Raw genomic sequence first — 56143 nt, 5'->3', positions numbered from 1 at the left:
GACGGCCCCGATCTCGGGCGACGACGTGCCGAGCGACTGCTCGACGACGGCCCGGACGCTGCCCACGACGTCCGACGGCTCCTTCGGCAGTTGCTCGTCGAGGTAGGCGAGCGCGAGGTGGCGCAGTTGTGAGTTGCTGCCGCCGAGCGACCGGTTGGCCAGGCTCACGGGGACGCGCAGCAGCGCCGCGGGGCGGTCGGCCTTGACGGGTACGCCGAAGAAGGCCTCGTACACGGACAGCGGGGCGAGCAGGGGGTGGGGGAGTTCCACGGAGCCCAGTCCGTACGGGCCGACCAGATATCCGATGGCGCGGTGTATGAAGCCGAGGGAGAGGTCGATGCCCTGCGGCGGTGCCACGACCCCCTCGCGCACGCCGTAGCGCAGCGCGGCCATTCCCGGAGTGCCGTACGGATCGGGTTCGAGGCTGAGATGCACCGAGCGGGCGTGGACGAAGAGGTAGCGGGTCGTGCATTCCAGGGCGTCGCCGAGGGTGTCGGAGTTCTGGATGGCGAGGGCCAGGGCGCCGAGCATGCCCAGGTCCTGCCGGGCGGCGATGCGCAGCCCGAGGTCGGCGCAGCCGAGGTCCGCGGCGGCGAGTTCGAGCACTGTCGCCATCGCCTCCTCCGGCACCAGGAGGTCGTCCACGTCGAGCGCGGCCGGTGGGCAACCGGCCTGCCGGGCGTACGAGTCGGCGTCACCGCCGAGCTCCGCCACCGTGGCGCGAAAGCCGCGCAGCCCCGCCGATCTGATCACGGACATGTCGTCCAGGGTCAAAGATCTGTCGTCCCAGGTCAATTCCTGAGGCGTGTGCTTCCCGACACTGGGAAACATGACGCACACCGCAGACTCCAGCACCGCCGGCTCCGGGGCCCCGGCCGAGCACATCGACGTGGTGATCGTGGGCGCCGGCCTGTCCGGTGTCGGCGCCGCGTACCGGCTCCAGACCGAGTGCCCGGAACGCTCGTACGCGATCGTCGAGGCGCGGCAGTCCATGGGCGGGACCTGGGACCTGTTCCGCTACCCGGGCGTGCGCTCGGACTCCGACATGTTCACGCTGGGCTACCCCTTCAAGCCCTGGCGCGACCGCAAGGTGCTCGCCGACGGCGGGTCGATCCTGAGCTACATCAAGGAGACGGCGGCCGAGTTCGGCATCGACCGCCGGATCCGCTACGGCACCAAGGTGCTCGCCGCCGACTGGTCCACGGAGGCGGCGCGCTGGACCGTGACGCTGGAGCGCACCGACAAGGACGGCCACCGCACGCAGTCCACCATCACCTGCGACTTCCTCTACTCCTGCGCGGGCTACTACGACTACGACAAGGGGCACACCCCCGAGTTCGAGGGCGCCGACTCCTTCTCCGGCACGGTCGTGCACCCGCAGTTCTGGCCCGAGGACCTGGACTACGTGGGCAAGCGCGTCGTCGTCATCGGCAGCGGCGCCACCGCCGTCACGCTGGTCCCCGCGATGGCGCGGAGCGCCGCCCACGTCACCATGCTCCAGCGCTCCCCGACCTGGATCAGCTCGCTGCCCTCGCGCGACAGACTCGCCGACGGCCTCCGCGCCGCCCTGCCCGCGGGAGCGGCCCACCGGGTGGTGCGCAGCAAGAACATCCTGTTCACCATCGGCGTCTACCAGTTCTGCCGGCGCAGCCCGAAGGTGGCACGGCGCGTGCTCACCGGGCTCAACAAGCGCATCCTCAAGGACGACCGGCTGGTCGACGAGCACCTCACACCGTCGTACGACCCGTGGGACCAGCGGCTGTGCGCGGTGCCCGACGCGGACCTGTTCAAGGTCCTCAGGTCGGGCGACGCGGACATCGTCACCGACCACATCGACCGCTTCGTCCCCGAAGGCATCCGGCTGAAGTCGGGGCGCGTCGTGCAGGCCGACATCATCGTGTCCGCGACCGGACTCAAGCTCCTCGCCTTCGGCGGCATCGCGCCACGTGTCGACGGTGAACCCGTCCCCCTGAACCGGCAGTTCGTGTGGCGCGGCGCGATGATGACCGGCGTCCCCAACTTCGCGGTGTGCATCGGTTACACCAACGCCTCCTGGACGCTGCGCGCCGACCTCACGTCCCGCCTGGTGTGCAAGGTGCTCAACCACATGCGCCGCCACGACTACGCGGCGGTGGAGCCGAGGCCGACGGGCGCCCTGAACGAGCGCCCGCTGCTCGACCTCGCCTCCGGATACGTGAAGCGCTCCATCGACGCGTTCCCCCGGCAGGGCGACCGCAGCCCGTGGAGGGTCCGGCAGAACTACGTGCTCGACGCAGCGTCGACCATGCGCACCAATCTGCACCGGACGCTGGCCCCCACTCCGGCGTCCACGGTCCGCGCGGCCCGCAGCCGCATCGGCAAGGAGCCGGTCGAGGCGGCGACGCCGGCGGGGTGACGCGTCGCTGTCCACGTGCCGACCCCTGTACGGCACGGTGACGCGCTCCGCCGCCGTGCGGCCTCGCGTTCGAACTACCCCTCGTCGACGAGCGAGTCGAGGATGGCGCGGACGGTCTCCTCGGTGATGTCGGGGTGGAGGAAGGCGAGGCGGGCGACCGTCTCGCCCTCCCAGACACTCGGGGTGACGAAGGCGGTACCCGAGGCGAGCAGCCTCCTGGACCAGGCGTAGTAGTCCTCCGGCTGCCAGCCAGTGCGGCGCACGAGGACCACCGTCAACTCGGGCTCCCGCAGCAGCTCCAGACCCTCGGTCCGCTCGACGAGGCGGGCGGTGCGGCGGGCGATGTCGGCGCCCCGGGCGACGGCGTCGCGGTAGGCGTCGGTGCCGTGCACGGCCAGCGAGAACCACAGCGGCAGACCGCGGGGGCGGCGCGTGAGGTGGTACGCGTAGTCGCTCGGGTTCCACTCGGTCTCGTCGTCGGCGCCGTCCGCCCCGTGGATGGCGTCGAGATACGAGGCGTCCTGGGTGTGGACCGCGCGGGCCAGCTTCGGGTCGCGGTAGAGCAGTGCGCCGCAGTCGAAGGGCGCGAACATCCACTTGTGCGGGTCGACGACGAGTGAGTCGGCGTGCTCGATGCCGCGCAGCCGCTCGCGCAGCTCCGGTACGAACAGTGCCGCGCCGCCGTACGCGGCGTCGATGTGCAGCCACAGGTCACGGGCGCGGGTCTGCTCGGCGACACCCTCGAGGTCGTCGATGATGCCGGCGTTGGTGGTGCCCGCGGTCGCCACGGCGGCGACGACGGGCGCGCCGCCGTCCCGCTCGGCGGCGTCCAGCGCGGCGCGCAGGGCTTCGCCCGTGAGGCGGTGGTCGGAGGTGGGTACGACGAGGGGCTCGACGCCGAGGATGCGCAGCGTGTTGCCGACCGAGGAGTGGACCTGGTCGCTGACCGCGATGCGGACCGGAGCGCGCTCGTCCAGGCCGCGGCGGTGGCGGCCGGTGTCCCGGGCGACGACGAGTGCGGAGAGGTTGCCGGCGGAGCCGCCGCTCACGAAGCAGCCGCCGGCGGCCGCGGGCAGCCCGGCCAGGTCGGCGAACAGCCGCAGCACCTGGTTCTCCGCCGCGACCGCGCCGGACGCCTCCAGCCAGGAGACGCCGTGCAGCGAGGACGCCGAGAGCACCATGTCGAAGAGCGCGGCGGCCTTCGTGGGAGCGCCGGGTATGAACGCGAGGAAGGCGGGGTGGTCGCACGAGACGACCGTGGGCTCAAGGGAATCGGTGTAGGTGCGCAGCACGTCGGCGGGGGGCTGCGGGGCGCGTCCGATCGCGTCCTTGAGCGCCAGGGTCAGTTCCTGGTGGTCGCCGAGGCGGCCGAGCGGCGGCGGGTCGAGCCGGAGTCGGTGCAGCAGGTGGTCCATGACCTGCTGAGTGAGGTCCTCGTCGTAAGAGTGCACGGGGCGTCTCTCCTGTCGCGCGCTGCGGAATAGCTTTTTGGGTCTCAGCTGGACCCATTTCGCAGAGTAGGCGTCGCCAGGGGCGCGCGTCAATCGACGGGCGCCCGGAGAACGGGTGCCGGGCCCGCCCGTGTGGGGCGCGGGAGCGCGCCGGGGTCAGTCCTGCCCGGCGAACTGGTCGAGCAGCGCCAGGAATTGGCGGTGCGAGTCGTGCAGGTGCTCCCGCATCCGCGCCTCGGCCGCGTCCCCGTCGCCGGACAGTACGGCGAGCGCGATGGCCTCGTGTTCCTCCCGGAACGCGGAGCCGAAGTCCCGCTCCGCCGGATACACACGGCTCCAGTCGGAGCCGAGCCACAGCGCGTTGCCGCCCACGAACATCTCGGCGCGGGCCCGCGTCACCGCCTCCGCGAGCACCTCGTTGCCGCCGGCGGTCGCGATGCCGAGGTGGAACGCGGTGTCGCAGCGGTGGTACTCGCCGAGGTCGGCGACGTCGGTGGCGAGCATCGCCACCAGTTCGCGGCGGGCCGCGCCCGCCCCGCGCTCGGCGGCGAGGCGCGCCGCGTAGGGCTCGATCGCGAGCCGGTACTCCATGTAGTCGCGCAGCGAGGCCCGGATCGTCGCGGTGATCGCGGCCCGTGAACCGTCCCTGCCGGGCCGGCTGGGCGCCACGCGGGTGCCGCCGTTGCGGCCCAATGTGGTCGTGACCAGGCCTTCGTCGGCCAGCTCGCGCACCGCCTGCCTGACGGTGTTGCGCCCCACCCCGAAGGCGGCGGACAGCTCCCGCTCGGTGGGCAGCCGGTCGCCGGGCCCGAAACCGCCGAGCGCGATGCGCTGCCGGAGCGCCTCGGCCACCACGGCGTGCGACGCCGCCTGGCGCGTTCCGGTCGTCCATTCGTCACGACTCTCGCTGTTGCTCACGGGCCCTCTCCCAGCTCGCGGGTCACGCGCGTCCCGTCATGCCCCGGATGGCCATGATATTGGACTTGGCGCGAACCCTATTGACAGCCCCTGATGAGCGCCTTAGCGTCGCCCCCACGTTTTTGGGTCCATTGCGAACCCAATCGTTGGTCGTGAAGGAGTACACACATGAGCACAGTCGCAGGTGGCGCTACGGACCCGGGAGCACGGCGCCGATCCGGGCCGTGGAAGGTCGCCGGGGCCTCGATGATCGGCACCAGCGTCGAGTGGTACGACTTCGGCATCTACGCCACCGCCGCCGCGCTCGTCTTCCCCGAGCTGTTCTTCCCCGAGATGAACCGGGCACTCGGCACGCTCATGTCGTTCGCGACGCTCTTCGTGGGATCCCTCGGACGCCCGCTCGGCGCGGTCGTGTTCGGGCACATCGGCGACCGCTACGGCCGTAAGCACGCCCTGATCTGGTCCATGACCCTCATGGGCGGCGCCACCTTCTGTATCGGCCTGCTCCCGGGCTACGCCTCCATCGGCGTCGCCGCGCCACTCCTGCTCGTCCTCATCCGCATGGTCCAGTCGCTCGCGGTCGGCGGCGAGTGGGGCGGCGCCGTACTGTTCGCCGTCGAGCACGCCCCGCCCCGGCGCCGGGCGTTCTTCGGCTCCTTCCCCCAAGTCGGCGACGGGGTCGGCTACTTCATGTCGACCGGCGTCTTCGCCCTGGCGGCACTGGCGGGCCACGACGCGCTCGTCGGCTGGGCCTGGCGCCTGCCGTTCCTGCTGTCCGCCGTCCTGGTGCTGGTCGGCCTCGTGATCCGCAGCTCCATGGAGGAGTCGCCCGAGTTCGAGGCGGCGCGCCGGGCCGAGGCCGCCGAGGAGAAGCAGGCCGCACCGTTCGTCGCCGTCGTCCGCGACGCATGGAAGACCTGGCTGCTCGCCTCCGGTGCCTTCCTCATCACCGTCGGCGGCTACTACGTGGTCGTCACCTTCATGTCGACCTATGCCGTCACCGAACTCGGCTTCACCGACTCGCAGGTGGCGGGTGCCGGCACGGCCGCCTCCGTCGTCGTCATCGTGTGCACCCCGCTGGCCGCGCTGGTCGCCGACCGCCTCGGGCTGCGCCGGGTGACGCTGACCGGCATCCTGCTGCACCTCGTCGTGGCCTTCCCGATGTTCTGGCTCGCCGACACCCGTTCCGTGCCCGGACTCTGGCTCGCGATGTGCCTGCCGATGCTCGCCAGCACCGTCGCGTACGCCTCGATCGGCACGCTCATATCCGGCTGGTTCCCTCCCCGGGTGCGCTACACGGGCCTCTCCATGAGCTTCCAGACGGCGGGGCTCATCGGCACGCTGGCCCCGGCGGCGGCCACCTGGCTGTTCAGCGCCGCCGGGAACTCATGGACCCCCGTCGCCAGTGCCTTCGCCGCGATGGCGCTGGTCAGCGCGGTCTGCCTCGCCGCGTTCCGGCAGACGCCGCTCACGGAGGCGGAGTCGGAGCGCGAGTCGGCGCCAGAGGCAGCGCACGAGCCGACGCCTGACTCCGGGGAGCGGCAAGCGGCAAAAAGTTAATTACAAGTAACCCCCTCCCACTCTGCCCGCTGCATGGATCCGTCCGTGCGGCGGGCATCGTATTGCCGCGCGATTCGTTGTGTCAGGTGAGCAAGAAGTCACTTTGAAGCGAGCGGTCGCGGCGTGATCTCATGCCTCACCTCCCTTGACAGCAGGCAAAACGAAGAGAGAAGTGAAGGAGCGCCAACCGAGCGCCATGCGGACAGAAGATCCGAATCGGGTGACCGCGCGCAGGCCTCCCGACCGCAAGGCCCGGATCCTCGCCGCCGCCGGTGAGCTCTTCTGTGAACGCGGCTACCACAACGTCTCCGTCGCCGAAGTCGCTGCCGCCGTCGAGATCGCCGCGCCCGCCCTCTACCGTCACTTCAGGGGGAAGCCGGATCTGCTGCTCCACGTCGTGACCGGCACCATCGAGAGGATCTCGGCCTCGGTGCAGGACGCGCCCGACGTGGAGGCCTATCTGCGTGACGCGGCCTCACACGGCTTGGAACGCCGGGGCGCCGCGACGCTCTGGCAGCGCGAGGCCCGGCACCTCCCCGAGGCGAACCACGAAGAGCTCCGCCGCTCCCTCAGTGAATCCGCCGACCGGCTCGGCGCCCTCATCAGGGGTGCGCGGCCCGAACTCCCCTAAGGGGACGAGGAGTTGCTCGCCTGGTCCGTGCTCTCCGTCCTCGGCAGCATCTCCGGCCACCGAGTCTCACTGCCACGGCGCCGCTTCGAGCAACTCCTCTACCGGCTGGCGCACATCGCCGCGTACCGGCAACTCGGCACGCCGGACGGCGAGGCGGCCGCGGCGGACCGGAGTGGCTCCGAGTCGCCGGGCTACGAGCAACTGGCCGTCTCCCGCCGCGAGGACATCCTCAACACGGCGATCCGCCTCTTCGACGAGCGCGGCTTCCAGTCCGTGAGCAGCGACGCCATCGGGCAGGCCGCGGGCGCCACCGGGCCCAGCATCTCCAAGCACTTCCCCGGCAAGACGGACCTCTTGGTCGCAGCGGTGACCCGAGGCGGCGAACAGCGGCGCGCGGGCACGGCCGCCGCCCTGGGCCGCGCCACGACCCCGGAAGAGAGCCTGACCGGGCTGCTGCGCTCGTACATCGAATTCGCCCTGCGCCACAGTCACTTGATCGGCCTGCTCATCGGCGAGCTCGACCAGCTACCCGACAAGGAGCGCAAGGCATCCCGGCAGGTCCAGCGCGACTAGCTCGCCCTGTGGGTGCGCATCCTCGACGACGTGGCACCCGGGCTCGACGCGGCCGAGGCCAAGATCACCGTGTGCGCGGTCCTCACCGTGATCGACAACGCTGTCAGAACACGAAGCCTCGGCGAACGCCCGGACCTGGCGGACCGCCTGACGGAACTGGGCACGGGGTTGCTTCTCGGGCGGGAGCAGCGGGAGCAGCGGGAGTAGCGGGAGTAGCGGACGGGAGCAGTGCGGGCAGCGGTAGCGGGTGAGCCGGGCGCGGGTGAGCCCGGGGCCGGGTGCCCCCGCGTCCTCCGTTGCTCAGCCCCTGTTGCTCAGCCCCCGTCGGAGTGCTGCGTCGCCGCGTCGGAGAAGTAGCGCAGCGCCGAGTCGCGGGTGCCCGCCACGTGGTGGCGGGCCAGCTCCTCCGCGCGGGCCGCGTCGCGGTCGCGGATCGCCTCGTACAGGCGCTCGTGCTCCCCGCACATGGGATCGCCGTCGTTGAGGTCGGAGGTCAGCCGGAAGAGCCGGCGCAGCCGCGCGTCGAGGGGTGCCATCAGTTCCTGAAGGAGCGGGTTGCCCGATGCCTCGACGATCTGCTGGTGGAAGTCCGCGTTGTGGGCCACGGCCTGGCGCAGCCGCCCCGCGTCGGAGGACTTGCGGCTGCGCGCCAACAGGCGTTCCATCGTGCGTAGTTGGGCGGTCGTGGCGTGGCGCGCGGCGAGTCCCGCCGCCAGGCCTTCGAGGTTCTCGCGGACGTCGAAGAGGTACGTCGCGTCCTGCGCGCCGAAGTCGGTGACCACGGAGCCGCGCCTGGCCTGCACGGTCAGGAACCCCTCCTGTTCGAGCCGCTGCATGGCTTCCCTCAAGGGGATGCGGGAGACACCCAGCTGGTCCGCCAGTTCGCGTTCCACCAGTCGCATGCCCGCCGGGAAGGTCCCCTCGATGATCCGCTCGCGGAGTTCCACGTAGACCCGTTCTCTCAGGGACTGGTGGGTCTCACCGATCGTGGGGCGGCGGTCAGCGCGGGTGGTCATCGAGTCCTCTCCAGTGGCGAGGGGGCGCGGCCGTGGCCGCTCCCGGGGGTGCTCCTGATCATCGCAGACCGCGGAAACAAGATCCCACAGACCATTGCCTGGTATTTGGTATACCAGTTAGCTTGTCGTTGCCCGCCGCTCACCAGCAGCGTTCCGCCGGATTCGCGACCGGCTGGTCAGTCGTGACGGGCACCGAACGAACAGTTGGAGGAAGTCGTGTCGCATCCCGCCGACACCCCGTCGATCCCGCTCGCCCCCGAGGTCCTCAGGAACGCCACGCTGCCCGACGGCCGACGTGCCGACATCCACCTCGCGGACGGCCGGGTCACGGCTTTGGTCGACCAGCCCGACAAGGCCGACCAGCCGGACCGGGCCGACACCGGCCGAGGGCCCGCAGCCGGTCCCGGCAGCATCGACCTGGGGGGCGCTCTCGTCCTGCCCGCGCTCGTCGACGGGCACGCTCACCTGGACAAGACACTGCTCGGCGCGCCCTGGCAGCCGCACCCCACCTCGGCCACGCTGCGCGAACACATCGCGAACGAACGGGCCCTGCGCGTCTCCACCGGCGTACCGGTGACCGACCGCGCCACGGCCCTGGCGCACCGCATGGTGTCCCTCGGTACCGGCCATGTGCGGTCGCACGTCGACATCGACCCGGACGTGCGCCTGGACGGCCTGCACGAGCTGGTCGAGGTGCGGGAGAAGTTCCGCGACCGGCTGGGGATCCAGATCGTCGCGTTCCCGCAGAGCGGCGTGGTCACCGCGCCCGGCGTCCCCGACCTCCTCGACGCGGCACTCTCGGAGGGCGCCGACCTGATCGGCGGCCTCGATCCGGCGGGCTTCGACGGAGACGTGGACGGCCAGCTCGACATCGTCTTCGGCCTGGCCGAGCGCCATGGCGCGGGCGTCGACATCCATCTGCACGACGGAGGCGTGACCGGCACCCGGCAGCTGCGGGACATCGCGGAGCGCACGGCGGCGCTCGGCCTCGACGGCACCGTCACCGTCAGCCACGCCTACGCCCTCGGGGAGGTCGACGCCACCGAACTCGACCGCACCGCCGCTGCCCTGGCCACGGCCGGGGTGGCGATCATGACGAACGGCCCCCGCCACTCCATGCCGCCCGTGCTGCGCCTGCGCGACCACGGCGTCCGCGTCTTCGCCGGCTCGGACAACATCCGTGACACCTGGTGGCCCTACGGCACCGCCGACATGCTCGAACGCGCCACCATCATCGGCCTCCAGGGTGACCTGATGAGCGACGGAGAACTGCGCCACGCGGCCTCGATGATCACCGACGAGGCTGCCGCGGCACTCGGCCTCACCGACTACGGCCTCGCCCCCGGCTGCCGCGCGGACCTCGTCGTGATCGCGGCGGGCGGCGTACCGGAAGCGGTCGCGGCCGACCCGCGACGCCTCCTGGTCCTGCACGGCGGACGGGTCGTGGGACCCGCACCCGAGACCGACTTCCCGGACTTCCCCGCTGTTTCCGTCACCGGCGGCGACGCCTTTGCCCCGCAGGGGGAGCGATGAGCATCCAGCAGTCCACGGCCGAAACCGCCGCCGGAGCCGCCGGCAGACCCGAACCCGGCGAGGCCGGGAAGGGCGCCGACGGAGGTCTCTCCTCCGGGCAGATCGGCACCTTCGACCTCGTCTTCTTCGTCGTGGCAGCCGCCGCGCCGCTCACCGTGCTCGCCGGGGTGGCGCCCATCGCCATCGCCATCGGCGGCCCCGGCGCCCCGCTGGGCTACCTGATCTCAGGAGCACTGCTCGTCCTCTTCGCCGCGGGCTTCACGGCCATGAGCCTGTACGTCCGCAACGCCGGCGCCTTCTACGCCTACGTGGCCCGCGGCCTCGGCCGCACCCTCGGAGTTGGCATCGCTTACGTCGCCGTCGTGTCGTACAACCTCATCACCCCCGGAGTCGCGGCGGCCTTCGGCTACTTCGCGGCCGGGTCGGTGCACGACGCGACCGGAGCCGACATCCCCTGGTGGGTGCTCTCCGGTATCTGCGTCCTCGCCGTCGGCGTGCTCGGCTGGCTCCGAGTGACCCTCAGCGCCAAGGTCCTCGGCGTCGCACTGATCCTCGAAGTGCTGACCCTGCTCATCATGGACGGCGGCATTCTCGGCCACCGGGGCGCGGCAGCCCTCGACGCGCACTCCTTCGACCCGAGCACGCTCGCCACCGGCGGGATCGCGGGCATGTTCGTCATCGTGATCGGCGCCTTCACGGGCTTCGAGGCCACCGCCATCTACGCGGAGGAGGCGCGCGAACCGAGCCGCACCGTCCCGCGTGCCACCTTCATCGCCATCGGGTTCCTCGCCCTGTTCTACTCCGTCGGCGCGTGGCTCATCATGGGCGCGTTCGGCACGGACAAGGCGGTGGCCATGGCCCGTGCCGCGGCCGGCCCCGAACTCACCTTCAAAGCAGGAGAGTTGTACGTGGGTGCCTGGCTGGCCGACACCATGCACGCCCTTGTCATCGTCAGCGCCTTCGCGGCCACCCTCGCCTTCCACAACGCTGCCGCGCGCTACCTCTACGCCCTCGGACGCGAAGGACTCCTGCCGCGGCGACTGGGCGTCGTCTCTGCCCGGCACGGCTCCCCGGGCATCGCGGTGAGCGCGCAGACCGTCTTCAACCTCCTGGTGATCGTCGTCGGCGCAGCGCTGGCCGCCGACCCGTTCTCCCAGGTCCTGATCTGGACCAACAGCATCGCCGTCCTCGGCATCATGGTCATGCAGGCCCTGGCGGCCCTCGCCGTGTGGGCCTTCTTCCGCCGGGACCGGCGGGGCATGTCGGCCGCCCGTGTGGTGTGGTCCCCGCTGATCGCGTTCGCCGGTCTCGCGCTCCTCACCGTCCTGGCGGTCCTCCACTTCGATCTACTGACGGGCGCCTCGGGGACGGTGAACGCCGTCCTCCTGGCACCCCTGCCCGTGGTCCTCGCTGCAGGCATCTACATCGCCCTGCGCATCCGGAGCCGGGACCCGCAGCGCTACGCCCGGCTGACCAACATCGACGTCGAAAGGGAGTGAGACCCGTGGCTCCCGGCGGTGAGGTACGCGGACGGTGCGGCCGCCCGCGTACCTCGTCCGTCGGGCGATGAGTCCCGGGGGCGTGCTCGGTCTATGTATGTACGAAGGCCAAGAGCCCTTGCGGCACATGTCGGAACACCTGGGAGTAGTGATGGGCGCCGTAGTGATGCACAACGTCGTTTCCGTGGACGGCTTCATCGCCGACTCGGAGGATCAGGTCGGCCCCCTTTTCGACTGGTACTCGAACGGTGACGCCGAGATCGGCGTGAACGACAAGGTGTCGGTGTCCGAGGTCTCGGCCGAGTACGTGCGGCCGATGTGGGCGGGCATCGGGGCGATGGTGATCGGGCGGCACCTGTTCGACATCACCGACGGCTGGGAGGGGTCGCCACCGGCGGGGGAGCACGTGGTCGTGGTGTCCCACCGGCCGAGGCCTGAGGGCTGGCACCCCGAGGCTTCGTACTACTTCGTGGACGACGTGGCGCGGGCGGTCGCCAAGGCCAGGGAACTCGCGGGGGACCGCACCGTCGCCGTGGCCGCCGGCGAGGTGGGCGGGCAGGCACTCGCCCTGGGTGCGGTGGACGAGGTGGCCATGGACGTGGTGCCCGTCGTCTTCGGCTCCGGCAAACGGTACTTCGGCCCCGTCGACTCCCAGCATCTCCTCGAGGACCCCCACGTGGTGATCCAAGGCGACCGCGTACTGCACCTCCGCTACAAGGTCCGCCGATAGTTCAAGAGGCGAGAACGGCGAGAACGGAAACGACGCGGTTGCCCACAGTTGCAGCACCACGGTCGCCACGAGATAAGGCCGAGCCCGACGGCGTATGCGCGGCAGCACGTCCCGTGCCGGGCGGCATCGCGCCCGCCGCCGCGCTGCCTGCCGGCAGGGAACGTCGTGAGTGGAATGTCATGACGTCGATCTTGCCGTCGGCGCCGAGCACTTCCATCAGGGAAGGCCCCCACGCTCACCCTGAGTGATCCCGGAGCCCTGGGCGGACGCCCGAGCGAGGAAGGGTTGCCGGTCGACGATCGCCCGGTCGATCTCGCCCGTCGCGACCAGCTCCCCCGTACTGTCCACGGCCCGTACGAGGAAGGTGAGCCGTCGGCCTGCCGCCTCAGCGGGCGGTTCCGCGAGGACGTCGACCCAGGCACCCACCCGTGTCGCACGAAGGTGCTTGATGCGCACACCGGTTCCGACCGTCGTCCGGCCCGGCGTCGTGAAGGCGGCGGCGGCCCGCACGGTGGCCGCCTCCATCCACGCGATCAGCCACGGGGTGGCGAGAACGGGCAGGTCACCGCTTCCCACCGCCATCGCGGTATGGGCGTCGGACACCTCATGGCGCATCACACCACGCTAGCCCGAGGCCGGAGCCCCGCGCGCGTCGGACGTCGGTCGTCAGCGCTGGTGGTGGAGCCGCTCCAGGAGTCGGTAGGCACGTTGCTCGGCGGCGGCGAGTTCGGCGGGATCGATCCCCGCCGGCCACAGTTCTCCCGCGGCGTCGTCGTCGGCAGCACGCAACTCGACCACTGCGAGCGCCAGTTGGACCTGGACCTCCGGGAGCTGGGGGCCCGATCCTTCGGTCAGCGACCGTTCCGCGTGATCGGATGTCTGCGTGCAGGCGGCCAGCGCGCGCTCGACGCGCAGCGCGGCATGGTCGTGGACGAGCATGAGCGCGCAGACGAGCCCGACGACGATGCCGAGCACGCTGCCCAGCACACGGTCGGCGATGAGTTCTCCGGCAGGGGCGGGCGCGGCCAGGTCGCTCATCAGGAGGGCCAGCGGGGTGAGGAAGACGACGCCGAGGCCGTAGTTGCGAGGGACGAAGTACTCGAGGAGGAATTCGAGGAGCACGATCAAGCAGGCCAGCGCCACCGGCTCCGGGTCTGTGGCCAGCACGCCCAGGGCGAGGAGCAGGCCGATGACCGTGCCGAGGGTGCGCTGGACGGCGCGCTGGGCCGTGGTGCGCAGGTTGACGGAGTGCAGCACGGCGGCGGCGGAGATCGACGCCCAGTAGCTGTGCTCGAGCCCCCCGGCCACGGCCAGCCCGCCCGCGACCCCGGTGCCCAGGACCATCCGCACCGCGGGAACGGCGAGGACGGCGCGGTGTTCGGGGCCGCCGGCGCGTCGCCCCATCAGGAGTTCGGTGGCGCGCCAGGCGACAGGTTGGCCGGGTCCGGTGGCGGGGGCCACGGGAGTCATGGGCGCGTCCTCGCTGTCCTGCGCCGACGGAGACGCGAGGGACAGCCCGGGCAGGAGTGCCGGCGGTCGGCGGCGCCGCTCGGTGAGGACACGAGCCTGGCGGAGCAGCTGCTCCGCCGTCGCGGCAGGGTCAGCCGGCGGCCGACGCGCCGAGTTGATCAGCAGCGACCAGGACAGGTCGGTGAGGCGTACGAAGATTCCGTCCCGGCCTGCCTGGTTCGCCTGCGTCGGAGGCGCGAGGCCGAGGGAGCGGTACGCCTGGAGCACCGCGACGGTCGTGCGGTGTCGCGCCTGTCGTACGTCTCCGCTCGGTCCTCCGGGCCCGGTCAGCAGGCCCGCGAGCTCACGCAGGGCCCTGGCGACGGCGAATCTCTGCGGCCGGTCCGGGTGCAGCAGCCAGCCGGACACCCCGAGTACCCAGGCGGCCGCGGCGCCGGCCGCGGCGAGCCCGGTCTGCGGGAGAACGTCGGCAGTGGTGGGCGAGCCGTTGGCCGCCACCGCGAAGGAGAACAACAACAACACCGCGCCGAGCCCGCTCAACCGGGTCGCGTCACACGCCAGCTTCGCCAGCCCGGCGACCACCGCCGTCGCCGTGACCACGACGGCGGCACCCCAGCCCCCGGCTCCCGGACGGGCCCAGGCGGCGAGAGCGGACCCGCAGCCCACGCACGCCGTCATGGCCACCGCCACCAGCGCGAGAACGCGAGCACGGCGCGGGTAGGGCAGGTTGCGCCCGAACGTTGTCGTGAAGGCGCCCAGCATGGCGTACACGGAGAGGTCGGGCCGACCCGCGATCGCCACCGGCAGTGCCACCAGCGCCATCGCCAAAGCGCCGCGCACGGCGAAGAGGAGTGCGCCGTCCGCCCGCTGGAGCGCGAGTGAGCCGCGCGGGGAAAGCAGGCGCACCGCGCTGACCACGGCAGGCCGCCAACCGTGCCTGGTCACGGCGGCGGGTGGGCGGCGGGAAGAAGACATGTCCGGTATATACCACCGGCTTCGAGCGGGGTTCCTGATCCGAACGCAGCCGAGTCGAGCCGAGTCGAGCTGATGCGAGCCGAGTCGGGCCAAATCGAGCTGAATCCAGTCTGTGTCCCCGCAGCGGGCTTCGCCAGGCTGGCCCGTGGCGGAAAGACTAGTGTGCTGATCCATGAGCACATGGCTGCCCTTGTCCGCGGTTCCCCGGCTCGGTGTCTCCGTGGTTGCCGGTGCGGTGGTCGGGGCGATCGTCGCGGTGACGAACAACACTGCGCTGGGTGTTCTCTCCGGAATTGCCGCGACCGAACTGGTCTTCGTGCTGGCGGGCTGGGCGGTGCTGTGGCCGATGGATGCGAGGGCCACCCGCGCCAATGTCCGACGGGAGGACTTCCAGCCCATCACCGACGAGCTCGTGATCGTCGGCGTCGCCCTGTGCGGCCTGGTCGCCACCGTGCTGCTGCTCCTGCTCGGCAAATCCGAGAGCGGCCACGCCGCGGCGGCCGTCGCGTTGGGCGGCGTGTTCATGGCCTGGGCGGCGCTCCATCTGATGTACGCCACGCGCTACGCGTACCTGTACTACACGGCCTCCGGCGGGATCGACTTCAACAACGACGACCCGCCCGCGTACCGCGACTTCCTCTACTTCAGCTACAACCTCGGCATGACCTACCAGGTGTCCGACACCAACGTCTCGTCCTCGACGATCCGTTCGGTGGTGCTGCGGCACTCACTGCTGTCCTACGTGTTCGGCACCAGCATCCTCGCCACGACCATCAACCTAGTCACAGGAATCGTCACGGGCTGACATGGGCCGTGGGGCATGACCGGGAACCGCTGGTGGCATGGACGGACAGAGTCAGCAGCCGGGCCTGGCGCCACGCGCATGCCGTGGAGGTCCCTGCCGACAGGACTTACCCGCCGACAGGACGTCCCGGCCGGGCAGGGGGACACTGAGAGGGGCAGGGCGCCGCTCAGCCCCTACTTGTCGCTGCCTTCGGCGCGGATTTCGATCGTTCGCCGCGTCACCGCCGCGGTCTTGGGCAGGCGCAGCGTCAGAACGCCGTCCGCCATATCCGCCTGGATGCGATCGATATCGACATCGCCGGGAACACGAACTCCATAGGAAAAGGTCCCTGACCGGCGACGCAGAGCAATTCCGTCCGCGGTTTCCTCGACGGAGCCGGAGATGTGCAGTTCCCTGCCGTCCACCTCTACGTTCACGCGCTCACGACGGACACCGGGCAGTTCCGCGCGCACCACGTACGCGACACCCGAGTCAGCTTCCTCCACCACGGGCATCCAGTGCTGCGAAGGGCCTGCCGGCTGTGAAGAGCGCTCCAGCAGACGGCTCACCTCGCCCCACAGGTGCTGGAGCTCCGATGCCGGATCCGCCCCGGCCCACCAGGCAGTTCGTGCCGGATGCGACCGCGTGACGTCTGCGCGTTCATCCATGATGTGCTCTCCGACTCCATCGACTCTCGCGGGGCTCACCCGCCGGATTCCCTGACGACAGCCTGCGTCCCGGGCCTCACGCCCGCAAATAGGCCCACGCCATCGGGTCACATTCCTGTACCGACTTGATTCCGGTGCTCAGGGGTGCCGATTTCGCTGCTGTTGCGGCCCAGCTGACATCGCGCTTGAGTTGAACCAATCTCTCTCGGCATCAGGAGCTGGCATGTCGATGTCCTTCGGGTCAGGGTTCGGCTCGTCCGACCCTTTCAGCGACTTGTTCAACCGATTCTTCGGAATGTCGCCGGCTTCTTCACCGCCAGCCGTCCAACGCGTGCCGATCGGACGGCTGTTGACGGATTCGTCGCAGGAACTCCTCAATCTCGCCGCTCGGAAAGCGATCGAGGACGGTACCTCCGATCTCGACACCGAGCACCTGCTCTGGGCGACCACGAAGATCGATCCGACACGGAAGCTGCTCTCCCAGATCGGAGTGGACCCCGACGCGCTGTCGAAGGAAGTCGCCGCGGTCCTGCCGCAGGAGTCCGGCCAGCCGTCGGCGGAGCCCGGACTCACCCCGGCGGCCAAGCGCACGCTCCAGGCCGCCTACTCGCACTCGCAGGTGGCCGGGGCCTCCTACATCGGCCCCGAGCACATCCTCGCGGCGCTCCTGAGCAACTCCGACAGTGGCGCCGCCCGACTGCTGCGCGCGCAGGGCTTCAGCCCGGACCGCCTGGAGAGCCTCGCGGACCAGACGTCGCGCTCGGAAGGGTCCACGGAGCCCAAGAAGCCGGCGACGACCCTCGACGAGTACGGCCGGGACCTGACGGAGGACGCGAAGGCCGGGCTGCTCGACCCGGTGGTGGGGCGGGCCGACGAGATCGAGGAGACCATCGAGATCCTCTCGCGGCGCTCCAAGAACAATCCCGTACTCATCGGCGAGCCCGGCGTCGGAAAGACCGCCATCGTGGAGGGTCTGGCCCAGCGCATCGTGGCGGGCGAAGTCCCGGAAACCCTCAAGGACAAGCGAGTTGTCTCACTCGACCTCTCCGGCATGGTGGCCGGCGCGCAGTACCGCGGCCAGTTCGAGGAGCGTCTGAAGAAGGTCATCGAGGACGTCCAGGACGCCGGCGGCGGCATCATCCTGTTCATCGACGAGCTGCACACCGTCGTGGGCGCGGGAGCGACCGGCGAGGGCGCCATGGACGCGGGCAACATGCTGAAGCCCGCCCTCGCGCGCGGTGAGCTGCAGCTCGTGGGCGCGACGACCATCGACGAGTACCGCAAGCACATCGAGAAGGACGCGGCGCTGGAGCGCCGCTTCCAGCCCGTACTGATTCCGGAGCCGACCGTCGAGCAGACCGTGCAGATCCTGGAGGGGCTGCGCGACGCGTACGAGGCCCATCACCAGGTCCGCTTCGCCGACGGCGCCCTGGCGGCGGCCGCCGAGCTCTCCGACCGCTACATCAGCGACCGGTTCCTGCCGGACAAGGCCATCGACCTGATGGACCAGGCAGGCGCGCGCGTGCGGCTGCGCAGCGCCGGGCGCTCCACCGAGGTCGTCAGCCGCGAGGACCGCATCGCCAAGCTGCGGCGTGAGCAGCAAGAGGCCGTGGCCGGTGAGGACTTCGAGAAGGCGTCGGAGTTCAAGCGGCAGATCGCCGAGCTGGAGGGCGAACTCGCGGGCATCGAGGAGCGGCGCGAGGGCGTCGTCTCGGTCACCGAGGCGGACATCGCCGACGTCGTCTCCCGCCGCACCGGCATCCCCGTCTCCCAGCTCACCGCGAGCGAGAAGGAGAAGCTCCTCAACCTCGAGGCGGAGATGCACTCGAGGATCGTGGGCCAGGACGAGGCGGTCACCGCGGTCTCCGAGGCCGTGCGGCGCAACCGTGCGGGCATGGGCGACCCCAACCGCCCCGTGGGCTCCTTCCTCTTCCTGGGCCCCACCGGCGTCGGCAAGACCGAACTGGCGAAGACCCTCGCCGACCTGCTGTTCGGCGACGAGGATCACATGATCCGCTTCGACATGAGCGAGTTCCAGGAGAAGCACACCGTCGCCCGCCTCGTCGGCGCCCCTCCCGGATACGTCGGTTACGAGGAGGCCGGCCAGCTCACCGAGAAGGTCCGCCGGCAGCCGTACAGCGTCGTGCTGTTCGACGAGGTGGAGAAGGCACACCCCGACGTCTTCAACACCCTGCTCCAGATCCTCGACGACGGACGTCTCACCGACGGCCAGGGCCGCACGGTCGACTTCCGCCACTGCGTCATCATCATGACGTCGAACATCGGCGCCCACCGGATCCTCGCGCACCACGGCGACGTGTCCGAGATCAAGAGCGATCTGATGGAGGATTTGCAGGGCCGGTTCCTGCCCGAGTTCCTCAACCGCATCGACGACATCATCATCTTCCACGGCCTTACCGAGGACGACCTGTCGCAGATCGTGGACCACCTCCTGGACCGGAGCAAGCGCCGGGTGCTCGGCCAGGGCATGACCCTGGAGGTCACCGAGGCGGCCAAGAAGCTTCTCGTCGCCCACGGCCACCAGCCGGAGTTCGGCGCGCGTCCGCTGCGGCGCACGATCCAGGCCGAACTCGACAACCGGATCGCGTCGATCCTGCTGAGCGGTGACGCGGAGCCGGGGGACACCATCGTCGCGGACGTGGTGAACGACACCATCCACTGCACCGTGCGCAAGCACGACGCGGAGGACGCGAAGGCCGAAGGCGCCGCGGAGGAACCGCCCGCGGCCGAGGCGCGGCAGACTCCCGACGCCTGATCCGGTCGGGCGCGCCTGATGGCGCCTGAACCAAGGAGGACACATGGTCCATCACCACAAGTCCAACCGAGCCGTCGAGGGCAACCCCGACGACCGACGGGGCATGCCCCTGCGCCCCAACGTGGATGCGCTCGAAAGGCGCACGCAGGAGGACCTGCGGGACGTCGGGCTGCGCGTGAAGAAGCCCGAGCGGCCCGCGAAGCAGTACGAGGCGATCCAGAACGAGGTCGACCGCGAGGTCGACAGCGGCGAGATGCCGAGCGGCAAGATGTCCCGGGCGCAGCGGGATGCCTTCCCGCCGACCCGCTACGACAGGTGACCTTCCGGCACACCGGCCACGACGAGCGACGGGAGCAGGAATGAGCGGAGAGCCCGAACCGATGAGCGTCGCCGAGCGCCGCGCACTCGAGCAGGAACTCGCCGACGTGACGGCCGAACGCAACGCGGACGCGGCCACGTTGCAGGACACCACCGAGGTGGGCGACCATGCCGACCAGGCCGACGAGTTGATCCGCTCCGACGAGACCCACCGTCTCGACGCGCGTATCGACGAGATCAAGGTGCGCCTGCGCGGCGCCGCCGACGCGGGCCCGCCCAGCACGGACGTGGTGGGCGTGGGCAGCACGGTCGAGTTGCGGTACGCGGACGGCTCGGTGGCGACCGTCCAGATCGGCGAGGGCGCGGCGGTCCTTGACCGGACACTGGTCACCGCCGACAGTCCGCTCGGCAGCGCGCTGCTGGGACACCGGGCCGGCGACAGCGTCAGCTATGACGCGCCCGACGGGCAGGCGACGGTCACGGTCGTGTCCCTCGGCGAGTAGCCGGACGCGTCTACGGGACCGCGGGATCGCCCGGGAGGCGTTCCAGCGCGGCGGCCACATCGGTGTGCCGGGCGACCTCCACCAGTGCGCGGGCCATGACCGAACCCGGTTCGCGGGCCGTGACCACCAGGCCGACCGGCACCGTCCGGGCGGGCTCGACGAGGGGCACCGCCCGCATGCCGTGCGGGACGCCGAAGACGTGCAGCCACGCGTGCGGGACGACGCTCGCCCACCGGCCCGTCCTGACATGGGCGAACAGCGCGCCCACCGAGTCGGTCTCGACCCGGGGCGACGGCCGGGTCCCGGCCTCGGCGAACACCTCGTCCAGCACCCGGCGTCCCTGCATGGAGTCGGTGAGCAGGCACAGCGACAGCCGCGACGCCTCCGCCCACGTCGCCGTCTTCCGATGAGCCAGGGCATCGACCGCCGTGATCAGAAGCACGTACCGCTCCTCGTACAGCGGGAGGGTGTGGAAGTGCTCCGCAAGGTCCTCGGGCAGATACGTGATGCCGGCGTCGATCTCGAAGTTCTGCAGCTGCCTCAGGATGTCCCGCGACTGGAGATCCGCTATCACCTCCACGGTCACCAGCGGGTGCTCCGCGCAGAACGGGCCGGTCAGCAGCGAGACGGCGCCGGACGCGGTCGGGACCGAGCCGATCCGCATCCGGCCGCTCAGCCCGGTGCGCAGCGCGCCGACCTCGTCCTTGAGCGCGTCGCGATCGGCCAGGATCCGCTGCGCCCACACGACGATGCGCTCACCCTCGGGCGTGAGGCCCTCGTACTTGCGGCCGCGCCGGACCAGCGGCACGTCCAGCTCCTCCTCCAGCTTGCGGATCGCCTCCGAGAGGGCGGGCTGGGAGACGAAACAGGACTGGGCGGCGCGGGCGAAGTGGCGCTCCCGAGAGAGGGCCACCAGGTATTCGAGTTGGCGAAACAGCACGCCATGGGTCTACCCGACGGCCCAGGGGAAAGCGAATCGGCCTCGCCGGCCACCGGACGAGTCACCGTTCAGGCCGTCAGGCCACGGGTACCTGCGCCAGCCGCTCGGCACCGGTGTACACGTTCATCGAGGTGCCGCGCAGGAAGCCGATCAGGGTCAGGCCGCTCTCGGCGGCGAGGTCCACGGCGAGCGACGACGGGGCGGAGACGGCCGCCAGCATCGGGATTCCGGCCATCAGCGCCTTCTGCACCAGCTCGAAGGAGGCCCGGCCGCTCACCATCAGAACGGTCTCGCGCAGCGGCAGCAGCCCCTCGCGCAGTGCGTGGCCGACGACCTTGTCGACGGCGTTGTGCCGGCCGACGTCCTCGCGCAGGCACAGCATCTCCCCGTCGGCACTGAACAGGGCGGCGGCGTGCAGGCCGCCCGTGCTGTCGAACACCTTCTGGGCCGCCCGCAGCCGGTCCGGCAGCGCCGTCACCAGCTCGGGACCGACGCGCAGCGGATCCTCGGAGACGGTCCACGCCGCCGAGGTGCGCACCGCGTCCAGGCTCGCCTTGCCGCACAGCCCGCACGAGGACGTCGTGTAGAAGTTCCGCTCAAGAGAGGCGTCAGGGGCGGCCACGCCGGGGCCCAGGGCCACATCCACGACGTTGTACGTGTTGCCGCCGTCGGACGTGGCGCCCGCGCAGTAGCGGATCCCGGCCACATCGGCGGCGGAGTGCACCACGCCCTCGCTCACCAGGAACCCGGCCGCGAGATCGAAGTCGTCGCCCGGTGTCCGCATGGTCACCGTGAGCGGACGGCCGCCCACCCTGATCTCCATCGGCTCCTCGACGGCCATGGTGTCCGGCCGGTACGAGGACACCCCGTCCCGAACTCGCAGCACACGCCGCCGCGCGGTCACGCGTCCCATGATGTTGCTCCTCTCCTCGGAGCGGTACTCCGATGATGTCGACGATATGACCCCTGGCGGACCTCGTCCTATGCCCGTGCCATCAGGGAAGACTCAGACGGCTGTGCCTCGCCGTGACGGGCAGGCGCAGGGCAGTTCCACGGTGCGGGGCGTCACCGGGGCGGTTCCGGGTACCGGCGCCGGCTGCGGTACGCGCCTTCGGCCGGACCGTGAGGCATCGGCCCAGCCGGTCCGCGGCCGGGCCGCCGAGCAGCAGACCGGGCAGGAGACCCAGCAGGTAGGTGGTGAACATCGCGGCGACCGGGACGGCGGGCCAGCGCTCCTGCGTCCGGTCCACCGCGAGCGGGGTGAACTGGTTCGCGCCCCACCCGGCGGCGCACATCGCGGCCGCCGTGGGAAGCCGACTGCGGGCGGCGCGAGACGCGGGCATGCGGCCAAGTACCTCTCTGAACCTGGTGCTTCGGCCCGCCCTCACGACGGGCGCTCCGAGGACTCCGGCACTCCCCGAACCTCTCCGGGAGTGCCGGGTGTCGGTCAGCTCGCAGTGACGACGGGCTCCAGACGCACCACAACGCCCTTGGAAGTGGGGCAGTTGCTGATGTCGGCGACGCTGTCCAGCGGGACCAGGACGTTCGTCTCGGGGTAGTAGGCCGCGGCGGATCCGGGGCTCGCCGGGTAGGCGACGACCTTGAAGTTCTCGGCGCGGCGCTCCCTGTCGTCGTGCCAGACGCTGACCAGGTCGACCATGTCGCCGTCCGCGATGCCGAGGAGCTTGAGGTCGGCGGGGTTCACCATGACGACCCGGCGGGCGTTGTGGATGCCGCGGTAACGGTCGTTGGGCGCGTACCAGACGGTGTTCCACTGGTCGTGCGAGCGCAGCGTCTGGAGCAGCAGGTGGCCCTCGGGCACGTGCGGCATCGTGAACTCGTTCTGCGTGAACACGGCCTTGCCGCTGGGGGTGTTGAAGACGCCGCGGTTGGCCGGGTTGGGCAGGTTGAAGCCGCCCGGCACGGAGACACGCTCGTTGAAGTCCTCGAAGCCCGGGATGACGCGGGAGATCCGGTCGCGGACGGTGCCGTAGTCGTCCTCGAAGCCCTGCCACGGGATGCCGTACTTGTCGCCGATGGTCGCGAGGGCCATGCGGCTGATGATGGCGACCTCGCTGAGCAGGTGCGGGGAGGCCGGCGGCAGCTTGCCGCGGGAGGCGTGCACGTCGCTCATCGAGTCCTCGACGGTGATGAACTGTTCGCCGGTGGCCTGGAAGTCCTTGTCGCTGCGGCCCAGGGTGGGCAGGATCAGCGCGGTCTCACCGCATACGGTGTGGGAACGGTTGAGCTTCGTCGAGACGTGCGCCGTCAGGCTGCAGTTGCGCATCGCCTGCTCGGTGACCTCGCTGTCCGGGGTGGCCCGTACGAAGTTGCCGGCGACGCCGAGGAAGAACCTGGCGCGCCTCTCGTACATGGCGTGGATGCCGTGGACGGCGTCCAGGCCGTGGTGGCTGGGCGGCGTGAAGCCGAACTCCTTGCCCAGGGAGTCCAGGAACTTCTGCGGCATCCGCTCCCACACGCCCATCGTGCGGTCGCCCTGCACGTTGCTGTGGCCGCGCACCGGGCACGCGCCCGCGCCGGGCTTGCCGATGTTGCCGCGCAGCATGAGGAAGTTGATGACTTCGCGGATGGAGGGGACGCCGTGCTTGTGCTGGGTGAGGCCCATCGCCCAGCACACGATGACCGACTTGGCCTTCAGGACGCGCTCGAAGACCTCGTCGATCTCCTCACGGGACAGGCCGGTGGCGTCGTAGATGTGCTCCCAGGTGACCTGGCGCGCGTGCTTCTCGAAGGCCTCGAAGCCGATGGTGTTCTTCTCGATGAAGGTGTGGTCGATCACCGTGCCGGGGCTGGCGTCCTCGGCCTCCAGGAGCAGCAGGTTCAGAGCCTGGAACAGGGCGAGGTCGCCGCCGGCCCTGATGTGCAGGAACTGGTCGGCGATCTGCGTGCCCTTGCCGATGATGCCGCGCGGGCGCTGCGGGTGCTTGAAGCGCAGCAGGCCGGCCTCGGGGAGCGTGTTGACGGCGACGATCTTGCCGCCGTTGCGCTTGGTCTCCTCCAGCGAGGACAGCATGCGCGGGTGGTTGGTGCCCGGGTTCTGGCCCACGACGAAGACCAGGTCGGAGTTCTCCAGGTCGTCGAGCGAGACCGTGCCCTTGCCGACTCCCAGGGCCTCCGACATGGCCGAGCCGCTGGACTCGTGGCACATGTTGGAGCAGTCCGGCAGGTTGTTGGTGCCGTACGCGCGGGCGAAGAGCTGGAGCAGGAACGCTGCCTCGTTGTTGAGGCGGCCGGAGACGTAGAAGAGGGCCTCGTCGGGGGAGGTGAGCTGCTTGAGCTCCTTGGCGAGGATGCCGAACGCCTCGTCCCAGCCGATCGGCTCGTAGTGCGTCGCGCCGGGGCGCTTGACCATCGGCTCGGTCAGCCGGCCCTGCTGGTTGAGCCAGTAGTCCGACTTGGAGTCCAGCTCGGCGATCGAGTGCTCGCGGAAGAAGTCACGGGTGACGCGGCGCGAGGTGGCCTCGTCGTTGATGTGCTTGGCGCCGTTCTCGCAGTACTCGTTCATGTGCCGCTTGCCCGGCGCGGGCTCGGGCCAGGCGCAGCCGGGGCAGTCGATGCCCTTGGCCTGGTTGATGTTCAGGAGCGTCAGCATGGTGCGGCGCGGCGACGTCTGGCTGAGGGAGTACTCCAGCGCGTGCGTCACGGCGGGCAGACCCGTCGCCCAGGTCTTGGGGGGCGTGACCGTCAGGTCGTCGAGCGGGTCCTCGATGCTGCTGCTCATGATCTGGTCTGCCTCTTTCTTCCATGCACCTGGGTGGACGGGTCCCCGGGAAACGCGGCCTGTTTTCCGTGTTCACTTTTACGCGGTTTACCTGCGCGCGCCGGTCACGTTTACTCCTCATCGCCGCGAGAGAAGCTTCCTGCAATTCATGGGCCCCGTCAAAGAGGCGTTTCCGATCACCTGATAGGCGCCGCTTATCAGTGCAGAGCCCTTGCCCTACCTAGGGTTCGAAGGTCGGTAGCTCTGACCGATGATGTCATCGAGAACCGCACTTTGACTTCTCCGGGAAACCTTCCGATGATGATCGATGATCGATGAGCGAGGAATGAGTGGAGTGGGGAAAGGTGTCGGATCCCGACCCCTGGATAATTCGCGAAGCCTGGTCTCTAATATTTCACCAGCTCCGGCTTCCGGTATTTCATGGGAGGGCGCAACCGTGCTTGATCACAGCGACGATCCGACCGATCCCGGTCTGTCCCGGCAGGCCACCGTGGAGCGGCTTCCCGAAGTTCCGTCGCCCCTCGTGGACCGCTTCGGGCGGGTCCACACGGACCTGCGGTTCTCCCTGACCGACCGCTGCAACCTGCGGTGCACCTACTGCATGCCGGCCGAGGGACTGAACTGGCTGCCCCGGGCCGAAGTCCTCACCGACGACGAGGTCGTACGTCTGGTCCGTATCGGCACCGAGCGCCTCGGGATCACCGAGGTCCGGCTGACCGGTGGTGAGCCGCTGCTGCGCCGGGGCCTGCCCGGTCTGGTGGCCCGCCTGTCCGCCCTGGACCCGGCTCCGGAACTGTCGATCACCACCAACGGCATCGGCCTGGCGCGCAGCGCGGTCGCCCTGCGGGAGGCCGGGCTGAGCCGGGTCAACGTCAGCCTCGACACGCTGCGCCCGGAGCGGTTCGCCGAGATCACCCGGCGCGACCGGATCAAGGACGTACTGGCCGGGCTCTCGGCCGCGCGTGACGCAGGTCTGAACCCTGTGAAGATCAACACGGTGCCGGTGCGGGGGGTCAACGACGACGAGATCGTCGACCTGGCCGCGTTCTCGGCGGAGCACGGCTACCAGATGCGGTTCATCGAATCGATGCCGCTCGATGCGCAGGGCGCCTGGGACCGGGACCGGATGGTCACGGCGGCGGAGGTCCTCGACCGGCTCGGCGAGCGCTTCGAGCTGGTGCCGGTCGGGCGGCAGGACAACGCGCCCGCGGAGGAGTGGAGGATCGCCGGTACGGACGCCCTGGTGGGTGTCATCGCCAGCGTCACCCGACCCTTCTGCGGCACATGCGACCGCGTGCGGCTGACGGCGGACGGACAGTTGCGCAACTGCCTCTTCGCCACCGAGGAGTCCGACCTGCGGTCCCTGCTGCGTCGGGGCGCCGACGACGCGACGGTGGAGGGGGCGTGGCGGACCTCGGTCGGTGGCAAGGGCCACGGCCACGCCATCAACAGCCCGGAGTTCCGCCGCCCGGAACGCCCGATGTCGGCGATCGGCGGCTGATGGGCCCAGGGCCACCCACGACGGACAACAGGCGGAAGAAACGAACAAAGGTGAGCTGGATGCGTAAATGGATCGAGGACGTCAAGTCCGAACTCGGTGTCGACCTTGACGTCGATGTCGCCGAACTGCTCGACATGACCAAGGTCGTCGCCCATGGTGTGGCCCGCCCGGCGGCGCCACTGACCTCGTTCCTGGTCGGCTATGCCGCCGCGCAGGCGGGCGGCGGGCCCGAGGCTGTCGCCGAGGCGAACCGCAGGGTGACGGCGCTGGCCGAGCGCTGGGCTGCCGAGCCCGAGAACGGCGCGGGGACCGCATGACCCCGGCAGGCACGCACACTCTGGACGGGACCGGGACGGCGGGAGTGACAGCAGGCACCCACATGGCCTGGGAACAGGCCCGGCAGACCGCACGGGGCTGCGTCGGACAGCCGCTGCCCGTCGTCACGCGAGCCCTGGCGGACGCGCTCGGTCACGCTCTCGCCGTACCGCTGACGGCCCTCACCGACCTGCCGCCGTTCGACACGTCCGCGATGGACGGCTGGGCCGTGGCCGGACCGGGACCGTGGCTGGTCGGCAGCGCCACCGTCCTCGCCGGCGACCGGTCCGAGCCGCTCAGCGACCACGGCACCGCCGTCCCCATCGCCACCGGCGCCCGGCTGCCGACCGGCGCAACGGCCGTACTGCGAAGGGAACATGGGGAGTTCGACGCCGAGGGCGGCACGCTGCACGATCGCTCCACCGGGCCCGGATCGGTGGCTCCGGGCCACGACATCCGCCCGCGTGGTCAGGAGTGCCACGCGGGCGAGGTGCTGATCCCGGCCGGCAGCACGGTGACCCCCGCCGTGCTGGGATTCGCGGCGGCGGCCGGGTACGACCGGCTCGCCGTACACCGCCGCCCGACCGTCGAACTCCTGGTATTGGGCGACGAGTTGCTGGAGTCCGGCCTGCCCCGGCGCGGGCAGGTCCGCGACGCGCTCGGCCCCATGCTGCCGCCGTGGCTGCAGAGTTGCGGCGCCGACGTGATCGGCAGTCGCCGGGTGGCCGACGACTTGGGGCTGCTGCGGGAGGCCGTACACGACTCGCCCGCCGATGTCGTCGTCACCACCGGCAGCACCGCCGCCGGCCCGGTGGACTTCCTGCACGCCACCCTGGAAGAGGCGGGCGCCCGCCTGCTCGTCGACTCCGTCGCCGTACGGCCCGGCCACCCCATGCTGCTCGCCGGGCTGCCGCCGACCTGCGACGGCCGGACCCGCCGGCTGGTCGGCCTGCCCGGCAACCCCCTTGCCGCCGTCGCCGGCACGGTGACACTGGCCGCGCCACTGCTGCGCCGCCTCGGCGGGCACGCGGACGCGGCACCCTGCCGGATGCGCGCCGCCGCTCCGCTGCCGGGGCACCCGCGGGACACCCGGCTGCTGCCGGTGCAACGCACGGACCACGAAGTGGCACCGCTCCCGTTCGACGGCCCGGCGATGCTGCGCGGGCTGACGTTCGCAGACGGCCTCGCGGTCGTCCCGCCAGGCGGAGTGCCGGCCGGGGCCACCGCGGAGGTCATGCGCGTACCCGGACTGTGACCGCGTGGGATTCCGACGGCAACGGCGAACGGAACGACAGATCAGAGCAGTTCAACACAGGAGGCACAGCCGTGGCGACGCCGATGACGCCCGCCGGCGCCATCCGCTACTGGGTGGCGGCCGAGGCGGCGGCCGGTACGGCGGAGGAGCCCTGCCGCGCGGCGACACTCGCGGTGGCGCTGGAACAGGTCCGTAGTCGCGGTGGCGCTGGAACAGGTCCGTACTCGCGGAGGCGCTGGAACAGGTCCGTTCCCGGCCCGACGATCGTCCTCGGCCGACGCGGGTGCTCGGCTACTGCTCGTACCTCGTCGTGGACTGCCGCCCGGTCGGCTTGCGCGACCACGCTTCGGTCCACCTCGCCCCAGGGAACGAGCGAACTACTGCCCCCGTACGACAGGAGTGTCCTGACCGACGCTCCGGCGCGCAGCCTGTTGCGGCCGCCGCGCGGGATGTCCGGCCGTCACGTAGGGTCGCCGTGCTGCTACGACAAGGCGGGAGTGCCCATGTCAGGACAGTTCGAAGCGACGTTCGTGGTCGATCGGCCCGTCGACGAGGTCTTCGAGTATCTCGCCGACGGACGCAACGATCCGCAGTTCAGCCCCCGCGTGCTCAAGATCGAGCGTGTACCGGACACCCCGACCAACGTCGGCACCGTCTTCCGGAGCACCGTCAAGGACGCCAGGATGAGGACCGCGAGGGAGTTCCGCATCACCGCCCTCGACGCCCCGCTGAAGATCCGCTGGGCCGAGGTGTCGAAGAACAGCGTGATGGCGCGCGAGGGCGGTTACGACCTGGAGCCGCTGTCCGACGCCAGGACGCAGGTCCGCATTTTCAACGTGCTGGAAGGCCACGGCATCGGCAAGCTCCTCGTCGGCCTGGCGCTCTCCGCCGCCCGCAAGGACGCCGACGGCTTCGGCGCCCGGATCAAGGCGGCGACCGAGACGGCGATCGCCCCGCGCTGACACCCTTCACCACAGTCCTCAATGGCGCAGGCATCGGAAATGTCACCATTGGGTCCCAGCCCGAGCGCGGCTGCAACCATCGAGACCCGCAACCGGTCTACCTGGCAGAGAACGCGTCAGGCGCTTCGAGCGCCCTGCCAGGAAAGGCCCTTCCATGGGGGACGTACGCAGACGGGGAGCCGTCGCACTGGGGATCACCGGACTCGTCGCACCGCTGACACTCGCGCTGGGCGCCGCGCCCGCGCAGGCCGCGAGCTGCACGACGTCGACCGGTCCCTACCAGAAGCAGGTGGAGCGGTTCCTCGGCCGGCCGGTCGACGGAAAGCAGTCCGCCGCGGACTGCAAGGCCGTCCAGGCCTTCCAGAACAAGCACGGGATCATCCCGAACATCGGCTACGCGGGGCCTGTCACGTGGGGCGTGATGGACCTGATGAACAAGCAGAAGGCCGTCGGCGGCAACCCCAACAAAGACGGGAAATGCCCCGTCAACAAGGGGCGCATCGCCTGCGTGAACCTGACGCTTCAGCTCAGCTGGATCCAGGACGGCAAGAACCTCGTCTATGGGCCGGTTCCGGTCCGCACCGGCCGTGACGGCTACGAGACCCGCACCGGCCTGAAGAAGATCTACTGGCGGCACATCGACCACGTGTCGAGCATCTACAACGTGCCCATGCCTTACAGCCAGTTCTTCGACGGCGGCCAGGCCTTCCACTCGGTCGGCGTGAGCATGTGGAACCCGCCCGGCTCGCACGGCTGCGTCAACATGACCAGTACCACCGCGAAGAAGTACTGGTCCCTGCTGAAGAAGGGGGACGACGTCTACGTCTACGGCCGTAAGCCGGGCACCTGAGCCCGGCGGGCTGCGGAGAGTGCGCCGCCGCAGGAGTCCCTTTCGACAGTAGCTTCTCAGGCCATCCCGTAGCGTGCTTCGATCCCCGCGATCACGAGGGCGAGACCGTCCTCGAAGTGCTGCTCGTAGTCCTCGAAGATCTCCGCGCCCGCCGCGGCCGACAGGGGGAAGTCGGCCATCCGGCGGGCGCGTTCGTCGATGTCGTACCCTTCGCGGCGCTCGCCCGGCAAGGGCTGAACGCCCTGCTCCTCGGTGACGAAACCGAGGGTGTACATGTACGCGGTCGTGGTGGCCCGCACCGCCTGGGTGAGCGTGAACCCGGCGGCGGTGAAAAGACGCAGCGTCCGCTCCATCTCGACCGCGTGCAGCGTGCCGGTGAAGCGTGAGCCGCTGAAGACCTTGGCGCCGTCGCGGTGGCTCAGGAGCGCGGTGCGCAGTCCGCGGTTCGACGTCAGCAGGCGCTCCTGCCAGGTGGCGTCGGGCGCGAGCGGGTCGGCTGCCGTCATGCGGCGGTACATCTCCGTCGCCATCTCGTCCAGCAGTTCCTGCTTGTTCTTGAAGTGCCAGTACAGCGCGGGCGCCTGGACGTTCAGCTCCTTGGCGATGGCGCGGAGCGTGAGGCCGTCGAGGCCGACGTCGTTGAGCAGGCGCAGCGCGGTGTCGACGACCTGCGTCTTGTCCAGCTTGGGGGATCTCTGGGTAGCCACACTTGACAGTTTAACGCCGTTAAGCGCATGCTGCGAAGCATTGAACTTAACGGCGTTAAGGAGCTGGTCATGGACACCCGCACAGACGCGAACACGCACACCGAGGTCCTCGTCGTCGGCGCCGGACCGACCGGCCTCGCCCTCGCCGTCGATCTCGCCCGGCGAGGGGTCGACGCCCTCGTCGTCGAGCGCGCCGACGCGCTCTTCCCCGGGTCGCGGGGCAAGGGGATCCAGCCACGCACCAGGGAGGTGTTCCACGATCTCGGCGTGCTGGACGCGATCCACGCCGCCGGTGGCCCCTACCCCGTCGGCATGATCTGGCAGGACGGCGCGCGGGTCGGCGAGCACAGGATGTTCGACCCGGGGGAGGCGAGCGACGACTCCCCGTACACCGAGCCGTGGATGGTGCCGCAGTGGCGCACGCAGCAGATCCTGTTCGAGAGGCTCTCCGAGCTGGGCGGGCGGGTGGAGTTCGGCCGTGAACTGGTGGCGGTGGAACAGGACGCGGACACGGTGACCGCGCACTTCGCCGCCGGAGATCCGGTCCGCGCGCGGTACGCCGTCGCGGCCGACGGCGGCCGCTCGGCCGTGCGCCGCGCGCTGGGCATCGGCATGACCGGCGAGACCGTCGACCCGCATCCGATGCTCGTGGGGGATGTGCGCATCACCGGCCTCGACCGCGACAACTGGCATGTGTTCCCGCCCCGCGAGGGGGGCGACGGCTTCCTCGCGATCTGCCCGCTCGCCGGCATCGAGGACTTCCAGGTGACCGCGCAGTTCCCCGAGGGAACGGTGCCCGACCTCTCCCTCGACGGCATCCGCGAGGTGGTCGCCGCGCGCTCCCATCTGGCCCCCGAGGACGTGACCGAAGTGCGCTGGGCATCGGACTTCCGGCCCCGGGCCGCGCTGGCCGACCGCTTCCGCGCGGGGCGCGTCCTCCTGGCCGGTGACGCCGCGCACGTCCACTCACCGGCCGGGGGCCAGGGGCTGAACACCAGCGTCCAGGACGTGTACAACCTGGGGTGGAAGCTGGGCGCGGTGCTGCGCGACGGCGCCCCGGACTCCCTCGTCGAGACGTACGAGGAGGAGCGCCGCCCCGTCGCCGCGCACATGCTCGGCATCTCGACGGGCGTGCACCGCGGAGAGATCCGCCGCGGCGAGGCGACCCGTCAACTGGGTCTGGGCTACCGCGAATCGACCCTCGCCGTGGACACCCGCACGACCGCGGGCCCGGTGCGCGCGGGCGACCGGGCGCCGGACGCAACGGTGGACGGAGTCCGGCTCTTCGACACCTTCCGCGGCCCGCAATGGACGCTGCTCACGGTGGGCTCGGACGCCGAACTCCCCGCGCTCGGCGTCCCCACCGCCCGCATCCCGGACCGCGAGGCGTACGGCACGGGCGTGTACCTGGTCCGGCCCGACGGCTACGTGGGGTGGGCGGGCGACACGGCCGACGGTCTCGCGGAGTACGCGCGACGGATGGGCCTCTAGGGCACGCGAGCGACCCCGACGTAGAAGCCGCTCAGCTCCTTCTCGGGTGCGGGTGTGTCCTTGTACCACCTCGTCGCCGTGACCAGCCCCGGCTCCACCAGCTCCAGGCCCTCGAAGAACGGCTCGACCTCGGCCCGCGTTCGCATCCGCAGCGGGATCTCGCCCTGCCGGTATGTGTTCTTCACCGTCTTCGCGAGGTGCGGGTGCTCATCGGTGGTGCCGTGGGAGAACACGAAGTAACTGCCCGAGGGAAGGGCGTCGATGAGGGGCCGCGCAAGACTGTAGGGGTCCTCCTCATCGGTGATGAAGTGCATCAGGGCGAGCATCGACAGCGCGAGGGGCCGGGTGAAGTCCAGGAACGTACGGGCGTGGTCGAGGATGACCTCGGGCTGACGGACGTCTGCCTCGATGTAGTCGGTCGCCCCCTGGGGAGTGCTGACCAGCAGCGCCTCCGCGTGCCGCAGCACGATGGGGTCGTTGTCGGTGTACGCGACCCGCGCCGACGGCACGATGCCCTGCACGATCTGGTGCAGGTTCGGTTCCGTCGGGATGCCCGTGCCGACGTCGAGGAACTGGTCGATGCCGTTGCCCGCCAGCCAGGCCGCCGCACGGTGCATGAACGCGCGGTTGCGCTGGGCATTGAGGCGCGACTCCGGCGGCAGCTTCTCCGCGACCTCCTGATCGACCGGATAGTTGTCCTTGCCGCCCAGCAGCCAGTCGTAGACACGCGCCGGGTGGGCCCTGCTCGTGTCGATACGGCTTCCGGAGGACTGTGCCGTCATGCGTGACTCCAGCGTGTACTAGATCGCTGACCGACTCGCCGGGACCGCTGCGTGCGCCCTGGGTCAGGCCGTGAGGGACCTTGCGAGTATGTCACCGGCCACGCCTTCGCGCGGGGCTGTCAGTGAGGGGCGCGGGGCCATCTAGCGTGCGGTGACTGCGCGTTGGGGCAGAAGTGCGGGGGACTCGGTACGGCGGGCGGCGCCTGCGACGCCGTACCGAGCCCAACTCCTCAGTGTGGCGGTCAGGCCGTGGTCAGCGTCAGGCCGTACCGGTTGAGGATCTCGTTGATCGGCTGGTACCAGGTCTCACCGCCGCCGGAGCAGTCGCCCCAGCCGCCCGAGGTGACACCCTGGGCCTGGTCACCGCTGATGAACGAGCCGCCGGAGTCACCCGGTTCGGCGCACACGTTCGTCTTGGTCATCTCGTGCACCGCGCCCTGGCTGTAGTTCACGGTCTCGTTCTTGGCCAGCACATTGCCGCAGTGCCAGTGCGAGGTGGAGCCCGAACGGCAGATGGACGCCCCGATCGGCGCCTCGGCCGAGCCGCGCACCAACTGGTCCGGGACGGTGCCCCAGCCGAGGACCACGGGGACGGTCCACCAGCCGCTGCCGACGTTGACCCAGGCGTAGTCGTTGTCCGGGAACGACGACCCCTGGAAGTTGCCGATGTACGAGCCGTCCCAGCCGTTCACGGCGGCGCCGGCGCCGCTGCAGTGACCGGCCGTGACGAATCCGCCGTTCACCGAGAAGCCGATCGAGCAGCGGACGTTGCCTGTGTAGTAGGGGTCCCCTCCGACCGTGCCGGCGGCGAGGGTGCGGGGCGCGTGGGCCGTCCTCTCCACGGTGACGGGGCCGGCCTCGCGGGCCTGTGCGAGGAAGTTCTTGACATCGTTGTCGCCCTGCCGTCTGGCCAGGGTTTCGATCACGATCCGGTTGGACGCCGGATCGACGTGCCAACTTGCCACGCCCTTGGGCGCCTTGAGGGCGTCGATGCGTTCTTTGGCCGCGTCGAGCTGCTTGGCGCTGTACTTCACGAGCTTGGCCTCGGCGCCCGTCGACCGTACGGCCGTGGCCTTGTTCCGGTCGGTGACGGCCACGGTCAAGCGGCCGCTCTCCGGTGTGAACCAGGCGCCGCCGTAGGACGATCCGGCGGCTCGCCGTGCCTTTCCTTCGACGGCCGTGGCCTTCTTCTCCGCGCTCAGCCGGGCCTCGGCCTGGCTCTTGGTGAGGCCGAAGTCGCGCTGCATGGCGGCGAGCATGGCTCCGGAGGCCGGTGCCTTCTGGTCCGCGGGGGTGGCGGCACCGGCCGAGGCCGGTACGAACCCGGCCGACACTCCGGCGACGAGTAACGCGGACAGGGCGATGCGCAGGGGTTTCGTGCGTCTCATGGGGTTGGCCCTTCGTTGTTCCAGCATCGTGGGGGTGGAACAGCAAAGCCTGGGAGCGCTCCCAGGAAATGCCCGCTGGGAGCCTATCGAAGGATCATGGACAGGTCCATGCCAATGTGATGTCTTGCTGACATGCCCTGCTGAGACCGGACTGGTGCGGGGGCTCAGCCCTCCGTCTCGCGGATCAAGTGCACGGCCGCGCTGGACCAGTCGCCGGGCGGCAGGTCGAGGTGCATTCCGTACTCGGTGAGTACGGCGGCATGGTGCACCGCACCGGTGCGTGCGTCGCGGTAGCGGGACTGGGGAGTCAATCCCCTCAGGCGCACGGGTGGTTGTGGGCTTCCATGGCGGGAGGTGCGCCGCCACGCGAGCAGCAGGGTCTCCGCGGCGTCCGGCGCGGTGTACTGCACCACCGAGGGGCAGCGGGGAGTTCGACGCGGTCACTGACTTCGACCGCACCCTGCGCAGCCCCTACGACCACGAGCGGATCCTTCCGGTCTTCGACGGCGGCGACCACTTGCACTCCAATGACAAGGGCATGCAGGCGATGGCCGACTCGGTCAACGTGAGGGATCTGACCGCCTGTTGACGACGGCACGGACTCTTCATCACCGCGCCACACAGCTGGGGTTCGCTGGGCAATTGAGGCGCGGATGATGACGAGGGCATGCCAGATTGGGTCGTGCGTGTCCGACCCCCCACGGTTCATCAGGAGGACGCAGTGAAGAAGAGCTCGCGGATCCGCAGAGCGGCGCTCACCCTCGGCAGCGCCGTCGCGCTGGTCATCGTCTTCCCGGGCATCGCGCTCGCGGACCCGCCCCCGGCGCTGCCCGCCAACGCGGACGGCCTGGAGCAGACGTTCCAACCTGCCTACGACTACGACGGTGACGGCTGTTACCCGACGCCCGCCATCGGACCGGACGGCACCATCAACCCCGGTCTCAAGCCGTCCGGGGCCGTCAACGGCCAGTGCCACGACTCCTGGGACCTCGACAGCACCAACGGATACGCCCGCTCCAAGTGCAACAACGGCTGGTGCGCCATCATGTACGGCCTGTACTTCGAGAAGGATCAGGCGGTCGCGGGTAGCGGCCTCGGCGGGCACCGCAACGACTGGGAGCACGTCGTGGTGTGGGTGCAGAACAACGAGGCCAAGTACGTGTCCACGTCGGCCCACGGCAACTTCAGTGTGTACAGCAGTGACCAGATCCGCTGGGACGGAACCCACCCCAAGGCCGTCTATCACAAGGACGGCCTGGGCACGCACTGTTTTCGCCCCGCGACCGCCAACGACGAGCCGCCGGAGAACCACCGCCACACCTGGCAGTTCCCGAGCCTCGTCGGCTGGAACGGCTACCCCTCGGGCCTGCGGGAGAAGCTGAGCCAGGCCGACTTCGGCAGCGCCGTCTTCGGCCTCAAGGACGGCAACTTCAACTACCACCTCGAGAAGGCCGAGCCGGCGGGCATACCCTTCGACCCCAACGCCTGAGCGGGCAGCGCGGCTGAGTGGGCCGCACCGCCCGAGCGCGCAGCTGAAAGGGGTTGGGCGGTATGCCCGCCGGTGGGTAGCGTCCCGCCGAGGCCGTGACGCGGCCGGTCACGGCAGCGCGTACCACATGCTGGCCAAGCTCAAGGAGGCGTTCGACCCGAACGGGATCATGAACAAGGGAACGATCTTCCCGCTCGACGGCTGATCCCCAACCGTCGTACAGGGGGCCGCCGACGGCAGGCGGCCCCCTCCTCTCTCGCACCCCGGAGTCGGCCATGACTCGCTACTTCATCGGCATCGACAACGGCTCCCAGAGCTCGAAGGTGACCGTTTTCGACGAACACGGCCGGGCCGTCTGCGAGGGACGGCAGAGCCTGCGTCCGTACGCCACCCCGGGCCCCGGCGTCGTGGAACATCCGGACGACGACCTGTGGACGTCGATCGGAGAGGCCAGCCGCCGGGCCATGGCCGGCTTTCCCGGCGACGTGGCCGACATCGTCGGCGTCGGCCTGTGCACGATCCGCTTCCGCCGGGCCGTCCTCAAGGCCGACGGCACACTCGCCCAGCCGGTCATGAGCTGGATGCACGCACGCGTCTCGCGCCCCTACGAACACACCCTCCCCGAGGCGCGCTACGTCACGACGTCCTCCGGCTACATCAGCCGCCGCATGACCGGCGTCTTCCAGGACACCGCCGCCAACTACGCGGGCGACTCATGGCCGTTGGACTCCGACACCTGGCAGTGGACGACCGACGACACCGTCCTCGCCAAGTCCGGCATCCCGCGCGAGATGCTCTTCGGCCTGGTGATGCCCGGCAACGTCCTCGGCACCGTGACCGCCGCCGCGGCCCGCCACACCGGCATCCCCGAGGGACTCCCCGTCGTGGCGACCGCCAACGACAAGGCGGTCGAGGCCCTGGGCTGCGGACTGCGCTCCAGCGACACGCTCCTGGTCCCCTCGGCACCTAAGTGGCCGGCATGACCGTCGGCGACAGGAACATGCCCGACGCCTCCGACTTCTGGACCAACTACGCCTGCAGCCGCACTCCTACCTCTACGAGAGCTTCGGCGTGCGCCGCGGCATGTGGACGGTCAGCTGGCTGCGCGACCTGCTCGGCGAGGAGGGGGGTCGCGGGCGCCAGGGCGGCGGGCCTCTCCGTCGAGGACCACCTGAACGCCGAGGCCGCGAAGGTCCCGCCCGGCTGCGACGGCCTCATGACGGTGCTCGACTGGCTGGCGCCCACCGACGCCCCGTACCGCAAAGGCACCATCCCCGGATTCGACGGCCGGCAGGGCCGCTTCCACATGTACCGCTCGATCCTCGAAGCGCTCGCCCTGACCATCCACGCCACCGGCACGCACATGGCCACCGAACTCGGCACCGCCTACCGGCACACGGTCATCTCCGGCGGCTCCGGCTCCGACCTGGTGATGCAGATCCACGCCGACGTCTTCGGCGTCCCGGCCCACCGTGCCGAGGTCAACAACGCGGCGGGGCTCGGCTCCGCGATCTGTGCGGCGGTCGGACTCGGCGCGTACCGGACGTTCGACGAGGCGATCGACGCGATGGTCCGCCCCGGCGCGGAGTTCACCCCCGACCAGGCCCACCACGACCTGTACCGGCGCCTGGGCGACGTGTACCGCGACATCCGTGAACACACGGACGGGATCTACCGACGGTCCTACGACATCTTCGGTTGACGGCTCAGCCCGGCAGGCCGACAGAGTGGGCGGCCACGGTCCGCGCGGTAGGACTGGCTGCTGCGGGCAGCCGGGTCACGACCGCGCGGGCCTCATTTCCACGGCGACCGCGTCGCAGCTCGTCGTGTCACACGGAGCCGAGGTCGGCCGACAGCCAGTGCTCCGGCCGGATGTGGAAGGTGACCTGCGCGCCGTGCTTGGCGGTGGCGGTCTTCACGTATTCGTCGACCTTGTCGGCGGGCAGATAGCGGGCCGCGAGATCGGTCAACTCCGTGACTGTGGAGGTGACTTCGGATGTCACCGGGCCCTCCACGGTGACGTAGCGGACCGTGGGCTCGACACGTTCGGTCATGAGCGAGATGCGGCCCGCGGCCCTGATGGCCTTCGCCTTTGCGGAATCCCGGCCGGTCATGATCCAGAAGGTGCCGCCGGGCTCGTACCAGTACCAGATGGGGACCGTCAGTGGCGCACGGCCGGCCTCCGCGCGGGCGACGGCCAGGGCGCCGATGTGGGGTTCGGCCAGGAACGCCTCGCGCTCTTCGAGCGGAAGGGGCATAGCGACTCCTCGTGTATGTCGATCACGTCGGGCATGTCGAGATGCAGTCTTCAACGCCGGTCGGGGGAGAGAACGGTGGACACACCGGCGGGTATTCCGTCGCGGGGATGAGACAGGTCGACTGTCAGTGGTGGGTGTAACGATGGCACGTATGGAGATCTTCGAGTGGGGGCCGCTGCTCAAGCGGTGGAGCGAGGAATGGCTGGAAGGGCTGGCCACGGAGGATCCGGAGGAGTTCCAGGAGCTGGACGAGGAGATCGTCCGGGGCCGCTGGCTGGGATTCGGCCCGGCCGATCCGGCGGCGGTGGCAGCTCTGGAGGAGCGGGTCCGGGGGCTGGGGATAGCGGCGCCGCTGCCGCCGTCCCTCCGCTCCTTCCTTGAGACGACGGACGGTTGGCGCCATGCCGAGGGCTTCGTCTATCTGCTGGCCGGGGCCGACCGCATCGCGCCGTACGGAGATCCGTACGGCCAGCAGGTGATGTACGAGGAGCATCTGGACCAGGACCCGACCGAGGAAGAGGTACTCAGGGCCGGAATGTGGGGACGGGCGCTGCAGCTCTCGCTCGACTCGGACATGACGGATGTGCTGCTCGACCCGGGCGATGTGGGTGCCGACGGGGAGTGGGCGGTGTACGTGTACCACGGGTGGGGTGGTGAACCGCCGGACCGGTACGACTCGTTCCGCGCGTTCATGGAGGACATGTACAAGGAGTTCTACCGCCTGGGCGGCGGCCACTCAGGTTTCGAGAACGTGGTGACGCGTGAGCTCGACGCCAAGGTGGAGCAGGCCCGACTCGCATGTCTGAGAGGCGAGTTGGACGGGGCGCTCGCCGTCCTCGGCGAGGCGGAAAAACTCGGCAGACCGCGGGCCGTCCTGCTGGCGTCACAACTCCGGGCGCTGCTCGACGGGCGCGGCTGGGTGCCGGTCGACCCGCGCATGGACGATCCGCTGTACGCGGGCGAGGTGCTGCCCCTGAAGGTGCGCGATCACCTGCGCGAGTACCGGAGGGACGACACCTTCGTGCTCGGCCCGGCGACCGAGGACTACGCGACGGACCGCGAGCGGGCCGGTGCCGTCCTGGAGCAGATCAGGCAACGCACGTACGAGTACACGTCGCCCGGTCCGTTCGGGCGAGCGGTCGAGGAGGCCAGGGAACTGGCGCGCTGGGGCGACACGGACGGCGCCTGGCGGGTACTCGCGGCGGCGGTCCCGCACTGGGAGCCGTACCGGGAGGACCACGTGGCACCGTTCGGTCTGCTCGGGGATCCGCTCCTCGGGCTGCTCGTCACACCGGAGCGGGGGCGGCAGCTGCTGATGACACCCCGGGCGGGTCAGGCGGGGGCGATGCCCACGCCGGTCGCCGTCGAGGGGGAGACGGTGCGCGACGGGCTCGCGTGGCTCACCCATCGGCAACCCAGGGTCGAGCTGCGCAGGGACGCGTACCGGTTCGTACTGGTGGAGGGCATACGCCCCAAAGTGCTGGCGGAGCGCTTCGGTACGGGCCCGCTGGAGCTGGTGGCGAGCGAGCGGGACTTCTGGGACCTCCCCTTTTCGCGGGAGCAGGAGCGCCGCGGCCCCGTCGCCAGGATCGGCGCCCTCGACGGCTGGAGCTTCGCCTTCGAATCGGCCCGCTGGCCAGGCTTCGACCGTACCCGTCTGACCCACCCCGGCACCGAGCTGTCGCGCGGCACCCGGGCCCTCACGGTGTGGTGGGAGCCGGGCCTGTTCCACTTCGCCTGCGCCGAGGACGGGGAACAGCGGTACGCGTTCACGGTCCACGAGGCGGAGCGCCACCGGACGGGCGACATCCCCGACGAGCTCTCGCCCGACCACCTGTTCCCGGACCCCGCCGGCCCGGCCACCGACCTCTCGGACGAAAGCAGGGCCCTGGACGCGATAGCGACGACATTCGGCGTCTCCCTGCCCCAATTCGCCCTCAACCACGGCAGATTGCCGACGCTCCCCACGCACCCGTGGCTCAGGCCGCGGCCGCCAGGTGGGACGCAGGCGAGGCTCACGTTCACGCGCCACAGGTAGGCCGCCGGGTCGGTGCGGCGGTGACCCCGGCTCGACGCCGGAATCGGGTTTGTGCGGGGTGGTGAGGTCTCGTACGGTCACGACCATGAACGTGATGGTGGGTGACCCGCGCAGGCTCGGAGTACCCGCGTCCGAGGCGAGACTGCGGTTCGAGGCGGAGTCACCGAAGATGGGGTCCGGGCCGGGGCGCAGGGTGCTCGCGGTCGACGGAAAGCCCGCCTTCGAGCTCAGTTTCTGGTGCGGGTCGTGCCAGTTCCTGTTCCGCCGCCTTGAGGGCGCCAATAAAAAGTTGTCGTTGGAGAGCGTGCAGGAGCGCCTGGCGGAGCAGCTCCCGGACCTGGACGATGGTGTGCTCGACGCGTTCGGCACTCTGCTGCCGGAAGGCGGCTACCTCCCCTTGCTGCTCAGCGTCGAGCCACACCTGGTCCTCCCGGGGCAGGAGGGCGACTACTTCAGCCACGAGCAGGTGGCCACGTGGGGCCTCGACGCGTTCTGGGGGCTCCCGGAGTCCCCGCACACGCCGTACTACCGCACGTTCGAGACCGCGGTCGATGACGAAGCCCACCTGTACGAGTTCGTCGTGCCCATGGTGCCCCCGACGTGGAACGACCGGGCGCGGGTCGAGGAGTACGCCGAACAGATGGAGCGGGGGTTGGTGCCGACGGCCGTGGCGGTGTCGACCCTGGATGTGTGCCTGCCCGCGCTGGACCTGTCGACCGACTACTACACGCACTGGGGGCTGACGCACTTCCTGCTCGACGGGCATCACAAGCTGGAGGCAGCGGCTTCCGCAGGGCGTCCCGTACAGCTCTTGTCGCTCCTCGCGCTGGGCGACTGCCTGTCCGAGACCGGTGACAAAGACAGGTTGGCGGCCCTGCGCTCTCAGCCTTCCTCGATCCGTGGAACTCGGCGGGCTCACTGACCCTCGGGCCGCGCTCCGAGGGGACAGCCTTCGCCCTCGTGCTGCGAACAGGAGCGTTCAGGAGTGGACGAGCTCCAGCGCTTCGTTCAGGTTGTGCTCGGCGATGGCCGCCATGAACCCCCGGTCGGGGAAGTCCCCGTCGAGCAGCCTCAGTGGTCCCGCCGTCAGCGAGAGCCGCTGGGCCAGCATGTAGAGCGCGAGCCTGTCCTCGTCCAGTCCGTCCACCTCCAGTGGCCGGTACGCGTCGTGCAGGCGGATCCGCAGAAACACGTGCTCCCACTCGACGTCGAAGTACATCAAGCCCTCGATGTCGATCACCGCGGGGTTCCCGCCCGCGTCCACGAGCACGTGGTCGGGTCCCAGTTCGCCATGGACGACCGCGTACTCCGCGCGCGGTCGTACTGCCGCCGCGAGACTCAGCAATCGCTGCTCAAGCCGTTCGCGCGCTTGCGCGATCCGTGGATCGCGCGACGCCGCCTCGGTGAGGTCGCGCAGCGCACGGTCCAGGACGACCCCCTCGCATGACGTTCCGCGCGAGGTACCTCCCCCGTCGACGACGGCCACCTTGCCGTATGTGGGAGCTTGATGACGCCGCATCGACTCCAGAGCCTCCCCGAGCCGGGCCATGATCGGCTCGGCCGCGCGCGGATCACGTGCGAGAAGTTCCTCCAGGTTCTCGCCCTGCAGGTCCTCGACGATCGCGAGGTCGGCCGGACAGTGAGTGCCGTCGCGGTCGACGAGACGGATCGCCGGGACGCGGACGCCGAGCGTGTCCAACCGCGCGTGTGCGGCCTCGAACAGGCCGATCCCGAGACCGGGGGAGAACGGGTCGGTGAGGTCGTCGTCGCCCTCGGCCGCCGGCCAGTAGTTCTCGGCGTCGTCCCACAGGTAGGCGATCGCTGTGGTCGCGTCGTCCATCACCAGGCGGTACACGCCCTTCTTGCTCCCACCCGCGACTCGCTCAGCCGCCGCCAACCGTCGCCCGCCACCCAGCGCGGCCTTCGCCGCACCCGCCAACTGCTTCCGCGTCACTGCTCTGGGTGCCACGTCCCCAACCGCCTCTCCGCCGCAGCCACAACAACCCGCGCAACCTACGGGATCAACGACGTGGAGGCGATTGGTTTGTGCGTGTGGGACTCAGAACGTCCAGCGTGTGTGCGAGTAGACCCCGTCGTCCCGGCCGAAGCCGTACGCCGTGGCCGGGGACACCGCGAACACCATCACGTCGCCCTTCCGGAACGCGTCCCCGATCCCGTGGAAGGTGCCCTCGGCGGAGGTGATGTGTGCCCCGTACTTCGCCTCGTACGCCGTGATCACCTCCTCGAGCACCGCCGGATCGGCAACCGGCGCGGCCTTGCCCTCGACCACGACGTCGAGACCTTCGGTGAGCGAATTCCGTCCGGTGGTCAGCGCGCAGTGCCCGTCATGAGCGAGGTTCCTCGCCTTCTGTTCGCCCGCGCCGGTGGAGAAGTACAGCACCCCGTCGTGCCAGGCGGCGATGACCGGAGTGACGTGCAGGCGGCCGTCGGGGCGCACCGTGGACACCCAGAAGATCTCGGCGGCCTCCAGCTGCCGCTGGGCCTCGGCCCATTCGGTGGCGGAAACGTCGGTGGCACCGGGGCGGGGGTTGAGCGCGGAGCTGTAACGGGCGTCGAGCTCGGTCGTGGGCTGCTGCGCAGGTCCCTGGGTCGGCATGGTGGATCTCCTTTCCTCTCCCCTGTAACGATCCGCCGCCCGCGCGGTCATCGCGCGACGCCGGCCCCGTCAGCCGCGCATGGCGGTCACGTCGCGGCGCGGGATGCGTAGGCGCGGACGTCCGCGTCGGGGTCGGCGGTCGCGTCGGCGAGGGCCGCGCGGGCGTCGGGGTCGGCGCGGTGGGCGAGGAGTGACAGGACGACGGCCTTGCGGACGTCCGCGTTGGGGTCGGTGGATGCCTTGGCGAGCGCGGGAACTGCGGTGGTGGGCCTGGCCGTTCGCAGGGCGGTCGCGGCGCCGGCCCGGACCTGCCAGGCGGGCTCGTCGAGCGCGGCCACGGCCCGTTCGGCATACGGGGGCGGGCAGCCCGTATCGGCGAGTGCCGTGAGAGTGGCTGCTCTCACCAGCGGGTCGGAGTCGTCGAGGAGCGGAGCGAGCGGGGTCGGCGACGGGTCGTGCACCGCCGCGAAGCCGCGGGCGACCGCGACTCTGACCTCGCGGGCCGGGTCTGCCGTGGCCGCCGAGAGCTGAGCGGCCGCGTCCACCGAGACCAGGGCCCGCACGGCTTGGATACGTACGTCGATGTCGGTGTCGGCGAGCACGGTCGCGTACACCGAGGCGTCGCCGAGCCGCAGTTCCCGCAGGACGTCCAGCGCGGCGCCCCGCACCGCCGGGTCCGCCACACCGAGGGCTGCTCGCAGACCGGACCCCAACTCATCTTCTGCGGGCAGGACTTCGACCAGTTCGCGCAGCGCACCGGCGGCGGCCTGCCGGACCTGGGGCGCGGCATCCCGTAGCCGTGCCGCGAGCGCGGGACCGGCCCCGGCGGGCACCGTCTCGGCGAGGGCGGCGACGGCGGCCGCCCGCACCGCCGGGTCGGAGTCCTCAAGGTAGGCGGAGAGCGCGTCCAGGTCGGGGGTCTCTTCGGCCAGGGAGAGGAGAGCGAGGAGGGTGGGGCTCGACGAGGGGGCCCGGGTCGCCGAGGGCGGGGGAGACGGCGCGGCGGACGCGGCCGGGCGGGCGGCCGGAGCGACGTCCCGCTGCCCCGCCGTCGCCACCGGCACCAACGCGACCTCGCCCAGCACCCGCTCCGCCCCGGCCGCCGACGGCTCGAACTCCGGCACCGGCACGACGTACGGTTCGACCGGCCTGGCCCTGAACTCCATCGCCCCCGAAAGGGACTTGTACAGGTCGAGATGGTGCAACCACCCCGCGTCGTCCCGCTCAGGATGGTCGAGCCGCTCGTGATACAGGCCCCAGCGCGACTCGGTCCTCGCCAGCGAGGCGCGCGCGGCCATCTCCGCACAGTCCCGGATGAACGACACCTCCGCGCACCGCATCAGCTCATGGGCGGTGCGCGCCCCCATCCCGGCGATCTCTCCCGTCATCCGCTCGAACGCCTCCACGGCCAGGGACAGCTTCGGCCCGGCCTTCGGCGGAGCCACGTAGTCGTTCACGAACCGCCGCAGCTTGTACTCGACCTGAGGTTGCGGCGGCCCGTCGGGGTGACGCAGCGGCCGGTAGATCAGCTCGTGCGCGGCGGCGAGCTGCTTGCCGGGCAACGTGCCTTCATACGCACGGAATTGGGAAGCGTCCGCACCCGCCAGGTCCCCGAAGACGAACGCGCCGATCATGTAGTTGTGCGGTACGCAGGCGAGGTCGCCGGCCGCGTACAGGCGGGGGACGGTGGTGCGGGCGTGGGCGTCGACCCGTACGCCGGACGCCGAGTGGCCGCCGCACAGGCCGATCTCCGAGATGTGCATCTCGATGTCATGCGTGCGGTAGTCATGGCCGCGGCCCTCGTGAAACGTGGCGCGTGTGGGCCGCTCCGTCGTGTGCAGGATCGACTCGACGGCGGTGATGGTCTCCTCCGGCAGATGGCTGAGCTTGAGGTACACCGGGGCGCGGTCGGAGGCGAGTTCGGCCGCGAACTCGGCCATCATCTGCCCCGACCAGTAGTCCGACTCCACGAACCGCTCGCCGTGCCGGTTCACCTGGTAGCCGCCGAACGGGTTCGCGACGTACGCGCAGGCCGGCCCGTTGTAGTCCTTGATCAGCGGGTTGATCTGGAAGCACTCGATCCCGGTGAGCGCGGCGCCCGCGTGGTACGCCATGGCGTAGCCGTCGCCCGCGTTCGTCGGGTTCTCGTACGTCCCGTAGAGATAGCCGGACGCGGGCAGGCCGAGGCGGCCGCATGCCCCGGTGGCCAGGATCACCGCGCCCGCCCGTACGGTGACGAACTCGCCTGTGCGGGTGTTGAATCCGGCCGCACCCACGGCACGGCCGTCCACGGTGAGTACCCGGACGGGCATCACCCGGTTCTCGATGCGGATCCGCTCGCGCATCTCGCGGCGCCGCAACTGCCGGTAGAGGACCTTCTTGACGTCCTTGCCCTCCGGCATCGGCAGCACGTACGAACCGGAGCGGTGCACCTGGCGGACCGCGTACTCGCCGTGCTCGTCCTTCTCGAACTTCACGCCGTACGACTCCAGGCGCTTGACCATCGCGAAGCCTCGGGTCGCCGTCTGGCGGACGGTGGACTGGTCGACGATGCCGTCGTTGGCGCGGGTGATCTCCGCGACGTAGTCGTCCGGTTCGGCCCGGCCCGGGATGACCGCGTTGTTCACGCCGTCCATCCCCATGGCGAGTGCGCCGGAGTGCCGTACGTGCGCCTTTTCCAGGAGCAGCACGTCCGCGCCGCGTTCGGCGGCGGTCAGGGCGGCCATCGTGCCCGCGGTGCCGCCGCCGATGACGAGGACGTCGCAGGAGAGTTCGGTCGCGTCGGAGAGGGCGGGGATGGCCAGGGGGGTGTCCACGGGCGGGCCTTTCACAGGGGTGCGGGTGGTCAGAGGGACGTGAGGATGCGGCGGCGGATTCCCGTGGTGGCGGGCGCGTTGCGTGCGTCCCGCTGCCGGGGGTGCGGGACGGTCAGGACCTCGCCGGAGGGGAGCAGGGCGATCCGGTCCCCGAGGTGGAGCGCCTCGTCCACGTCATGGGTGACGAAGACGACGGTCGCGCCCGTGCCGCGCAGGATGTCCACGAGCAGGTCCTGCATGCCCGCGCGGGTGTGCGGGTCGAGGGCGCCGAACGGCTCGTCCATGAGGACCGCGCGAGGCTGCCCGGCCAGAGCGCGGGCCAGCTGGACGCGCTGCCGTTGCCCGCCGGAGAGCTGGCGCGGCAGCTTGTGGGCGTGCTCGGACAGACCGACGCGCTCCAGCCACCCGTCGGCGACATTCCGTCGCGCTTCTCGCCCCAACCGCCGTATCGTCAAGGGGAGTTCGACGTTGGCGCGGCCGCTGCGCCACGGCAGCAGGGCGTTCTCCTGGAAGACCAGCGCCCGGTCGGCGGCGGGCCCGCCGATGGGTGACCCGTCCTGCGTGACCTGCCCGCCCAATGGGGGCAGCAGCCCTGCGAGGGTGCGCAACAGCGTGGACTTGCCGCACCCGGACGGGCCGAGCACGGCGACGAGTTCGCCCGGCGCGATCCGCAGGCGCACGGTGCCGGGCAGGGGTTGTCCTTCGTGGTGGCCGAGCCGCACGTCTTCCAAGGCGAGTTCGGCACCCTGACGGAGAGAAGCGGTACTCGTCGGGCTCATGAGACGGGCTCCTTCTCCAGGGCCGGGGCGGGGGATGAAACCGCCGGAGGAGCGGCGGTGCGGCGTACGGCACGGGACGGCGCCCGCTCGGGCGGACGCGGCAGCCAGGCGGTGGCGCGGCGGCCGAGGAACTCCACCGCCGTGGACGTGAGCCAGCCGAGAGCGCCGATGGTGACCATGCCGACGAAGACACCGGGGTAGTCGACCACCGTGTAGTCCTGCCAGGTGCGGTAACCGACCCCGTACTCACCGGAGATCATCTCCGCCGAGATCACACAGATCCACGCGACGCCGATGCCCACCGAGAGCCCGCCGAAGATGCCCGGCAGCGCTCCCGGCAGCACCACCGAGAACAGCACCCGCAGGCGGCCGCCGCCCATGGTGAGCACGGCCTCCTCCCACACCGGCGTCAGCGCGCGCACCGCGTGCCGCGTCGACACCAGCACCGGGAAGAACGCCGCGGTGAACGTGATGAACACGATGCCCTGCTCGTTGCTGGGCAGCAGCAGGATCGCGACCGGGACCAGGGCGATCGCCGGGATCGGCCGCGCCACCTCCATGAGCGGGCCGAGCAGATCGGCGGCCCACCGCGACCGCGCGATGGCGGTACCCGCCGCCACCCCGAGCACCGCGGCCAGCAGGAACCCGATCACGATGCGGCGCACGCTGTAACCGAGGTCCTGCCAGTACGGGGCGGTGCCCAGCCGGTCGCCGAAGGCGGACGCCACCTCGCCGACCGTGGGGAACTGCCCGAACCGCAGCCAGAGTTCGACGTCCAGAGAGGTCAGCAGCTGCCAGAGCCCGAGGGCCGCGGCGAGCGATGCCGCGCGGACCAGCCAGCGGCCCGCGCTCATGACGCGAGCCTCACGGCGTCCGCGTAACCGACGACACGGGCACCGGTGTGCCGCTCGACGTACGTCTTCGCGTGGCTCGGGGTGACGAACGCGCGCAGGTCGGAGCCGTCCGCGACCCACACCGCGCGGTCGGCGTACCACAGGGTGCCGGTCAGCGTGTCGGGGACGTACGCGGCCCGGACCTCAGCTCCCTTCAGCGCCTTGAGCAGTTGCTTCGGACTGTCGAAGGTGCGGGTGGAGTCCTGCCCCTTCACCCACAGCTCGGACTTGGCGGCGCCCGCCTTCGGATACGCGGGTGTGTGCGTGGCCCGCTTCAGCGGCTCAGGGTCGACGAAGGAGTCCACGTCGACGTCGCCCACCAGCTTGGCCGCCTTGAGGATCGGGACGTCCTTCTTCAGCGCGGCGATCAACTCCGGCCGCAGCGCCGGGTCGAAGGTGGCGATGCCGTGGGCGCCGTTGTAGAGGTAGACCGCCTCGGCGGGCACCCCGGTCTCCTCGGCCACCGACTCGGCGGCCGCAACCGGCCGCTTGCGGAGGTAGTCAGTGGCCCGCCGCTGAGCCTGGAGGAAGTCGTCGAGGACCCCGCCGCGCTTCTCGGCGAACTTCTCCCGGACGGTGACTCCGTGGAACGTCGGCAGATTCAGGTCGGCGCCGTCGTACAGGGCCTTCGCTTTCCCCTCGTACGCCAACTGGCCGGGCCAGGCGACGAATTGGGACAGTGCGTCGACGCTGCCCCCGGTCAGGGCGGACGCGCCCACGCTGGGCTGCTGGTTGAGTTTGCTGATGCCCTTCTCCGGGTCGATCCCGGCCTTCTTCAGGGCCCGTACCAGGGTGCCGTCGGCGGCCGATCCGACGCTGGTGGACACCTTCCTGCCGCGCAGGTCGGCCAGTGACCTCAGGTGCGAACCAGGAGCGGTGACCACGGTGTTGAGGCCGCCGCGCAGGTTGTAGCCGGTGACCGAGACGAGCCGCGTCGGCTGCCCCAGCTGCTTGCCCCGCGCCGCGTTGATCAGCAGCGGAAAGTCACCCATCGACCCGATGTCGATCTTTCCGGCGGTCATCTGGGCGGTGATGGGGGCACCGGTCGCGTAGTCCTGCCACTTCACCTTGTACGTCTTGCCGTCCTTCTTGCCGCGGGCCGCGAGTTCCTCCTCGAAGTAGCCCAGCGAGCGCAGCAGCGTTCCGGCGGTGACGGTGTTGATGGTCTTCGACTGGTACCCGACGGTCACCGTGACGGTGCGGGAGTCCTCGGCTCCGGCTGTGCCACCGCACGCCGTGGCAAGGGGCAGCAGGAGGGCGAGCGGCAGCAGCCGGGCGAGTGGAACAACGTACTTATGTGGCACGGTAGTTGAGCCTTTCACCGGAGCAGGTAGGGCATGTTGACGGTGACCGCGCCGGTGGGGCACCGGGCCGCGCACGGGCCGCAGTACCAGCACTCGTCGACGTGCATGTACGCCTTGCCGCTGTCCTCGTGGATCGCGAGCGAGTCGAGCGGACACATGTCTACGCAGAGCGTGCAGCCGTCGATACACCGCGACTCGTCGATGGTCACGGGTACGTCGGCGCGCTGCGGGACAACGGGCATGGCTGTCTCCAGGGAGGGTGGTAGGAGCAACGTGGGGTGGGTCAGACGGAGTGGCGCCGAAGCACGCCGCTCATGGTGATGCGGTCGCCGCGGAAGCGGATGAACTCCAGGTCCACGGGCCGCCCGTCGGGCAGATGAGTGAGCCGCTCCAGCATCAGAACGGCGCTCCCGCGCGGTGCCTCGAGGACCGCGGCGGAGTGCGCGTCGGAGTTCACGGCTTCGAGAGTGATCTCGGCGTGCCCCAGCGGGCCGCCGCTCAGCGTCTCCAGGAGCCGGAACACGTCCGTGTTCTCCAGATCGCAGCCGAGCAGGTCACCGCCGACATCCATAGGCAGATACGACAGGTCCAGGGAGAGTGGCAGCCCGTCGAGGCGGCGCAGCCGCTCGATACAGAGCACGTCGGTGTGCTCGGGCAGACCGAGCCGGTGCGCCACGGGGCCGGGAGCGCTGACCGGCCCGACGGTCCGGACCTCGTTGGTGACCCGGCCGTGCTCGTGCAGGGTCTCGGCCAGGCCTTGCAGCCGGTCGAGGCCGTGCGGGTACTTCTCGCAGACCACGACGGTGCCGACGCCGGCCTTCCGCTCGACGAGCTGCTCGCCGCGCAACAGGTCGAGGGCCTGCCGGACGGTGTTGCGGCTGGCCCGGTAGTCGGCGGCGATGACGTCCTCCAGAGGGAGGACACCGCGCGGGAACCCGCCCGACAGGATCTGGTGGCGCAGCAGATCCGCGAGCTGCCGGGCCTGGTCCGCACGCAGCCGCCGACGGCGCGCGGCGGCGACCGGAAGCGAGGCGGGGATACGTTCGGCTGGCATGGCAGGGAACGTACCGGCGCCGCCGCTCCGATGGTGTTGCGGCAGTATTGCGCCACCTGACGGCTCCAGCCGCACCGCTCTGACCTGCTGAATCGACGGCCGAGGACCAAGATCCGCCACTTGACCGCCCACCACGTGGACAGCGGTCGACCGCGGCGCGGTCGGGGGAGTGCGGGCAGGAGGGCGGGCGGCCGCCCGGACTGTGCCGGGCCGGCCGAGCCCGTGGCCGCCTACCCGTTGCGCCTGCTCGACATCCTGCGTGGCCGCACGGCGCACGTCGTGCTCGCCGACACGGCGGCGCAGCTGTCCGACTACCTCACGGAGCTGTCCCCGCCGACGTGATCACCACCGTCACTCGACCGCTCCCGATTGAGTAGCCGTACTCAGGCCACCCGGCTTCCGGGCCGCCACGATGAGGCGACCGAGAAGAAGGAGCGCCCGGATGTCCCTGATCGCAGCTGCTCGTCGCCGGACGGCGAACAATTCGGCCCCGTCCGTGGCCCCGTTCCCGGCCCCGTCGCCGGTGCTGCCCGGTGTCTGCGTCGCCGTCGTGGTCGTGGGGCTCGCCGTCTCCGCCTGGGCACCGCACGACCGGACGACGTGGTTGCTGGAAGTGGTGTGGGTGCTGATCGGACTGCCGGTGGTCGTCCTGGCCTGGCGGCGCTTCCCGCTGTCGGGGATGCTGTGCTGTCTCCTCGCGGCGCACGCGCTGGTGCTCGCGCTGGGCGGGCACTACACGTACGCCCAGGTGCCGTTGGGCGAGTGGGTGCAGGACGGACTGGGGCTGTCCAGGAATCCGTACGACCGGTTCGGGCACCTGATGCAGGGTTTCGTACCGGCCGTCCTGGTGCGGGAGTTGCTGGTCCGGACGTCTCCGTTGCGCGGCAGCCGATGGCTGGCGCCGCTCACGGTCTGCGCGTGCCTGGCGTTCAGCGCGGTCTTCGAGATGTTCGAGTGGGTGGCGGCGGTCATCGGCGGACACGCGGCGGACGCCTTCCTCGCCACCCAGGGCGATGTGTGGGACACCCAATGGGACATGTTCTGCGCGCTGATCGGCGCCACGGTCTCGCTGCTGCTGCTCAGTAAGTGGCACGACCGGCAGCTGACCCGGCTGGCCGGCTGATGTCGGAGCGCCTCGTCAGCGTCGTCAAGCGCTTGAGAGACACCTGAGCCGGTCCGGATCGAAGGATCCAGGACCGGCCCGGACGCACCTGCTGATCAGTTCGCGATGGCGGCGAGGTTGCCGGGCTCGTAGGAGCCGCCCTGGTTGTTCAGGATCACGCCGAGCCGATTGGTCGCGTTGATCATCGCGATCAGTGAGACCAGCGCGACGGCCTGGTCCTCGTCGTAGTGCTTGCGCACCTGGGCCCACGTCTCGTCGGACACACCACGGCCGTCGTCGGCGATGCGCGTGCCCTCCTCGGTGAGCGCCAGCGCGGCCCGCTCGGCCTCGGTGAACACGGTGGAGTGGCCCCAGGCGGCGACCAGGTTCAGGCGGGCCGGCGTCTCGCCGCCGGCCGCGGCGTCCTTGCCGTGGATGTCGACACAGAAACCGCAGCCGTTGATCTGGCTGGCGCGCAGCTGCACCAGCTCCTGGGTGGTCTTCGGCAGCGGTGATTCCTGGATCACCCGGCTGACGGCGTAGATCCGCTTGCCGATCTTGGTACCGATCTCATTGCCGAAAAGGTTCATACGGAGTTCCATGACGTGTCTCCCCAATCGTGCATCGCATGCCGTGCGCATCGTTCGCGCGGCAGCCTGACAAACACGAGATGCCGCCCGACCGGATCCTGTGACAGCGCGGCAATGTGACGTAGAGCACTGGTCTCGGGTGTCACAAGACGGTGAGGGGCGGCGTCTTGTGCGTGACACGGTCGTGAGAGAACAGGCAGGAGCCGGCAATGAGCGAGCCCACAGAGCGAAGCGCCGACATGGCCGACGACCGCGCTCGTGACAGCCGCACGGACAACGCCACCCAGGCGTTCGTCGCCCATCGCAATCTGCTGTTCACGGTCGCCTACGAGATGCTCGGCTCGGCGGCCGACGCGGAGGACGCCCTGCAGGAGACGTGGCTGCGCTGGGCGGACGTCGACCTCGACACGGTGCGGGACCATCGGGCCTACCTGGTCCGCATCACCACGCGCCAGGCGCTGAGCCGACTGCGTACGCTCCGCCGCCGTAAGGAGTCCTACGTCGGACCCTGGCTGCCCGAGCCGCTGCTCACCGCGCCGGACGTGGCGGAGGACGTCGAGCTGGCCGACAGCGTCTCGATGGCGATGCTGCTGGTACTGGAGACACTCGCGCCGACCGAACGCGCGGTGTTCGTGCTGCGCGAGGTGTTCGATCTGGGATACGACGAGATCGCGGAAGCCGTCGACAAGAGCCCGGCCGCGGTCCGCCAGATCGCGCACCGGGCACGGGCCCACGTGGCGGCACGCCGGCCGCGCGAGGTCATCTCCCCGGCCGAGACACGTGGTGCGCTCGCCGCCTTCCAGCAAGCGATCGAGACGGGCGACCTCAAGACCCTGCTCGACATGATCGCGCCGGAGGTCGTGCTGCTGACCGATGGCGGCGGAGTCGTGCGGGCCGCGCTGGTGCCCGTCGTGGGCGCAGACGAGGTGGCCCAGGTGCTGGGCAGGATCGACGCCGCGATGTCCCTCAGGCCGGCACAGGTCAATGGATACCCGGCGCTCGTTCTGCGGCGCGGCAGCGACATCGACACCGTCATGGCGGTGCACGTCGACGACGGCCTCATCACCGGGCTCTACGCCGTGCGCAACCCCGAGAAGCTGTCGCGCATCGACCGCGAAACCGCCGTGAGCCGCTGACCCGTGGGGAAACTCCGGCCGCGTCGGACCGGTCGCCCGTAGGTCACGCGGGCTCGGAGGCGGGTGGCCTGGTGGGGCCGGGAAGCCGGGCGGGGCGGCCGTGTTCGTACTGGTCGGCCTGGAGTCGGTACATCTGCGCGTAGCGGCTCGCGGGTTCGGCTGCGAACAGCTCGGCGTGACTGCCCTCCTCGATCAGCCGGCCCTCGTCCAGGACGAAGATGCGGTCGACGCGGCGCACCGCGGTGGGTGGCGCGGCAAGTGGCTTCCGGCGGTGCGGCCGTCGTCTCCTTTTCGAATCACCCTTGCGGGGTTGGATACCCATTCGAGGGATGGCGTGTCGCGCGGACGGCGGTTCTGGCCGGATCCGCGTGCGTCGTCGGGTCAGGTTCCCGAAGGCTCCGGCGGGGCGAGCGTGATGTCCCGCTTGAGGATCTTGCCGGTCGCCCCCTTGGGGAGCTCGTCGACGAATCTCACGATGCGCGGGTACTTGTAGGCCGCCACCCGCTGTCGTACGTGGTCGCGCAGCTCGTCCGTCGTGATGCGGGCGCCGGACCGGAGAACCACCATGGCGGCCACCTCCTCGCCGCGCGCCGGGTCGGGCACGCCGATCACCGCGGCCTCCGCGACGTCCGGGTGCCGGTACAGGACCTCCTCGATCTCGCGCGGATAGACGTTGTAGCCGCCGCGAATGACGAGGTCCTTCTTGCGGTCGACGATGAAGTAGTAGCCGTCTTCGTCGACACGGGCGAGATCTCCGCTGTGGAACCAGCCCTCCTGGAACGCCCGCGCGGTGGCGTCCGGCCGGTTCCAGTACCCCTTCATGACGTTCTCGCCCCGGATGGCCAGCTCGCCCACCTCGCCGGGGCCGACCACACGGCCGCCCTCCGCGACGAGCCGCAACTCGACCCCCCGGACAGGAAGCCCGATGGAACCCGGCTTGCGGGGCCGGTCCGGCGGGTTGAAGCAGGCCACCGGCGACGTCTCCGACAGGCCGTAGCCCTCCAGCACGGTGACCCCCAGCTCGCGCTCGGCGGCGTGCAGCAGCTCCACGGGGAGTGCGGAGCCGCCCGAGACCCCCAGCCGCAGCCGCGGCAGGGCCGGCCCGACGCCGCTCTGGAGCAGCGCGGTGTACATCGTGGGCACGCCGAGGAAGACGGTCACCTCGTCGCGGCGCAGTATCTCCAGTGCCGTGGCCGCGTCGAAGCGAGGCAGGAGGGTCAGACAGGCGCCCGCCGTGATCGCGGTGTTCAGGGCGCAGGTCTGCCCGAAGGCGTGGAACAGCGGGAGCCCGCCGAACAGGACGTCGTCCGGTCCCACGCACAGCAGCGTCCGGGCCGCCGTCAGCGCGTTGCTCACCAGGTTGCGGTGTGTCAGCTCCGCACCCTTGGGTGTCCCCGTCGTGCCGGACGTGTAAAGGATCACCGCGGTGTCGTCATCGGCGTTCCCGGCCGCTCCGGTCACCGGCGGGGCCAGGCGCAGCTGCGCGTCGAGGGTCGCCGGGTCCGCGACCAGGTACTCCACGCCGGCCGTCGCCGCCGCCGGAACGGCCTCGTCCGCGGAGGACGGTGAGGCCACCAGGAATCGGGTGGCACAGTCGTGCAGCACGAACGAGATCTCGTCCGCCTTCAGCAGCGGATTCATCGGGACGACGACGCCGCCCGCGCGCAGGATGCCGTAGTACACGACGGGAAAGTGCAGGACGTTGGGCAGGACCATCGCCACGCGGTCGCCCGCCCGCACGCCCCTGGCCCGCAGCAGCGACGCGAACCGGGCGGTCAGGTCGTCGAGTTCCCCGTACGTGAGGACGCGGTCGCCCTGACGGACAGCGGTCCGGTCAGCGTGGGACCGGGCGGATCGTGCCAGGAGTGCGCAGAGGTCGGACATGTGGCTTCCCTTTCGTCGGGGGGTGCGGGGTGATCACATCGCGCGGCGCGACCCCGCCGCGCCCGCCGGTGCCGGAGTGCTCATCGCCCCAGAACTCGGATGGCAGTGAGCGTGGTTGATGCGGTGTCAGCCACAACTGGAGGAGATGGCAGGGGTGTTCGGGCTCTTCGGGCTCGGGTCCGTCCTCGCGCGGCGTGCGGGCGTGCAGGATCGCGTTTTGTTGAGCAGCAGCAGGTCGCCGGGGGCGAGGTCGAGGTCGAGGCGCAGCTCCGGCGAGGACGCCGTCTCGTCCATGAGGTCGAAGAGCTCCCGCTCGGCCGGACTCAGGCGCGGTACGTCGGGATACCGCTGCGCGGACTCCAGGCGGCCGCGGTCGTAGCGCAGGCTGAGCCTCTCCCCGTCCCGGTGGGCGAGCGGCACCGCCTGCCAGGGGAGCCCGCCCGGAGGCTGTTCTCCGCGGCGGTCGAGGAAGTGCGTACGGCTCAGGCCGTCGAGAAGCCCGGGCCTGCGAGCCAGTACGGCATTGTGCACCGCCGCCGAACTGGCGAGTGTTGTACGCCCCCTGGAGCCGGCCGCCCGCAGGCACAGCAGTGCCAGCGCGTCGGCGGCTTCGGTGCGCGGCGACAGCGCGGCCGGGGCGTCGGGCGCGTCCCGCAGATGCCCGAGCATGTGACCGGTCGCGTCCTGCGACACCGGGATCCCGAGGTGCTGTCCGACACCCCACAGGAGGACAGCGGCCGCCTCCTCGCTGTACCGCTCCACCGGGATGCCTCGTACCAGTACGAAGCCCCGGCCGTTCTCCAGCTCGTCGGCCGCATTCCGCAGTTCGCCCGCCAGGGTCGGCAGGGGGAAGTGGTCGGCGGTCACCTTCAGCAGAGGGGTGCCCCCGGCGCGCACCGTCCGCAGGGCCGCGTCCAGCTCGTCGAGCCGCGCCGGTGACAGGTGCAGCGCCCAGGCCGGGGAGGCCGAGAGATCCCGGCCCCGCCACACGGCCGGACCGGTGCAGGGGCGGCGGGGGAGTTCTGGGGATTGCCCACGCACCACATTTATCCTTTCTCCGCCGGGGAATTCCATGAGAGGTAAGTACCGGGACCCGAATTCGCCGAATCTTTCGCGGCTCTTCATCGCGATACCGACCCCTTTTCAAGGGGCCTATAATTTGCCAAGGTGTCTTCCATCGGAATTCCGTGCGGCCTTCGCGGTGGTGCCACGCTAAGTCACGACCCCGCGCATCGCTTGACCTCACGGGACAGATGACTTATCAATCTGGGACACAGCCCTGGAGCGCGCCGATGAAACCGCTGGTCCGCAACGCAGCCCTGAGCAGCTACATCGAGCTCAGTCAGTCCCTGGGTATCGACCCCCGTGCCCTCATGAAGCAGGTGGGCCTCGACCCCGTCGGACTCGCCGTCCAGGACCGCTGGATTCCCGGCGCGGCCGTCGCCGAGCTGCTCGAACTGTCGGCGGCGGCCGCGCGGCGCGAGGACTTCGGCCTGCTCCTCGCGGAGCGGCGCCGTTTCTCCAACCTCGGCCCGATCAGCCTCGTCCTGCGCGAGGAACCGGACACGCGCAGCGCCGTCCGGCTCCTGGTGCGCCAAGAGCGCATGTACAACGAGATGCTGCGCAGCCGGCTCACGGAGGCGAACGGGCTCGCCACCCTGAAGGTGAGCCTCGCACTCGGCGAGGTGCGCGAGGCCCGGCAATCCGTCGAGCTGGCCGTGGGCGTGCTGCACGGATTTCTCCGCGTGTTCCTCGGCGCCCGCTGGCAGCCACTGTCCGTGTGCTTCTCCCACGGCGCACCCCACGACATCGCCGCACACCGGCGCTTCTTCGGGCCCGTCGTGGAATTCAACCAGGAATTCAACGGCATCGTTTTCTACGCGACCGAACTCGACACCCCCAATACGATGTCGGATCCCCTGCTGCGCGGCTACGCCCGGCAGTACTTCGACTCCATCGCGGTCTCCGAGGACACCACCGAGCTCGACCGGGTGCGCGAGCTGATCGAGGTCCTCCTGCCGACGGGGCGCTGCTCGATCGAACAGGTCGCCGGCAGCCTCGGCGTCGACCGCAGGACCGTCCACCGGCACCTCGCCGCGTCGGGCGAGACCTTCTCCTCGCTCGTCAACGCCACGCGCACGCAGCTCGCCGAGCAGCTCGTGGCGAATCCGAGCCGTTCCCTCACGGAGATCGCCGGGCTCCTCGGCTTCTCCGCGCCCAGCGCCTTCTCCCGCTGGTTCCGGGACCAGTTCGGCAGCAGCGCCCGCGAGTGGCGCGCCCAGCGGTCCGCCCCCGGCTCCGTCCCCAACTGACAAGTCTCCTGTCACCTGCGGTAAAGCGCCGCGCGTAACCCGCTCTTAACGTGGCCGTACCGCAAGGGCCACTTCGGCTCCGTCGATCAAGGCCCTTGCCCCAGCCATGAGTCGGGTCGGGTGTGCCCACCAAGGCCT

General features: G+C 70.4%; 55 protein-coding genes and 2 pseudogenes (1 of these 57 running past the window's edge). 28 read left to right on the top strand and 29 right to left on the bottom strand.

Going from position 1 to position 56143, the window contains the following annotated elements:
- On the bottom strand, positions 1 to 759 hold the 5' portion of the coding sequence (locus OG456_RS00495) for an AraC family transcriptional regulator (protein WP_266556021.1). Its footprint begins 261 nt before the window's first position; only the first 759 of its 1020 coding nucleotides appear in the window; it begins with the start codon at positions 757 to 759; its stop codon lies off the left edge, out of view.
- A 70-nt stretch (positions 760 to 829) separates the two neighbouring features.
- On the opposite strand from OG456_RS00495, the gene OG456_RS00490 reads away from it, so the two are divergent.
- On the top strand, positions 830 to 2395 hold the full coding sequence (locus tag OG456_RS00490; protein WP_266556019.1) for an NAD(P)/FAD-dependent oxidoreductase: 1566 nt from the start codon (positions 830 to 832) through the stop codon (positions 2393 to 2395).
- 74 nt (positions 2396 to 2469) lie between these two features.
- Here OG456_RS00490 and OG456_RS00485 read toward each other — a convergent pair whose 3' ends face one another.
- Positions 2470 to 3846, bottom strand: coding sequence for a pyridoxal-dependent decarboxylase (locus OG456_RS00485; protein ID WP_266556017.1), 1377 nt, complete (start codon positions 3844 to 3846; stop codon positions 2470 to 2472).
- Between the two features lie 156 nt (positions 3847 to 4002).
- A complete protein-coding gene (locus OG456_RS00480; RefSeq protein ID WP_266556014.1) occupies positions 4003 to 4764 on the bottom strand; it encodes a FadR/GntR family transcriptional regulator in 762 nt (253 codons plus the stop codon).
- 168 nt (positions 4765 to 4932) lie between these two features.
- Here OG456_RS00480 and OG456_RS00475 point away from each other — a divergent pair, with 168 nt between their 5' ends.
- The 4 genes from OG456_RS00475 (at position 4933) to OG456_RS00460 (ending at position 7735) form a co-directional block, all read left to right on the top strand.
- A complete protein-coding gene (locus OG456_RS00475; RefSeq protein ID WP_266556009.1) occupies positions 4933 to 6324 on the top strand; it encodes an MFS transporter in 1392 nt (463 codons plus the stop codon).
- 220 nt (positions 6325 to 6544) lie between these two features.
- Positions 6545 to 6955 (top strand): TetR/AcrR family transcriptional regulator, encoded by a 411-nt coding sequence (locus OG456_RS00470; RefSeq protein WP_266556007.1) that lies wholly within the window; start codon positions 6545 to 6547, stop codon positions 6953 to 6955.
- A gap of 12 nt (positions 6956 to 6967) precedes the next feature.
- On the top strand, positions 6968 to 7528 hold the full coding sequence (locus OG456_RS00465) for a TetR/AcrR family transcriptional regulator (RefSeq protein WP_266556005.1): 561 nt from the start codon (positions 6968 to 6970) through the stop codon (positions 7526 to 7528).
- 30 nt (positions 7529 to 7558) lie between these two features.
- A complete protein-coding gene (locus OG456_RS00460; RefSeq protein WP_266556003.1) occupies positions 7559 to 7735 on the top strand; it encodes a hypothetical protein in 177 nt (58 codons plus the stop codon).
- Positions 7736 to 7842: 107 nt separating this feature from the next.
- Here OG456_RS00460 and OG456_RS00455 read toward each other — a convergent pair whose 3' ends face one another.
- Positions 7843 to 8544 carry a GntR family transcriptional regulator gene (locus tag OG456_RS00455; protein WP_266556001.1) on the bottom strand — a complete coding sequence of 234 codons (702 nt, stop codon included), beginning with the start codon at positions 8542 to 8544 and terminating at the stop codon, positions 7843 to 7845.
- 216 nt (positions 8545 to 8760) lie between these two features.
- On the opposite strand from OG456_RS00455, the gene OG456_RS00450 reads away from it, so the two are divergent.
- The 3 genes from OG456_RS00450 to OG456_RS00440 all read left to right on the top strand — a co-directional run bounded on the left by OG456_RS00450 (position 8761) and on the right by OG456_RS00440 (position 12306).
- Positions 8761 to 10077 (top strand): amidohydrolase family protein, encoded by a 1317-nt coding sequence (locus OG456_RS00450; protein ID WP_266555999.1) that lies wholly within the window; start codon positions 8761 to 8763, stop codon positions 10075 to 10077.
- Entirely contained in the window at positions 10074 to 11576 is a 1503-nt protein-coding gene (locus tag OG456_RS00445) for an APC family permease (RefSeq protein WP_266555997.1), read from the top strand. The genes OG456_RS00450 and OG456_RS00445 overlap by 4 nt, the downstream gene beginning before the upstream one ends.
- 151 nt (positions 11577 to 11727) lie before the next feature.
- Positions 11728 to 12306, top strand: a complete 579-nt coding sequence (locus OG456_RS00440) for a dihydrofolate reductase family protein (protein WP_266568960.1) — start codon at positions 11728 to 11730, stop codon at positions 12304 to 12306.
- Between the two features lies 1 nt (position 12307).
- Here the strand turns inward: OG456_RS00440 and OG456_RS00435 are convergent, their stop codons facing one another.
- Genes OG456_RS00435 through OG456_RS00425 form a run of 3 tightly spaced genes read right to left on the bottom strand, consistent with a single transcriptional unit; the run spans position 12308 to position 14751 of the window.
- The gene (locus OG456_RS00435; protein ID WP_266555995.1) at positions 12308 to 12523 is read right to left on the bottom strand and encodes a hypothetical protein; all 216 of its coding nucleotides are present in this window, start codon (positions 12521 to 12523) and stop codon (positions 12308 to 12310) included.
- Positions 12523 to 12921, bottom strand: a complete 399-nt coding sequence (locus OG456_RS00430; protein WP_266555993.1) for a thioesterase family protein — start codon at positions 12919 to 12921, stop codon at positions 12523 to 12525. Before OG456_RS00430 ends, OG456_RS00435 begins: the two co-directional genes overlap by 1 nt.
- Before the next feature lie 51 nt (positions 12922 to 12972).
- Positions 12973 to 14751: an FUSC family protein gene (locus OG456_RS00425; RefSeq protein WP_266555991.1), complete on the bottom strand. Its 1779-nt coding sequence runs from the start codon at positions 14749 to 14751 to the stop codon at positions 12973 to 12975.
- A gap of 172 nt (positions 14752 to 14923) precedes the next feature.
- Between OG456_RS00425 and OG456_RS00420 the strand changes: the two genes are divergently transcribed.
- A complete protein-coding gene (locus tag OG456_RS00420) occupies positions 14924 to 15556 on the top strand; it encodes a DUF1345 domain-containing protein (RefSeq protein WP_266555989.1) in 633 nt (210 codons plus the stop codon).
- A gap of 173 nt (positions 15557 to 15729) precedes the next feature.
- On the opposite strand, the gene OG456_RS00415 is transcribed toward OG456_RS00420, so the two are convergent.
- Entirely contained in the window at positions 15730 to 16203 is a 474-nt protein-coding gene (locus OG456_RS00415) for an Hsp20/alpha crystallin family protein (RefSeq protein ID WP_266555987.1), read from the bottom strand.
- 223 nt (positions 16204 to 16426) lie between these two features.
- Between OG456_RS00415 and OG456_RS00410 the strand changes: the two genes are divergently transcribed.
- Genes OG456_RS00410 through OG456_RS00400 form a run of 3 tightly spaced genes read left to right on the top strand, consistent with a single transcriptional unit; the run spans position 16427 to position 19800 of the window.
- Positions 16427 to 18979 carry an ATP-dependent Clp protease ATP-binding subunit gene (locus OG456_RS00410; protein ID WP_266555985.1) on the top strand — a complete coding sequence of 851 codons (2553 nt, stop codon included), beginning with the start codon at positions 16427 to 16429 and terminating at the stop codon, positions 18977 to 18979.
- Between the two features lie 43 nt (positions 18980 to 19022).
- Positions 19023 to 19298, top strand: a complete 276-nt coding sequence (locus OG456_RS00405; RefSeq protein ID WP_266555984.1) for a hypothetical protein — start codon at positions 19023 to 19025, stop codon at positions 19296 to 19298.
- Between the two features lie 40 nt (positions 19299 to 19338).
- Positions 19339 to 19800 carry a GreA/GreB family elongation factor gene (locus OG456_RS00400; RefSeq protein ID WP_266555983.1) on the top strand — a complete coding sequence of 154 codons (462 nt, stop codon included), beginning with the start codon at positions 19339 to 19341 and terminating at the stop codon, positions 19798 to 19800.
- Between the two features lie 10 nt (positions 19801 to 19810).
- Here the strand turns inward: OG456_RS00400 and OG456_RS00395 are convergent, their stop codons facing one another.
- The 4 genes from OG456_RS00395 to OG456_RS00380 form a co-directional block, all read right to left on the bottom strand.
- Positions 19811 to 20740 (bottom strand): LysR family transcriptional regulator, encoded by a 930-nt coding sequence (locus OG456_RS00395; protein ID WP_266555981.1) that lies wholly within the window; start codon positions 20738 to 20740, stop codon positions 19811 to 19813.
- A 76-nt stretch (positions 20741 to 20816) separates the two neighbouring features.
- Complete coding sequence (fdhD, locus tag OG456_RS00390) at positions 20817 to 21653, bottom strand: formate dehydrogenase accessory sulfurtransferase FdhD (protein WP_266555979.1); 837 nt, start codon at positions 21651 to 21653, stop codon at positions 20817 to 20819.
- An 82-nt stretch (positions 21654 to 21735) separates the two neighbouring features.
- Complete coding sequence (locus OG456_RS00385; RefSeq protein ID WP_266555977.1) at positions 21736 to 22083, bottom strand: hypothetical protein; 348 nt, start codon at positions 22081 to 22083, stop codon at positions 21736 to 21738.
- Positions 22084 to 22187: 104 nt separating this feature from the next.
- A complete protein-coding gene (locus tag OG456_RS00380; protein ID WP_266555975.1) occupies positions 22188 to 24482 on the bottom strand; it encodes an FdhF/YdeP family oxidoreductase in 2295 nt (764 codons plus the stop codon).
- Between the two features lie 490 nt (positions 24483 to 24972).
- Between OG456_RS00380 and moaA the strand changes: the two genes are divergently transcribed.
- From moaA to OG456_RS00355, 5 genes and pseudogenes are all read left to right on the top strand, one after another.
- Complete coding sequence (gene moaA, locus OG456_RS00375; protein ID WP_266568958.1) at positions 24973 to 25983, top strand: GTP 3',8-cyclase MoaA; 1011 nt, start codon at positions 24973 to 24975, stop codon at positions 25981 to 25983.
- A 59-nt stretch (positions 25984 to 26042) separates the two neighbouring features.
- Positions 26043 to 26300 (top strand): annotated as a pseudogene (locus OG456_RS00370) (DUF6457 domain-containing protein); the annotation flags it as partial.
- Positions 26301 to 26362: 62 nt separating this feature from the next.
- Positions 26363 to 27553, top strand: a complete 1191-nt coding sequence (locus tag OG456_RS00365; protein ID WP_266568952.1) for a molybdopterin molybdotransferase MoeA — start codon at positions 26363 to 26365, stop codon at positions 27551 to 27553.
- Positions 27554 to 28056: 503 nt separating this feature from the next.
- Positions 28057 to 28515 (top strand): SRPBCC family protein, encoded by a 459-nt coding sequence (locus tag OG456_RS00360; protein WP_266555973.1) that lies wholly within the window; start codon positions 28057 to 28059, stop codon positions 28513 to 28515.
- 154 nt (positions 28516 to 28669) lie between these two features.
- Complete coding sequence (locus OG456_RS00355) at positions 28670 to 29365, top strand: L,D-transpeptidase (protein ID WP_266555971.1); 696 nt, start codon at positions 28670 to 28672, stop codon at positions 29363 to 29365.
- Positions 29366 to 29421: 56 nt separating this feature from the next.
- Here OG456_RS00355 and OG456_RS00350 read toward each other — a convergent pair whose 3' ends face one another.
- Complete coding sequence (locus OG456_RS00350; RefSeq protein WP_266555969.1) at positions 29422 to 30072, bottom strand: TetR/AcrR family transcriptional regulator C-terminal domain-containing protein; 651 nt, start codon at positions 30070 to 30072, stop codon at positions 29422 to 29424.
- A 69-nt stretch (positions 30073 to 30141) separates the two neighbouring features.
- Between OG456_RS00350 and OG456_RS00345 the strand changes: the two genes are divergently transcribed.
- A complete protein-coding gene (locus OG456_RS00345; protein ID WP_266555967.1) occupies positions 30142 to 31563 on the top strand; it encodes an FAD-dependent oxidoreductase in 1422 nt (473 codons plus the stop codon).
- Here the strand turns inward: OG456_RS00345 and OG456_RS00340 are convergent.
- The 3 genes from OG456_RS00340 to OG456_RS00330 all read right to left on the bottom strand — a co-directional run bounded on the left by OG456_RS00340 (position 31560) and on the right by OG456_RS00330 (position 34146).
- Positions 31560 to 32345, bottom strand: coding sequence for an SAM-dependent methyltransferase (locus OG456_RS00340; RefSeq protein ID WP_266555965.1), 786 nt, complete (start codon positions 32343 to 32345; stop codon positions 31560 to 31562). The two genes, OG456_RS00345 and OG456_RS00340, sit on opposite strands and share 4 nt — an antisense overlap.
- 242 nt (positions 32346 to 32587) lie before the next feature.
- A complete protein-coding gene (locus OG456_RS00335; protein ID WP_266555963.1) occupies positions 32588 to 33733 on the bottom strand; it encodes a S1 family peptidase in 1146 nt (381 codons plus the stop codon).
- A 164-nt stretch (positions 33734 to 33897) separates the two neighbouring features.
- On the bottom strand, positions 33898 to 34146 hold the full coding sequence (locus OG456_RS00330; RefSeq protein WP_266555961.1) for a GH36 C-terminal domain-containing protein: 249 nt from the start codon (positions 34144 to 34146) through the stop codon (positions 33898 to 33900).
- Between the two features lie 2 nt (positions 34147 to 34148).
- Here OG456_RS00330 and OG456_RS00325 point away from each other — a divergent pair.
- From OG456_RS00325 to OG456_RS00310, 4 genes and pseudogenes are all read left to right on the top strand, one after another.
- Positions 34149 to 34322 (top strand): annotated as a pseudogene (locus OG456_RS00325) (SGNH/GDSL hydrolase family protein); the annotation flags it as partial.
- Positions 34323 to 34454: 132 nt separating this feature from the next.
- The gene (locus tag OG456_RS00320; protein WP_266555959.1) at positions 34455 to 35222 is read left to right on the top strand and encodes an NPP1 family protein; all 768 of its coding nucleotides are present in this window, start codon (positions 34455 to 34457) and stop codon (positions 35220 to 35222) included.
- A 275-nt stretch (positions 35223 to 35497) separates the two neighbouring features.
- Positions 35498 to 36205, top strand: a complete 708-nt coding sequence (locus tag OG456_RS00315) for an FGGY family carbohydrate kinase (RefSeq protein WP_266555957.1) — start codon at positions 35498 to 35500, stop codon at positions 36203 to 36205.
- Complete coding sequence (locus OG456_RS00310; protein WP_266555955.1) at positions 36202 to 36924, top strand: FGGY-family carbohydrate kinase; 723 nt, start codon at positions 36202 to 36204, stop codon at positions 36922 to 36924. The genes OG456_RS00315 and OG456_RS00310 overlap by 4 nt, the downstream gene beginning before the upstream one ends.
- Before the next feature lie 127 nt (positions 36925 to 37051).
- On the opposite strand, the gene OG456_RS00305 is transcribed toward OG456_RS00310, so the two are convergent.
- Positions 37052 to 37480: a pyridoxamine 5'-phosphate oxidase family protein gene (locus OG456_RS00305; protein ID WP_266555953.1), complete on the bottom strand. Its 429-nt coding sequence runs from the start codon at positions 37478 to 37480 to the stop codon at positions 37052 to 37054.
- Between the two features lie 151 nt (positions 37481 to 37631).
- On the opposite strand from OG456_RS00305, the gene OG456_RS00300 reads away from it, so the two are divergent.
- Together OG456_RS00300 and OG456_RS00295 are read left to right on the top strand one after the other, a co-directional pair.
- Positions 37632 to 39518 (top strand): SMI1/KNR4 family protein, encoded by a 1887-nt coding sequence (locus OG456_RS00300; protein WP_266555951.1) that lies wholly within the window; start codon positions 37632 to 37634, stop codon positions 39516 to 39518.
- Between the two features lie 85 nt (positions 39519 to 39603).
- Complete coding sequence (locus OG456_RS00295; RefSeq protein ID WP_266555949.1) at positions 39604 to 40440, top strand: hypothetical protein; 837 nt, start codon at positions 39604 to 39606, stop codon at positions 40438 to 40440.
- A 57-nt stretch (positions 40441 to 40497) separates the two neighbouring features.
- Here the strand turns inward: OG456_RS00295 and OG456_RS00290 are convergent, their stop codons facing one another.
- From OG456_RS00290 to OG456_RS00255, 8 genes are all read right to left on the bottom strand, one after another.
- Positions 40498 to 41472 (bottom strand): phosphotransferase family protein, encoded by a 975-nt coding sequence (locus OG456_RS00290; protein ID WP_266568950.1) that lies wholly within the window; start codon positions 41470 to 41472, stop codon positions 40498 to 40500.
- Positions 41473 to 41577: 105 nt separating this feature from the next.
- A complete protein-coding gene (locus tag OG456_RS00285; protein ID WP_266555947.1) occupies positions 41578 to 42135 on the bottom strand; it encodes a pyridoxamine 5'-phosphate oxidase family protein in 558 nt (185 codons plus the stop codon).
- 86 nt (positions 42136 to 42221) lie between these two features.
- On the bottom strand, positions 42222 to 44933 hold the full coding sequence (locus OG456_RS00280; RefSeq protein WP_266568948.1) for a fumarate reductase/succinate dehydrogenase flavoprotein subunit: 2712 nt from the start codon (positions 44931 to 44933) through the stop codon (positions 42222 to 42224).
- Between the two features lie 47 nt (positions 44934 to 44980).
- Positions 44981 to 45730, bottom strand: a complete 750-nt coding sequence (locus OG456_RS00275; RefSeq protein WP_266555945.1) for an ABC transporter ATP-binding protein — start codon at positions 45728 to 45730, stop codon at positions 44981 to 44983.
- Complete coding sequence (locus tag OG456_RS00270; RefSeq protein ID WP_266555943.1) at positions 45727 to 46584, bottom strand: ABC transporter permease; 858 nt, start codon at positions 46582 to 46584, stop codon at positions 45727 to 45729. Before OG456_RS00270 ends, OG456_RS00275 begins: the two co-directional genes overlap by 4 nt.
- A complete protein-coding gene (locus OG456_RS00265; RefSeq protein WP_266555941.1) occupies positions 46581 to 47927 on the bottom strand; it encodes an ABC transporter substrate-binding protein in 1347 nt (448 codons plus the stop codon). Before OG456_RS00265 ends, OG456_RS00270 begins: the two co-directional genes overlap by 4 nt.
- Positions 47928 to 47941: 14 nt before the next feature.
- Positions 47942 to 48169: a ferredoxin family protein gene (locus OG456_RS00260; protein ID WP_266555939.1), complete on the bottom strand. Its 228-nt coding sequence runs from the start codon at positions 48167 to 48169 to the stop codon at positions 47942 to 47944.
- Positions 48170 to 48210: 41 nt separating this feature from the next.
- A complete protein-coding gene (locus OG456_RS00255) occupies positions 48211 to 48981 on the bottom strand; it encodes a GntR family transcriptional regulator (protein WP_266555937.1) in 771 nt (256 codons plus the stop codon).
- 120 nt (positions 48982 to 49101) lie between these two features.
- Here OG456_RS00255 and OG456_RS00250 point away from each other — a divergent pair, with 120 nt between their 5' ends.
- Together OG456_RS00250 and OG456_RS00245 are read left to right on the top strand one after the other, a co-directional pair.
- Complete coding sequence (locus tag OG456_RS00250) at positions 49102 to 49323, top strand: hypothetical protein (protein ID WP_266555935.1); 222 nt, start codon at positions 49102 to 49104, stop codon at positions 49321 to 49323.
- A gap of 100 nt (positions 49324 to 49423) precedes the next feature.
- Positions 49424 to 50104, top strand: a complete 681-nt coding sequence (locus tag OG456_RS00245; protein WP_266555933.1) for a DUF2238 domain-containing protein — start codon at positions 49424 to 49426, stop codon at positions 50102 to 50104.
- A 95-nt stretch (positions 50105 to 50199) separates the two neighbouring features.
- Here the strand turns inward: OG456_RS00245 and OG456_RS00240 are convergent, their stop codons facing one another.
- On the bottom strand, positions 50200 to 50685 hold the full coding sequence (locus OG456_RS00240; RefSeq protein ID WP_266555931.1) for a carboxymuconolactone decarboxylase family protein: 486 nt from the start codon (positions 50683 to 50685) through the stop codon (positions 50200 to 50202).
- Between the two features lie 227 nt (positions 50686 to 50912).
- Between OG456_RS00240 and OG456_RS00235 the strand changes: the two genes are divergently transcribed.
- Positions 50913 to 51809, top strand: coding sequence for an RNA polymerase sigma-70 factor (locus tag OG456_RS00235; RefSeq protein ID WP_266568946.1), 897 nt, complete (start codon positions 50913 to 50915; stop codon positions 51807 to 51809).
- Positions 51810 to 51852: 43 nt separating this feature from the next.
- On the opposite strand, the gene OG456_RS00230 is transcribed toward OG456_RS00235, so the two are convergent.
- The 3 genes from OG456_RS00230 to OG456_RS00220 all read right to left on the bottom strand — a co-directional run bounded on the left by OG456_RS00230 (position 51853) and on the right by OG456_RS00220 (position 54734).
- The gene (locus OG456_RS00230) at positions 51853 to 52131 is read right to left on the bottom strand and encodes a hypothetical protein (protein WP_266555929.1); all 279 of its coding nucleotides are present in this window, start codon (positions 52129 to 52131) and stop codon (positions 51853 to 51855) included.
- A 59-nt stretch (positions 52132 to 52190) separates the two neighbouring features.
- Positions 52191 to 53693 carry a long-chain fatty acid--CoA ligase gene (locus OG456_RS00225; RefSeq protein ID WP_266555927.1) on the bottom strand — a complete coding sequence of 501 codons (1503 nt, stop codon included), beginning with the start codon at positions 53691 to 53693 and terminating at the stop codon, positions 52191 to 52193.
- 126 nt (positions 53694 to 53819) lie between these two features.
- Positions 53820 to 54734: a TauD/TfdA family dioxygenase gene (locus tag OG456_RS00220; protein WP_266555925.1), complete on the bottom strand. Its 915-nt coding sequence runs from the start codon at positions 54732 to 54734 to the stop codon at positions 53820 to 53822.
- A gap of 251 nt (positions 54735 to 54985) precedes the next feature.
- Here OG456_RS00220 and OG456_RS00215 point away from each other — a divergent pair, with 251 nt between their 5' ends.
- Positions 54986 to 56005, top strand: a complete 1020-nt coding sequence (locus OG456_RS00215) for an AraC family transcriptional regulator (RefSeq protein ID WP_266555923.1) — start codon at positions 54986 to 54988, stop codon at positions 56003 to 56005.
- Positions 56006 to 56143: the final 138 nt, after the last annotated feature.

Source organism: Streptomyces sp. NBC_01446 (assembly GCF_026340095.1).
GTDB lineage: Bacteria > Actinomycetota > Actinomycetes > Streptomycetales > Streptomycetaceae > Streptomyces > Streptomyces aureus.
Note: the sequence above shows the minus strand (reverse complement) of the source record. Positions and strands in the feature narration are given on the sequence as shown.

Coding starts and splice junctions, on each gene's coding strand:
- OG456_RS00490 (WP_266556019.1), top strand. CDS start 830: ATGACGCACACCGCAGACTCCAGCACCGCCGGCTCCGGGGCCCCGGCC.
- OG456_RS00475 (WP_266556009.1), top strand. CDS start 4,933: ATGAGCACAGTCGCAGGTGGCGCTACGGACCCGGGAGCACGGCGCCGA.
- OG456_RS00455 (WP_266556001.1), bottom strand. CDS start 8,544: ATGACCACCCGCGCTGACCGCCGCCCCACGATCGGTGAGACCCACCAG.
- OG456_RS00445 (WP_266555997.1), top strand. CDS start 10,074: ATGAGCATCCAGCAGTCCACGGCCGAAACCGCCGCCGGAGCCGCCGGC.
- OG456_RS00440 (WP_266568960.1), top strand. CDS start 11,728: ATGGGCGCCGTAGTGATGCACAACGTCGTTTCCGTGGACGGCTTCATC.
- OG456_RS00435 (WP_266555995.1), bottom strand. CDS start 12,523: ATGGAAGTGCTCGGCGCCGACGGCAAGATCGACGTCATGACATTCCAC.
- OG456_RS00430 (WP_266555993.1), bottom strand. CDS start 12,921: ATGCGCCATGAGGTGTCCGACGCCCATACCGCGATGGCGGTGGGAAGC.
- OG456_RS00425 (WP_266555991.1), bottom strand. CDS start 14,751: ATGTCTTCTTCCCGCCGCCCACCCGCCGCCGTGACCAGGCACGGTTGG.
- OG456_RS00420 (WP_266555989.1), top strand. CDS start 14,924: ATGAGCACATGGCTGCCCTTGTCCGCGGTTCCCCGGCTCGGTGTCTCC.
- OG456_RS00415 (WP_266555987.1), bottom strand. CDS start 16,203: ATGGATGAACGCGCAGACGTCACGCGGTCGCATCCGGCACGAACTGCC.
- OG456_RS00410 (WP_266555985.1), top strand. CDS start 16,427: ATGTCGATGTCCTTCGGGTCAGGGTTCGGCTCGTCCGACCCTTTCAGC.
- OG456_RS00405 (WP_266555984.1), top strand. CDS start 19,023: ATGGTCCATCACCACAAGTCCAACCGAGCCGTCGAGGGCAACCCCGAC.
- OG456_RS00400 (WP_266555983.1), top strand. CDS start 19,339: ATGAGCGGAGAGCCCGAACCGATGAGCGTCGCCGAGCGCCGCGCACTC.
- fdhD (WP_266555979.1), bottom strand. CDS start 21,653: ATGGGACGCGTGACCGCGCGGCGGCGTGTGCTGCGAGTTCGGGACGGG.
- OG456_RS00385 (WP_266555977.1), bottom strand. CDS start 22,083: ATGCCCGCGTCTCGCGCCGCCCGCAGTCGGCTTCCCACGGCGGCCGCG.
- OG456_RS00380 (WP_266555975.1), bottom strand. CDS start 24,482: ATGAGCAGCAGCATCGAGGACCCGCTCGACGACCTGACGGTCACGCCC.
- OG456_RS00365 (WP_266568952.1), top strand. CDS start 26,363: ATGGCCTGGGAACAGGCCCGGCAGACCGCACGGGGCTGCGTCGGACAG.
- OG456_RS00360 (WP_266555973.1), top strand. CDS start 28,057: ATGTCAGGACAGTTCGAAGCGACGTTCGTGGTCGATCGGCCCGTCGAC.
- OG456_RS00355 (WP_266555971.1), top strand. CDS start 28,670: ATGGGGGACGTACGCAGACGGGGAGCCGTCGCACTGGGGATCACCGGA.
- OG456_RS00345 (WP_266555967.1), top strand. CDS start 30,142: ATGGACACCCGCACAGACGCGAACACGCACACCGAGGTCCTCGTCGTC.
- OG456_RS00340 (WP_266555965.1), bottom strand. CDS start 32,345: ATGACGGCACAGTCCTCCGGAAGCCGTATCGACACGAGCAGGGCCCAC.
- OG456_RS00335 (WP_266555963.1), bottom strand. CDS start 33,733: ATGAGACGCACGAAACCCCTGCGCATCGCCCTGTCCGCGTTACTCGTC.
- OG456_RS00315 (WP_266555957.1), top strand. CDS start 35,498: ATGACTCGCTACTTCATCGGCATCGACAACGGCTCCCAGAGCTCGAAG.
- OG456_RS00310 (WP_266555955.1), top strand. CDS start 36,202: ATGACCGTCGGCGACAGGAACATGCCCGACGCCTCCGACTTCTGGACC.
- OG456_RS00305 (WP_266555953.1), bottom strand. CDS start 37,480: ATGCCCCTTCCGCTCGAAGAGCGCGAGGCGTTCCTGGCCGAACCCCAC.
- OG456_RS00300 (WP_266555951.1), top strand. CDS start 37,632: ATGGAGATCTTCGAGTGGGGGCCGCTGCTCAAGCGGTGGAGCGAGGAA.
- OG456_RS00295 (WP_266555949.1), top strand. CDS start 39,604: ATGAACGTGATGGTGGGTGACCCGCGCAGGCTCGGAGTACCCGCGTCC.
- OG456_RS00285 (WP_266555947.1), bottom strand. CDS start 42,135: ATGCCGACCCAGGGACCTGCGCAGCAGCCCACGACCGAGCTCGACGCC.
- OG456_RS00275 (WP_266555945.1), bottom strand. CDS start 45,730: ATGAGCCCGACGAGTACCGCTTCTCTCCGTCAGGGTGCCGAACTCGCC.
- OG456_RS00270 (WP_266555943.1), bottom strand. CDS start 46,584: ATGAGCGCGGGCCGCTGGCTGGTCCGCGCGGCATCGCTCGCCGCGGCC.
- OG456_RS00260 (WP_266555939.1), bottom strand. CDS start 48,169: ATGCCCGTTGTCCCGCAGCGCGCCGACGTACCCGTGACCATCGACGAG.
- OG456_RS00255 (WP_266555937.1), bottom strand. CDS start 48,981: ATGCCAGCCGAACGTATCCCCGCCTCGCTTCCGGTCGCCGCCGCGCGC.
- OG456_RS00245 (WP_266555933.1), top strand. CDS start 49,424: ATGTCCCTGATCGCAGCTGCTCGTCGCCGGACGGCGAACAATTCGGCC.
- OG456_RS00240 (WP_266555931.1), bottom strand. CDS start 50,685: ATGGAACTCCGTATGAACCTTTTCGGCAATGAGATCGGTACCAAGATC.
- OG456_RS00235 (WP_266568946.1), top strand. CDS start 50,913: ATGGCCGACGACCGCGCTCGTGACAGCCGCACGGACAACGCCACCCAG.
- OG456_RS00230 (WP_266555929.1), bottom strand. CDS start 52,131: ATGGGTATCCAACCCCGCAAGGGTGATTCGAAAAGGAGACGACGGCCG.
- OG456_RS00225 (WP_266555927.1), bottom strand. CDS start 53,693: ATGTCCGACCTCTGCGCACTCCTGGCACGATCCGCCCGGTCCCACGCT.
- OG456_RS00215 (WP_266555923.1), top strand. CDS start 54,986: ATGAAACCGCTGGTCCGCAACGCAGCCCTGAGCAGCTACATCGAGCTC.